Raw genomic sequence first — 57,671 nt, 5'->3', positions numbered from 1 at the left:
GGAGGTTCATTATCATCTTCAGAAAATAAATTAAAATTAGAAAATGCCGATAGCGCAATTTTATTTGTATCAATTGCAACCAATTTTGTTAATTATTTAGATGTTAGTGCAAATGAACATAAACGAGCTGTAGATTATTTAATAAATGCTGAAAAGAAAAGCTATACACAATTAAAATCTGATCACTCAACATTTTACCAAAAATATTTCAATAGAGTATCGCTAGATTTAGGAGTAACAGATTCAATAAATAATTCAACCGATGTTAGAATTAAGCAATTTAGTAAAAGTAACGATCCTGCTTTAGCTGCTTTATACTTTCAGTTTGGTCGATACTTGTTAATTTCTTCTTCGCAACCAGGTGGGCAACCAGGTAACTTACAAGGAATTTGGTGTAAAGATCTTACGCCACCTTGGAAAAGTGCATATACTGTAAATATTAATACCGAAATGAATTATTGGCCTGCAGAGCCAACCAACCTAAGTGAAACTCATCAACCGTTGATTGAATTGGTAAAAGAGCTTTCAATTGCAGGCCAAAAAACAGCTAAAGATATGTATGGGGCAGATGGTTGGGTTTGCCATCATAATACAGATTTATGGAGAATTACTGGTCCTGTAGATGGTGCAACTTGGGGAATGTGGCCAAGTGGAGGTTTGTGGTTAAGTCAGCATTTATGGGAAAAATACTTGTATAATGGAGATAAAGAATATTTAAGATCGGTTTACCCTGCAATGAAAGGTTCTGCTGAGTTTTGTTTAAGTTTTTTAACTCCTGAACCAGAAAATGGATGGTTAATTTTTACGCCATCTACTTCTCCAGAAAACAGACCAGCTCATTATCCAAAAATGGTAAATATAGCTTATGGAGCAACTATGGATAATCAATTAATATTCGATATGTTGACCAAAACAGCTGAAGCGGCTAAAATTTTAGGTAAAGATTCAAGTTTAATTGAAAAAATTGAAGCAACAATTCCAAAGCTAGTACCAAATCAAATTGGTCAACATGGGCAAATTCAAGAATGGATTAAAGATTGGGATGATCCTGAAGATAAGCATCGTCATATTTCACAATTGTATGCAATGCATCCTTCTAATCAATTCTCACCATTTCGTACACCAGAGTTAGCTGAAGCAACTAGAAATGTATTAATTTATAGAGGAGATCCTTCAACAGGATGGTCTATGAATTGGAAAATAAATCAATGGGCTCGTTTATTAGATGGAAATCATGCTTATAAAATGATGACAGACCAAATTAAATTAGTAGGTAAACCAGATTCACCAAAAAGTGGAGGAACTTATACCAATATGCTAGATGCGCATCCACCTTTTCAAATTGATGGAAACTTTGGTTTTACGGCTGGTTTAACAGAAATGATGATGCAAAGTCATGATGGCGCTATTCATTTAATTCCTGCATTGCCAGATGTTTGGAAATCAGGAAGTGTAACAGGGTTGCGAGCACGTGGAGGTTTTGAAGTTGAATCATTAGAATGGAAAAATGGCGAAGTGGTAAAAGCTGTTATTAAATCTAATTTGGGAGGAAACTTAAGAATTCGTTCATATTCTGAATTAATACTTGAAAGCGGTGATTTATTAAATCCTGCAGAGGGCGAAAATACAAACCCATTTTATCAAGTGCCAAGTATACAAAAACCGTTAATTTCAGATAAAGCAAAATTAAAAGGGTTTAAAGTTAAAAATACCTATTTGTACGACATTGAGACTGAAAAAGGACAAGAAATAATTCTATTAAAAAAATAATAAAAGTGAACAACATGATAATTAAATCTTATTTTAAAACATTGCTAATTGGAGTTGTATTAATGCTTAGCTCTAATTTGCAATCTCAAGTTTTAGTAAATTCAATAAAAGAATTAGTACCGTATTTAGATGATGATAATGTCCATGTTAAAATGGCTCCAGGAGTTTACAATATAACTGCCGAGGATGTTAAAAAAGGAATGTATCCTAAAGAGTCAAACATTAAACGTATTTGTAAAGTGTTATTGTTGTTTGAAGGAAATAATAGTACTTATGATTTTACAGGAGTTACCATTAATGTAGAAACTGCTGTATTTAGATCTTTTGGTAATTTTAGAGTTAATGAAATTCAAATTTTAGGAAATAACAATGTGCTTAAAAACTTAACATTGGTAGATGTTGGTTCTGTTCATGATGGTCCAACTGTTGGAGCACTAAATCTTTGTATGGATGGTAGAGAAAATAGAATTGAAGGATTCCATGTAACTGCAAAAGGTTCATTCCCGTACGGTTATGGAGACGCTTTTGGTAAAGGAGGAAATTCGGTTATTAATCATCAAAAACATAGTGCTTGTTTAATTCGTGGTGAATCAAACCATCTTAAAAACTCAACCTTTATTCACAGAAGTTACGGTCATTGTATTTTTATGCAAGCTGCAAATAATCCTTTAATTGAAGGTTGCTACGTAGAAGGTGAAGTTAGAAAAACTGATGATATGTTAGCTGAAGAAGGAACCGGATCACCAGCTGATAAAGTTGGATTTAAAACAGTTTGGGGTTACAAACTTCCAAAAGGTTATATGATGAGTACTGGTGAAGCTGGAATTAGAGCATACAATGCAGGTGAAACTTATATAGATGGTGAGTTTTTTAGAAGAGGAACTTCAAACCCAACAGTTATAAATTGTACTGTAAAATATATGAGAACAGGTGTAACCATAGCTCACGCAACAGGAAAAAAATATGTAGAAAACTGTACAGCTATGGGTTGTGAAAACGGATTTTCTTTAGGTTCAGGGGAAGTAGTTGGTTGTAGAGCAGATGTTACCCACGGACCAGCTTACTCTTCAACGTATTCAAGTGATGTAGCTTACAATGCTGATATAACAATTATTTCATCTAAAGAACCATATTGTAATGGATCAGGAAGTGTAGCTTATATTGGTGGAAGTAAGCATAAAATAACACTTCGAGGTTCAAATCAAGGAGTTGAACATGGGTTAAAAATAAAAGTAGGTGGAGATAAAAATAACATTCGATTATTACAAGGAAATTTACCAAATCAAAATAATTTTAAAGGATGGGATTTTGAAATTAATAACCTAACAAATTTCCCTTTGTTTTTATCTGAAAAAAGTTCAGGTGTTAAAGGGCAATCTTTAGGTCTAATTTCTGATTTAGGAAATCAAAATAAAGTGAAAAAATAAAGAATGAAGAGTAAAAGAATTATATTTTTCGTATTAAGTGTGTTTATATTGTCTTCATTCAAAGAAGACAGTATAAAAATTTATCATAATGGTTGGATTGATTTTAATAAGAATGGTGTAAAAGATGTTTATGAAGATTCTAAAGCTAATATTAATGACAGAGTAACAAATTTAGTTTCGTTAATGAATATTAATGAAAAAACTTGTCAAATGGCTACATTGTATGGTTTTGCTCGTGTTTTAGAAGATGAATTACCTACATTAGAATGGAAAAATAGAGTTTGGAAAGATGGTATAGCTAATATTGACGAACACTTAAATACAATTTGGAATCAAGAAAAAACACATACATCATTATCTTATCCTTACAGTACACATGCCGAAGCGATAAATAAAGTTCAAAAATGGTTTGTAGAAGAAACTAGATTAGGAATACCAGTAGACTTTACAAATGAAGGTGTACATGGGTTATGTCATAAAAAAGCAACATCATTGCCTGCACCTATTGGTATTGGAAGTACTTGGAATAAAAAATTGGTGCATAAAGCTGGAACTATAGTAGGGCGAGAAGCTAAAGCTTTAGGATATACAAATATTTATGCGCCAATATTAGATGTTGCACGAGATCAACGTTGGGGAAGAGTATTAGAATGCTATGGTGAAGAACCGTTTCATATTGCAGAAATGGGTAAACAAATGGTATTAGGAATTCAATCTCAAGGTGTAGCGTCTATATTAAAACATTTTGCTGTCTATAGTATTCCTAAAGGAGCAAGAGATGGTGATGCTCGTACAGATCCTCACGTAGCACCAAGAGAAATGCATCAATTACACTTGTATCCTTTTAAACGTGTAATAAAGGAAACAAAACCTATGGGAATTATGAGTAGTTATAATGATTATGATGGTGTTCCTGTAACAGCTAGTTCATACTTTTTAACAGAATTGCTTAGAGAAAAATATGGTTTTAATGGATATGTTGTTTCAGATAGTGAAGCGGTAGAGTATGTTTCAGAAAAACATCATGTTGCTAAAGATTATAAAGAAGCAGTTAGACAAGTTGTAGAAGCTGGTTTAAATGTTCGTACTACATTCAGAACTCCAGAATCTTTTATAGAACCTTTACGAGCGTTAATTCATGAAGGAAAAATATCTATGAAAACTTTAGATCTAAGAGTTGCTGAAGTTTTAAAGGTAAAGTTTCGATTAGGATTATTCGATAATCCTTACGTTGAAAATCCTAAAGAGTCAGATAAATTAGTGCATACGAAAGCAGATGAAGATTTCTCAAAACAGATTAACCGAGAATCGTTAGTACTTTTAAAAAATGAAAATAATTTACTGCCTTTAAATGTAAATACTTATAAAAATATATTAGTTACAGGACCATTAGCAGATGAGGTTAGTTTTACTTATAGTCGTTACGGACCAGCTAGCAATCCATCTACTTCAGTTTATCAAGGAATTAAAAACTATGTAAAGGATAGAGCTTATGTAAGTTATGTGAAAGGGTGCGATGTTGTAGATGCAAATTGGCCTGAAAGCGAAATTATACCAATACCGCTTTCAAAAGAAGAAGAAAAAAGTATTGCTCAAGCTGTAGAACAAGCTAAAAAATCTGATATTATAATTGCAGTAGTTGGTGAAGGTGATGAACAGGTTGGAGAAACCAAATCTAGAACTAGTTTGGGGCTTTCAGGTAGACAGTTTCAATTAGTTCAGGCATTATATAAAACAGGTAAACCTGTAGTTTTAGTTTTAATAAACGGTCAGCCGTTAACCATTAATTGGGAGAATAAGTTTTTACCAGCTATTTTAGAGGCTTGGTTCCCTAGTGCATCTGCAGGTGAAATTATTGCCGGAACTCTATTTGGAGATTACAATCCTGGAGGAAAGTTGAGTGTTACTTTTCCAAAATCGGTAGGGCAAATCCCAATAAATTTTCCATACAAGCCAGGTTCCCATGCAGGTCAACCAGGAAAAGGACCAAATGGATCTGGAAATACACGTGTTTTAGGTGCTCTTTACCCTTTTGGATATGGTTTAAGTTATACTTCTTTTAAGTATAACAATTTGTTAGTTAAACAAAAAACAAAAAATTCTCAAAGTAATATAGAAGTGTCTTTTGATATTAAAAATACAGGTGAAATAGCTGGAGACGAGGTAGTTCAATTGTATTTAAAAGATAAAGTAAGTAGTGTTACAACCTATGAGTCACAGCTGCGAGGATTTGAACGTGTTCATCTTTTACCTGGTGAAATTAAAACTATTCATTTTGTATTAAAACCAGAAGATTTAGAGATTCTAGATAAAAATATGAATTGGACTGTAGAGCCTGGAACATTTGAAGTTTTAATAGGAAGTTCATCTGTAGATATTCGCTTGAAAGAAGAGTTTAATGTTTTTTAAAAAGACTTTTCTAATAGTTTTAGATTAAAAAAAATGTAAATGATACAATTATTTTAACCAACATATTACAATGAAAAAAACATTTAGTTTATTACTCATGAGTTTATTTGTAAGTCTTAGTATTTCACAAAACCCAGTTTTTACACATGTATTTACTGCAGACCCTTCACCACACGTTTGGCCAGATGATGATCGACTTTGGGTTTATACAAGTCATGATGAACCAGGTTCTAACAATCATTATGGTATGACAGGCTATCATGCATTTTCCACAACAGATTTGGTTAATTGGACAGACCATGGTAGAATTTTACATTTAGAAAATGTAGATTGGGCTGAAAGCCATGCATGGGCAATGGATGCAGCATTTTATAGAGGTAAATACTATCTTGTTTATTGTATGAAAGAAGCTGGTATAGGGCTTTTTAGAACAGGAATTGCGCGTAGCGATTCTCCTGAAGGTCCGTTTACAGATTTAGGTTATGTTAAAGGAGTGGAATTTGGACAAGATCCAGCAATTTTTATAGATGATGATGGAACTCCATATTTGTTTTGGGGACACGATAAAAAATGTTTTGCAGCTGAATTGAACGATGATTTAATGTCTATAAAACCTGAAACCTATGTGAATTTAACATCTCAGTTAACTCACGTTTTTGAAGGCCCTTGGGTACATAAGCGCAATGGAAAGTATTATTTAACATATCCTGGTTTAACACCTCGTAGATGGCCAGAAAAAATGTTTTATGCAGTAGCTGATAAACCTTTAGGTCCGTATGAATTTAAAGGTTGTTTTATTGATGATTTTGAAGGTCAAAGCGGAACCAATCATGGAGGCGTAGTAAATTACAAAGGTAAAGATATTATGTTCTATCATAGCGCTTGGTTATCTGGAGGTTTAAGTGAAACACGAAGTGTAATGGCTGATTATTTAAAATACAATAAAGATGGGAATATACTTCCAATTATTCCATCAAAAAAAGGTTTGGGTATTGCTAAAAAAACTAAAACTACACTTTTATTAGAAGCTGAAAATGGTTTTGCAGCTGGAGGTAATTTATACAATGTAATTGTTGATACTTGGATGAAAGGATATAGTGGAAAAGGTTACGTTACAAATTTCGATAACCCGTATGACCATGTGTCAATTCTAGCTCAAGTAGCAAAACCTTCAAAATATAGATTTAAGGTACGGTATGCTTCACCTGACGGAGAATCTAACCATGATGTTTTAATCAATAGTCATAAATATAGAGAGTTTCTATTTCCACAATCAAAAGAATTTACTGAAATAGATTTTGGTATTGTGGAACTAAAAGAAGGAGATAATCTAATTCGCATATTTACTAGTGACTGGAAACCTTCAAAAGGAGAATTTGCAGTTGACTATATAAAATTAGAACAAGTACTAGAAGAGTAATACTGTAATTATTTTTCTATAAAAAGGAATTCAAAACAAATAAGAAAGTTAAATCATATACATAATGAAGTGTTTCAAACAAAATTTAATGGTTATTTCGGTTGCTCTAGCTTTGTTAATAAGCGGATGTCAATCTAAATTTAAGCATACTATAGAAAAATCCGAAAATTCTGTTACAATTTATCAAGATAGTACCATCATAAATATTGAAGTTGTTAATGAATCAATCATTCACGTTCAAAAAACATTAAGTGGTAACAAGTCATCTACTATTCCAGATTATGTAACCATTATAAAACCTCAAAATGTTAAGTGGAGTATAGAAGAAAGTGAAAATGAACTTGCAATAAGTACAGCATTAATAAAAGTACTTGTAAATAGTGATGGTACAATTTTTTACAGATCAAAACAAGGGAATCAATTACTAAGAGAAACCAATAAACAAACATTTATAAAATCAAAAACTGAAGGTGAGCATACTGTTTCACAGGGATTTGTAGCTGGTGACGAAGGTTTGTACGGTTTAGGTCAGTTTCAAAGTGGTATTATGAATTGGAAAAACGTACCAATTCGTTTACAGCAATACAATCAAGAAATAGCAATTCCATTTTTAGTTTCAACGAAAGGATATGGAATTTATTGGCACAATTATAGTTTAACAGATTTTAATAATCCTGAAAATGAAATTCAGTTTACATCAACTAATAAAGTTAAAACAAAAAATAGCAGTAAAGAAACTGTTTTAGATGGTGAAAAAGAAGATGTTGCTGCTCATATTACTAAAGATAAAGTAGAGAATAATATTAGAGAAACAACTTTTATACCTACTAAAACTGGAGAATATACTTTTATGGCATTGAGTGATAACAATGGGAGAATGAGAGGTGAAATTAATGTAAATATTGGAGGAGATGATATAATTAATTATTCAACAATTTGGATGCCAAGAAGATATTCAGGAAAAAAACATTTAGAGGCGGGAAAAGAATATAAAGTGGTTTTTAAAAATACAGGAGCAAAAATACCAGGGAAACTTTTTTATAATGAACCAGATTACAATAAAACTGTTTTTAGTAGTATAGCAGGTAACACTATAGATTATTATTTTATTGAAGGGAATAATCCAAGTGAAATAATTTCCAACTATCAAGTATTAACAGGAAAAGCTCCAATGTTTGCAAAAAGTGCTTATGGATTTTGGCAATGTAGAGAACGTTATCATAACCAAAAAGAGCTAATAGAAAATGCTAGAGAAATGAGAAAGAGAGAAATTCCTTTCGATAACATTGTTCAAGATTGGTTTTATTGGCCAAACGGAACTAAAGGTCCAGAATGGGATAGAGCTAAATATCCAAATCCTGAGGCTATGGCTAAGGAATTAAAAGATTTAAATTTAAAGCTAATGGTTTCTGTATGGCCAGAGGTAAAGAATAAAAAATTAGAGGAAAAGTATCATCTAACAAAAATAAAAAGCAGCAATTATATTGATGTTTATGATAAAGGTGTAAGTGAACGTTTTTATAAAATGTTAAGCGATTCTATGTTCCATAAAGGAGTTAGCTCAATTTGGTTAGATGGAACAGAGCCAGAAGGAGTTAAAGATACAAGTGTAAATACAGCTGTTGGACCTTATGTTGAGGTTCAAAATCCATATTCTTTGGAGGTAACTAGAACCATGTATGAGGGTAGAAGAAATGAATTTCCAAACGAACGAGTTTTTAATTTAACACGTTCGGCCTATGCAGGTCAACAACGTTATGGAGCAACATCTTGGTCTGGAGATGTTGAAGCTTCGTGGGAGCAATTATCAGAACAAATTCCTGCAGGGCTTAATTTTACAATGGCGGGTGTACCTTATTGGACACACGATATTGGAGGTTTTTTTAGAGATTCAAAATCTATAAACCCGATATACGATAACCAATATACAAACCATGAGTACAAAGAATTGTTAACACGTTGGTTTCAGTTTGGAACTTTTAGCCCAATATTTAGAATTCACGGTTATGTTTCCGAAACAGAAATATGGAGATATGGTTCAGAATTTGAAAGCACGGCTCGTAAATTTATAGATTTACGATATAAGCTAATGCCATATATTTATTCAGAAGCTTGGAAAATTACCAATAAAAGTAGTTTACTAATGTCTCCATTGGTATATCAATATCCAAATGATAAAAATACATGGAATATTAAAGATCAATTCTTTTTTGGAGAATCTATAATGGTATGTTCAGTAACAGAATATAAGCAAAGAGAAAAAGAAATATACTTGCCAAAAGGAGAATGGTATAACTTCTGGACAGATGAAAGAATAAATGGAAATAGTAAAATTACTGTAAACACACCGTTAAACAGTATACCAATTTTTGTAAAAGCAGGTAGTATAATTCCAATGGGACCAAAAGTTCAATACGCAACTCAAAAAACAAATGAACCTACGCTAATTAAAGTTTATCCAGGCAAAGATACTGAGTTTGTGTTGTATTTAGATGACAATGAATCATATGATTATGAAAAAGGAGTGTTTTCAGAAATTAGATTTTCATATTCAGATTCTACAAAAGAATTAAAAATAAATAAAGGTTCAGGGAATTACATTGACTTTAAAAAGTCTCCTATGAATTTTATTGTTGAAATGGTTGGAAACAATAAAAAAGAGGAAGTAATTTTTAAAGAAAAAGAACTAGTACTAAAATTTTGATACTTATTAATTAATGAAGGAAATAATTAACATAGCAGCACTATTAATTTTTGTGTTTCAATCATTTGTTTTTGCACAAAATTCGGAAGATATAGAGGTGTTAGAAACCTTAAATTATAAAAAAGATGTTGTTTATAAAGTTGTAGATGGAGTTAGTTTAGAAATGGATATTTACTATCCAGAACCTAACAAAATAAAAAACGAAAATCCTTGGATGCTTCATGTTCATGGTGGAGGTTGGGCTGGAGGAGATAGGTATAAAGTGTTTAGAAAACCTTTTTTAGGAACATTAAAATCTTTATTAGAAAATGGTGTAGTATGTATTACAATTGAATATAGAAGAGCTAGTAGAAATAGTGGTGGTACAACAGCTTTTGAAGCTGTGATAGATGCAAAAGATGCTGCAAGGTTTCTTTTAAAAAATGCTGAAAAATATAAGTTAGATAAAAAGAATTATGGCGTTTGGGGAGGTTCAGCAGGTGGCCATTTAAGTTTATTAACAGCGCTTGGGAAAAACTCTCGTTTTAAAGGAGATTCTCAACTGAGAAAGTATTCACCTAAATTTAAATGTATAGTATCTTACTTTCCAGTAACATCATTGTTAAATCCAGAGTTAGTTCCAGGTTCTCTTTTCGAAAAACAAGATTCGTACAATAGAATTTTAGGAGATAGTTTAAAAAACAAACTCAAACTAGCAAAGCTACTTAGTCCAACTAAACACTTAAAAAGAAAGAGTCCTCCAATTTTACTAATTCATGGCGATAAAGATGTAGTGTTACCAATAATTAACTCTACTTATATGATGGAGGTGGCACAAGAAAAAAATGCTGATGTAGAATTATTAACCATTAAAAATGCAGGACATAGTTTTAGTGGTGAAAATATTTCTCCGTCATTTGAAGAATTAAACCAATATTCAACAAATTTTATTCTTTCATATTTGAAGTAAGTGAATTAGCTAGTGTGTTAAAATCTATTAAGATTTTAGCTAAACAAGAAAAATAACTTTTGTTGGTTTAAAATCAGCTTAAAATACAATATGCAAACGCTCAATTATCTTTAGCAAATAATTGAGCTCTTTCTTTCTGTTTTGTCTGTAAAGAGAAATTATAAATAAAAAGTCAATTTAGAGTTAAGCTTAATTACCGATATAGCTTTCCCAATTCAGTTTTGAAACTGTTTATAGTTTATATTATTTGAACTATAAGTTATATACATGCATATATTAAAAATTTATTTTTGATAGTATTAAGTACAGTAAATTCTAAAAATAATAACTGAGTGAACTGATGCTTAAATTCAGAATAAATTAATAGTTAAAAATCATGAAAAAAAGAATACTTGCTTTACTTCTTTTAATATTTGTGGTAAAACCAATATTTTCTCAAGAGTATGAAGTTAAATCTCCCAATGAAGAGTTAACGCTTAATGTAAATGTTGCTCGTGGAATTTCATGGTATGTTAGCCTAAAAGGCGAAATAGTTATTGAAAAAGCTGAAATAGGAATTGATTTTTTGTCGGTTAAAGATTATGGTTTTAATTCAAAAATTAAGAAGCATACTATAGAGAAGATATCTAACATTATTTATTCTGGAGTTTCACACAAAGACTCAAAAATTAATGATGTATATGTTGAGTTAATATTAACTACCAAAGATAACTCGAAAATAAAATTTCGAGTTTATAACGATGGTGTTGCGTATCAATTTTTAGATAAGTTTAAAGGAAAACGAAAAATAGTTAATGAGCAAATGTCTTTAACTTTCCCTAAAGGAACTTCATCACTTTTTCCTCAAGAAGAATCGATGTATTCTCATAACGAACGAACGTATTTAAATAAACCTCTCGAAACAATTTCAAAAAATGATTTTTGTAGTCTTCCAGTACTTTTTAATACTGGTAATGCCAAAGTAGTTTTCACCGAAACGGCTCTTCATAACTATCCAGGAATGTTTGTAAAAGGAAATAACAACCTATCAACAGATGTGGTTTTTCCAAAATATCCATTAAAGATAATTCCAGATAAAGAAATGCCAGATCGTAATCAAACTATTACCGAGAAGGCAAATTATATAGCTGTAATTTCAGGTAGTTTAACTACACCTTGGAGAGTATTTGTAATTAGTGATGACGACCGTATTTTGGTAGAAAGTAATTTAACGTATCAACTAGCAAAACCACAAGCGATAGAAAATTCTAAATGGATAAAACCAGGTAAAGTTGCTTGGGATTGGTACAACGCTAACAATATTACGGGCGTAGATTTTAAATCAGGTTTAAATACCGCTACTTATAAATATTATATTGATTTCGCTTCAGAAAATAACATTGAGTATGTAATTCTTGATGAAGGATGGACAAAGTCAACTACAGAAATTCTAGAGTTCAATCCAGATATGGATGTGGCTGAATTAATTAGATATGGTAAAGAAAAAGGAGTTGAACTTATTTTATGGGTTCTATGGAAACCATTGGATGAGAATATGCATACCATTCTTGAAACGTATAAAAACTGGGGTGTAAAAGGAGTTAAGGTAGATTTTATGCAACGTAATGATCAATATATGGTTGAATCATACGAGCGAATTGCCAAAAAATGTGCTGAGTTTGAATTATTGGTTGATTTTCATGGTTCTTTTAAACCATCTGGTTTAAGAAGAATGTACCCGAATGTTGTGAATTATGAAGGAGTAAAAGGAAGTGAAAATAATAAATGGAGTGCAGATGCATCACCAAAACATAATGTTACTATACCATTTATTCGTATGGTTGCCGGGCCAATGGATTATACTCCAGGTGCAATGTCAAACGCTCATTTAGAAAATCATTTAATAAGTTTTGAGCGCCCAATGAGCGTTGGTACACGAGCTCATCAAGTAGCTATGTACGTAGTGTATGAAGCACCATTACAAATGATGTGCGAATCACCATCGAGATATTATAAAGAGCAAGAAACAGTTGATTTTATTGTGAAAATTCCTACAACTTGGGACGAAACAGAAGTGCTGCATGGTGCTGTAGGAGATTATATTGCTGTAGCTAGAAGAAAAAATAGCAGCTGGTTTATTGGAGCTATGACAGATAAATCTAGAGAATTAGACATTGATTTGTCATTTTTAGATAAAGGTGAATATATAATGAAAGTTTATAAAGATGGTATAAACGCGAACCGTTTTGCAGAAGATTATTTAATTGAAGAAATAGAAGTCAATAGAAATTCAAAAGTAGCTGCAAAAATGGTTTCTGGAGGTGGTTGGACTGCTATTATTTCAAAAAAATAGTAGAAAGCGTATAACCTTTTAGTTTTAAGAAATTCAAATTAAATTATTAAAAATAGGAGTAAATCAGTTCTCTAATACACACACCAATTATGAAGAATTCAGTAAGTATAATTTGTTTTAGTCTAATGTCAGCGTTCTCTGCATTAGGGCAGAAATGGTCACCCGATTTAGGAACAGGAAATTTTAAGAATCCTATAATTTATGCAGATTATTCTGATCCCGATGTAATTAGAGTAGGAGACGATTATTATATGGTTTCATCTAGTTTTAATTGTATGCCAGGTATTCCAATACTTCATTCAAAAGACTTAGTTAATTGGGAAATAATAAACCACGTTTATCAAAAATTACCTCTTCAAAAATATGATAAACCTGTTCACGGTCAAGGTTCTTGGGCGCCTTCAATTCGTTTTTACGAAGGTAAATTTTATGTGTATTTCTGTACACCTTACGATGGGTTATTTATGGCAACTACTGATGACCCTAAAAACGATTGGGAATTAACTCATGTAGTTGAAGTAGAGTATTGGGAAGATCCTTGTCCTATTTGGGATACTGATGGCAATGCTTATTTAGTTAGAAGTAAATTATGTGGTAACGAATTAATTCTACATAAAATGAGTTCCGATGGAAAAAAACTCTTGGATAATGGAACTGTAATTTACGATGATAAGGAAAAAGATCCAATTATTGAAGGTCCAAAATTCATTCAAAAAAATGGTTATTACTACATTTTAGCTCCAGCTGGTGGCGTAGCAACTGGTTGGCAAACTGTTTTACGTTCAAAAAACATTTATGGACCTTATGAAAGAAAAAATGTATTGCACCAAGGAAATACAGATATTAATGGGCCTCACCAAGGTGGGCTTGTAGAAACCAAAGAAGGCGAATGGTGGTTTGCTCATTTTCAAGAAAAGAAACCTACAGGTAGAATTGTGCATTTAAATCCTGTAGAATGGGTAGATGACTGGCCAATGATGGGAAAAGATATTAATAATGATGGAGTAGGTGAACCAGTTCTAGAGTATAAAAAACCACAGTTTAAAGGTAAATCTAAAATAAAAATTCCTCAAACAACAGATGATTTTAATTCTAGTAAATTAGGGTTGCAATGGCAATGGCAGGCCAATCCAAAAGATGAATGGTATTCGTTATCAGAAAATAAAGGTAGTATAAGGTTAAATGCAGTTCAAAACCTTACTCAACAAGGAAATTTATGGCTTACTCCTAATATATTGTTACAAAAGTTTCCTGCACCAACTTTCTCTGCAACTACAAAAATTGAGTTTAATCCTGATTTAAATGGTGAAGAAAGCGGATTAGTTATTATGGGGCGTAAATGGGCGTATGTAGCAATGGTAAAAGAAGATAATAAAGTTAAAGTAGCTATGTTTACCGGAGCAAATAATAAGTGTGATAAAGAAACTGAAGAAATAGAAAGCGTTCCTTTAGATACTAAAACTGTTTATTTAAGGGTAAATATAGATGCAGAACAATTTTGCCATTTTCAATATAGTTTAGATAATATTAGTTTTAAAAATATTGGTAAAGAATTTAGAGCAAAAGAAGGTGCTTGGATAGGTGCAAAAGTAGGGTTGTTTTGTACAAATCCTAACATGAATGAAAGTAATGGATTTGCCAATTTTGACTGGTTTAGAGTAGAATAAAAAGTATAATTAAATAAAATACAATATGTTAAAAAGAAATAGATTAAATAAATTATTGGTTAAATTGATTTTTCTTGTGTTAGTAACACAATTATTTTCTTGTTCACAATCTTCAAATTCTCAAAAGCCAAATGTAATTTTAATTCTTACTGATGATCAAGGGTATGGTGATTTATCAGCTCATGGAAATCCATTGTTAAAAACTCCTGAAATGGATAAGCTTTATGAGCAATCAGTTCGTTTTACAGATTTTCATGTAGCGCCAATGTGTACTCCAACTCGAAGTCAATTATTGTCAGGTTATGATGCCATGCGAAACGGAGCAACTGCAGTTTGTCAAGGACGTTCTATGTTAAGAAGCGATATGAAAATAATGCCACAATATTTTGCTGAAGCTGGTTATGCAACTGGTTTATTTGGTAAATGGCATTTGGGAGATAGTTATCCATACAGACCTAGATTTAGAGGTTTTCAAGAAGTTATTTCGTTTAGAGCTTTTGGAATTACTTCGCTAGCTGATTATTGGGGAAATACCTATTTCGATCCAGTTTTTATGCACAATGGAGTTGATAAAAAATATGAAGGTTATTGTACAGATATATTTTTTAATGAAGCAATGTCTTGGATGAAAAAATGTAAAGATGAGAAAAAACCATTCTTTTTATACCTTCCAACCAATACACCTCATGAACCAGATATTGTTGCTGAAAAATATGCTGAACCTTATAAAGGACTTTTCGATGGAAAAACTATAAATGAAAATTTTTATGGGATGATTGCCAATCTTGACGAAAATATTGGAAAGCTAGAGAAATTTTTAAAAGAAAATAATCTACGTGAAAATACTATTTTAATTTTCATGTCAGACAATGGTACGCAAAGCAAACATGCACAGGCAATTTATAATGCAGGAATGCGTGGTAAAAAGAAAAGTGTTTATGAAGGAGGTCATCGAGTTCCGTTATTTGTTCGTTGGATTGATGGAAAACTTCAACATGGAACAGATATTTCAGAATTAACGCAAGTTCAAGATTTATTACCAACCTTAATAGATTTGTGTGGCTTAGAATCTAATGATACTAAATTTGATGGTACAAGTTTAGCAGGTTTATTAAAAGAAGGAAAAAAACTAGAAGATAGAAAGTTTGTAATACAATATAATATTAGTGGTGAAAAATGGGATCCAGCTGTAGTTCTATGGAAAAAATGGAGATTGGCAAATAAAAATGAGTTGTACAATATTGAAACAGATCCTGCTCAAACAAATAATGTGATAACAAAATTTCCTGAGATTTCAAGAGAAATGGAAGCACATTACAATAACTGGTATAAAGACGTGAAACCAGAATTTGAGGTTAAGAGAGACATAATTATTGGTTCTGAAAAAGCAAATCCATTAATGTTGTATGCTAGTGATTGGGATGGAGATTATTGCGACAATCCTGGCCGCTTAATAAGAGCAAATGGGAATGGTTTTTGGGATTTAATTGTAGAAAATGAAGGAACTTATGAAATAGAATTATTTCGTTGGTCTGAAGAATCTCAAAAACCGCTAATCGATTCATATGATGGAATCTCAGAAAAAGGTATTAAGCCAATAGTTAAAGCACAATTAATAGTTGGAGATTTTAATGAAACTGTTTTAACCAAACCAGAAGATAAATCAGTAAAGTTTAAGTTAAAACTAAATGCAGGAAATACAACCTTAAAAAGTAATCTTTTTGATAAAGACAACAATATTTTATGTGGAGCTATGTATGTAAAGGTTACAAGATTAACTAATCAAATATAAAATGAAATCGATTTATATACAGATACTATTTTTTTTAACAGTAACAATAATATACTCTCAGGATAGACCAAATGTAATTTTTGTGATGCCTGATGATATCAGTCATAATTCATTTTCTTATTATAAAAATAATGGACCGCAAACACCAAATATAGATAAGCTTGCAGATGAAAGTGTTCAATTAACAGATTTTCATGTTTCTCCAAGTTGCTCACCAACTAGAGCGGCTCTTTTAACAGGTAGGCCAAGTGATGTAGTAGGTGTTTGGCATACTATTAATGGTAGAAATATGATGAGGGCTGATGAAATTACAATGGCCGATATTTTTAAGCTAAATGGTTATGCAACAGGCTTGTTTTTTAAATGGCATTTGGGCGATAATTATCCTTTTAGACCTAAAGATAGAGGATTTGAAAATGTGGCTTGGATAAAAGGAGGAGGAACGGGACAGCAACCAGATTACTGGGGAAATACCAATAATAAAGCATCAATTTGGGTAAATGATAATTTAGTAGAAATGACAGATGAAGATGATGGAATTGAAGGCGCATTTACTACTAATTTCTTTTTCAATCGAGCATTTGAATTTATGGAAGAAAATATTAATAAAGGAAAACCTTTTTTTACATATTTACCTTTAGCTACTGCACATGCGCCACACGTAATGCCTCCAGACACACGTGAAGGCATAAATGCTAAAACTGCAACTATTGAAAATATTGATAAGAATATGGGACGGTTAATACAATTTCTAGAGGATAAGGGAATTGCAGATAATACCATACTTATTTTTACAACAGATAATGGTGGAGACACATATTTACGTGGAGGAAAAGGTTCTAATTATGATGGTGGTACTAGAGTTCCGTGTTTTATTAGATGGCCAAATGGTGGTTTAGGCGAAGGAAGAAAGATTGAACCACTAACAGCTCATATAGATTGGTTGCCAACTTTTATGGATATTTTAAATTTTAAAGATGTTCCAAATAGACCGCAAAAATTAAAAACTAGAGGTAAAAGTTTTAAATCGTTTTTAGATGAAGATCCATTAAACAATCCAATTGAATATAAAAATAGAGCAGTTACTATTAATGATATGTGGACTGAGTTTCCTGAAAAGTATAAAAAACTTTCAGTAAAAAAAGATATTTGGAAAGACCATAAAATAATTAATAAATGGCGCTTAATTAGAAATAAATCAAACTCTGATTGGGAATTGTACGATGTTCTTGTTGATGAAAAACAAAAGAATAATTTAATTAACAATCCAGCAAATAATGGTATTATTTCAGAATTAAAAAATGAATATGAAAATTGGTGGAAACTTGTTGAAGAACGTTCAAATGAGTATGCAAGAATAATTCTTGGAAGCAAACAAGAACCTGAAACAGATCTTCACGCAATGGATTTTCATGGAACCATAATTTGGGAACAAAATGCTGTAAAAAAAGGTGCTAAAGGAAGTGGTTTTATTGCCGTAGAGTTTGAAAAAACTGGAGATTACCAATTTGATTTACGTCGTTGGCCTAAAGAAATTGAAAATGAAACTACATTAACTTCTGCAGGAGAAGGCGTTGCACTTCCAATTTCAAGTGCTAGAGTTAAAATATGGAATGGAGATAAGGTTTATGCAGATGAAACAAAAAAAGTCAACCCTAATGCTGATGGAGTTAAGTTTAACTTGAAGAATTTACCAAAAGGTCCAGCATTTATTCAAACATGGTTTTACAATTCATCTGGAGAAATGGAGGGAGCAGTATATTACAACTATGTTAAATTAAACGAATAAAATATATAAAAACAAGAACAATGCTAAAGGTTTCATCAAAAGGAAAATCGCTAAATATAAATTTTTTAAGAATTAGTTTTTTTGTAATTGGCTTGCTATTTCTTTCATGTGAAAAAAGCGCTACTGAAATTAAAATTAATAGCTTAAAAGAATTAGCTGAATACGCTTCAAAAAGTGGAAATATTATTACTATGGAGCCTGGAGTGTATAAGTTAAAAGAGTATTTGTCTGTTGATTCTATGAAAGTAAGGAGTAGTAAAAAGCAATTCCAATTTTTAACTTTTAGCGGGAGCAATAATGTGTTTAATTTTAAAGGTGTTGAAATTGAGGTTGATAATAAATTGCGTGAAGCCTTAAAAGCACCACTTCACAACAGTGAATTTTTAATTACAGGAAGTAATAATACTTTTCAAGGACTTGTAATAAGGTATAGAGGAGAAGGCACTGCACTTGGGGCAGCGGCACTTGTAGTTGGAGGTAAAGATAATGTATTAGAAAATGTTTCGCTTCACATTGCAGGGTCGTTTCCATATGGTTATGGAGATTACTTTGGTAAGGGTAAAATAAGTATAATTAAACACAAAAAACATAGTGGACTTTTAATTACTGGTACCAACACAAAACTCTTAGGGTGCAAGGTTTTTATGCGTTCATTTGGTCATGCTTTTTTCATCCAAGGTGGAGACAATACTTATTTTAAAGATTGTTATGCTGAAGGTGAGATTCGATCTACTAATGAAATGCTAGCAGAGACATCTGGCCCAGCCTTTGAAAGAAATTTTGCTTCTATTTATAAAAACTACGATGGCAAAAAGGAAATACCTGCTAATTATATGAAGTCATTAAACGAATGTGGATTCAGAACATATACTACAGGTAAAGTTACTGCAATTAATTGCACAGCGAAAAATATGAGAGTTGGTTTTGCTCTGGCAAAAGTAACTATGCTTAATTGCGAAGCGATCGATTGTGAGCGAGGTTATTATTTAAATAAAGCCAATGTGAAAGATTGTCGTGGTGATGCTAAATTTGGGCCCTTATTATATCTTGTTGGGGATGAAAACTCACAAATTGACCTAAAATTAATGCCAGGAGAATCAGATATGATGGTTCATGCTCTTGCAACAATTTGCGGAAATGGACATCAAGTCTCTATCACAAGCGAAAAAAAAGAGAAACGGGTAAAGGCAATCCCAATTATGCTTGGATATGGGATGCCATCATCTGGAGAAATATCTTCTCCAATACCACAAAAGGATGCAGAGAATATTACAATAATAAATGAAACATCTTTACCCTTTGTTATTGGTGAAAATGCTATTAATTGTACTATAAAAACGAACGGTGAAATAAAAAGCAACAAGGGTAAAGAAATAACCATACTTGAATAGAAATGAAAAAAACTCGAAATATTTTAACAATTTTGTTAATTGCTGTCGTTGGTATTATCAACGCAGAAGAAGTAAAGATTAATACCCTAAGTGAACTTGCGAATTATGCATCTAAAAGTGGAAATGTAGTTACCATTTCGCCCGGAATTTATAAATTGACCGACTATCTTACACTCGATTCTATGCGTGTACGTAGCAATCGCAAAGAATATCAATATATCACGTTTAGCGGGAGCAATAATGTTTTTAATTTTAAAGGAGTTGAAATCGAAGTAGATACTGAATTGAGAAATGCATTAAAACCACCTATTCATAGTGATGAATTTTTAATAACGGGTAATGATAATACATTTAAAGGGTTGGTTATAAAATGTATAGGAAATGGAACATCTCCTGGTGGAACAGTACTTCAAGTAGCAGGTGAAGGAAATACACTTGAAGAAGTTACAATTCATGTTTCTGGATCATTTCCGTATGGATATGGCGATCTATTTGGTAAAGGAAAACAAAAAGAAACAACTATAAAACACAGGAAACACAGTGGGCTTCTTGTAACTGGGAATGAAACTAAATTGTATAACTGTAAAGTATTCAATCGTTCCTTTGGTCACTGCTTTTTTATTCAACAACACCCTAAAAATGTTTATTTTGAAGGTTGCTATGCTGAAGGTGAAGTTAGATCAACAGATGATATTTTAACTGAAACTTCTGGACCAGCTTTTGATGTTAATTTTAAAACTTGGACTCAAAATCGTGAGGGTGAATATGTAGTTAGTCCAGGTTATATGAAATCACTTTGTGAAGATGGTTTTAGAACTTACGGTACATGCGAAAACATTAAGTTTAAAAATTGTACGGCAAAAAATACGCGTGGAGGTTTTGAGCTTCGTTTCAATAAAGCAAGTCTAGAAAATTGCACAACTATTGGAACCGAACGCGCTTTTTGGATAGGAGACAATACAACAATGGTTGGGTGTAAAGGCGATGCAAATTATGGCCCTTTACTTTTTGTTGAAGGAAGCAATGTTAACGTAGAATTAGTTGTAGATACAGCAGAATCTGATAGAATAGTAAATGCTTTAGCAACCATTCAAGGTGAAAATAATAAAGTTGTATTAAAATCGGATAATGGACAAGTAAGAAAGAATAACTTACCCATTCTGGTTGGTTATACACATCCAATGCACGGAGAATCTATGTCTCCATTTAGTGAAGGAGAAGCAACAAATCTTCATTTAATAAATGAAACTGAAATGCCTGTGAAAATTGGTGAAAAAGCATTAGGTTGTACTATTACAACAAATGGATTAATTCTTCAAAATAAAGGAAAAAACATTAAGATTACTTCAAAAAAATAATTCAATATCAAAAAATAATATTCATAATTTAAAAAAGTTAATTCGTTTTAATTTACTCATTAATATTGATAAAATTCTCTTTAGGTTTTTAAATTGTTTATAGTTTATATTGTTTGAACTATAAATTATATTCAAATAGCAGTATAAAATTTATTTTTGATACTAAAGTTCAATAAAATAAATATAGAGATAAAATGAATCTTATTTTAAGAGTAAACTGTAGTCAAAAATCTAAAAGCTTATCACTTTTCTTATTAGGTGTATTGTCGGTTTTTTTAACATCGTGTACTTCAACTTCAGAGGTAAAACAAAAAGAAAAACCTAATGTGATACTAATTATGGTTGACGACCAAGGTTATGGAGATATTGCTGCTCACGGAAACGAGTGGATTAAAACTCCAAATATTGATAAATTATATAGTGAAAGTACACGTTTAACAGATTATCACGTAAGTCCAACTTGTGCTCCAACTAGAGCGGCAATAATGACAGGTCATCATAATTACAGAACTGGAGTATTTTTTACCATAAAAGGAAGATCTCTTATTCTTGAAAAAGAAACAACAATGGCTCAAGTGTTTAAAGAAAATGGCTATAGTACGGCTATGTTTGGTAAATGGCACTTGGGAGATAATTACCCTTTTAGACCAGAAGATAAAGGTTTTGATGAGGTTTTGATGAACAAAGGTGGAGGAGTTGGACAAACAATGGACTATTGGGACAACGATTATTTTAATGATACCTATGTTCATAATGGGAAATTAGAGAAGTATGAAGGTTATTGCACAGATATTTGGTTTGATAATGCAAAGAAGTTTATAGAAAGTAAAAAAGACAAACCATTCTTTTGCTACCTTTCAACTAATGCAGCTCATTCGCCTTATTGGGTAGATGATAAATATTCTGAACCTTATGCAAATAACGAAAATATTCCAAATGCAGCCTTTTATGGAATGATTGCTAATATTGATGAAAACATCGGGAATTTAGTAACATACTTAAAAGAAATAGATTTAATGGATAATACCATTCTTATTTTTACTGCAGACAACGGTTCTGCTGCTGGAAATAAAATGGGGAAAGGTCAAGACCGATTAGATGGTTTTATTGCTAAAGGAAATAATGCAGGAATGCGTGGTGTTAAAGCGAGTATGTATGAAGGTGGTCACAGAGTTCCATTTTATATTCATTGGAAAAATGGAGGAATTAATGTAGGAAAAGATATTAATGATTTAACTGCTCACTACGATATATTTCCAACATTAGTTGATTTGTGTAATTTAGAATTAAAGAAAGATTTAAAATTTGATGGTTCAAGTTTAGTACCTTTAATGAAAGGAGACAATTCTAAATTTGAAGACAGAATTGTATATGTAAATACACAATTTTCTACAGATCCTGTACCTTGGAAAAGAACAGCTTTGTTACACAAAAATTGGAGATTGGTAGAAGGAACAGAACTATACGATTTAAATACAGACCCTGAACAACGAACCAATATAGCAGATAAATATCCTGAAAAAGTAAAAGAATATAGAGCTAAGTACGACAAGTGGTGGGCTGAAATTTCTCCAACTTTTGTAGAAAAACCATATTTTATTATTGGTGATGAAGCGGAGAACCCAACAACATTATTTTGTCATGATTGGCATAGTGAAACATTTACTCCTTGGCAACAAAACCATATTAGAATGGCACAAATAAATAATGGTTTTTGGAGAGTTAAAGTTGCTGAAGCTGGCACTTACACTTTAAAACTACGTCGTTGGCCAGCAGAGTCAGGTTTAGCCTTAGGTTCAGGTGCCGAAGTTCGTCAAGCATTAGCAGGTACTAGTGTAACTGCAAGTGAAAAAGGTAAAGCATTAAAAATTAAGAACTCAAGAATTAAAATTCAAGACATTGAACTGTCTAAAGAGGTAGATTTAAATGCTGAATTTGTTGAATACACAGTTGAACTTAAAAAAGGAGAAACACATTTTTATACCTGGTTTACTTTAGAAGATGGTGTAGAACTAGGAGCATATTTTGTTGAGATTGAAAAAATATAAAGAATGAATCTTATACCTAAAAGTAAGTGTAGAAGCTCATTAGTTAATGTATGGTTGTTATTAATCTTAGTTTTTCCGTTTACATTTTCTTGTAATACAAAAGAAAATAAAAAGGATGTAGAGACTGTTATTGTTTATTCAGCACCAAAAGGTATTGAATTGTCTAAAGTATTTAAAGTAACTGTTGAAGGCAAAGAATCACCAGTCTACAATGCTAAGGTACCAGCAGTTGAACAAATTCCTCGTTTAAACCATAATCCTAGTAAGTTTGGAATAGCTTCTTATACTACATTTGATATTCGTAAAAATGCTACGGTTACAGTTACCCATTCAGAAGAAGTGAAATCTGTGAAAATTTTACCAACCTCTTATGGAATAGAACCTAAAATTGACGGTAAAAACATAACTTTTAATATAGATAACCCTAGTCATGTAACTGTTGAAGTAAATGGTAAATGGCAAGAATCACTTCATATTTTTGTAAATCCATTCGAAACAAACATTCCTGACCCAAACGATCCAAATGTTATTTATTTTGGACCAGGAATTCACGATATTACAAGTGTAAAGGTTAAAGATAGTACAACAGTTTATATTGCTGGAGGAGCTTATTTAAGAGCTAAAAAAGCTTCAGAAGAAAAACAATACCAAGACCAAACAGGAAGAAAAAGAAACCCTCCAACATTTCTTTTAGAAGGAAAAAATATAACAATTAGAGGAAGAGGAATTATTGACCAAGAAGCAATATCAAGAAAAGATAGAAGATATACAGTTTTAGTACAAGATGCTGAAGATGTTAAACTTGAAGGTTTTATAATTCACGATCCAAGCCATTGGACTATTCCTTTAAAAAGAGCAAATAATGTTCATATAGACAATATAAAAATTATAGGTAGAGATGGTAATTCAGATGGAGTTGATATTTCAAGTAGTACCAATGTATTAGTTGAAAACTGTTTTTTAAGAACCTTAGACGATTTGGTTGTAGTAAAATCTCGTACAGGGCAGGGAGAATCTAAAAACATACACGTTCGTAAAAATGTTCTTTGGAATGAATATGCTCATGCCTTAAGCATTGGAGCTGAAGTACGTGAGAATGTTAGCAATGTATTGTTTGAAGATTGTGATGTTATTCATGATAAAGGAAGAGAATCTGCACTTAGAGTTTACCATTGTGATGATGCAGTTATAAGCGATGTAACATTTCAAAATATTAGAGTAGAAGAAGCACGTAGACTTATTTCTGTTTGGATTGGTAAAACACGTTGGACTAAAACTAAGGAAAGAGGAAACGTTAGAAATGTGTTTTTTAAAGATATTACTGCAGTTTCAGCACCTATAGATACAACTTTAACAGGTTTTCAAGATGGAATTGATTGGAAGCCATACATTATTAGAGACCACGCAAGTTTGGAGCTAATAGGTTACGATAAAGATCATACAGTAGAAGGAGTGTTTTTTGATAATGTAATTCTTGATGGAAAGAAAGTTGAAAAAAGTCAATTAATAATTAATGATTTTGTTAAAGAAGTAAACATAAAGTAAACTATTCATCAAAAAATTAAGAAGAAAATATTCTAGAAATAGAAGAACTATATAAAGTGCATAATTAGACTCTAAAAGTGGAGAAATTCACATTACATAAAAATTAACAATTTTAAAAATAATTATATATGAAACTATACATAACACTATTAATAATTATTTTATCAGTGTGTTTAGCTAATGGTCAATCTCAATCTAGTTCAACACCAAAATATCAAGATTTATCACTTGATTTTGAAACTCGTGCAGCTGATTTAGTTCAGCAAATGACTTTAGATGAGAAAATTGCTCAATTAGGTAATAAAGCGCCAGCAATTCCAAGATTGGGTATTTTAGAATATGACTGGTGGAACGAAGCTTTACACGGTGTTGCTCGTGCAGGTAATGCAACAGTATTTCCTCAAGCTATAGGTTTAGCGGCAACATTTGATACTGATATGATGAAGCAAATTGCTGATATAATAAGTGATGAAGCTAGAGCAAAGCATCATGAGGCTCTCCGTAATAGTGATTATAGAAGGTACAGAGGATTGACATTTTGGTCTCCAAACATCAATATCTTTAGAGATCCACGTTGGGGAAGAGGACATGAAACTTATGGAGAAGATCCCTACCTAACTGGGCAAATGGGAATGCAATTTGTTAGAGGATTGCAAGGTGATGATCCAAAATACTTAAAATTAGTTGCAACGGCTAAACATTATGCTGTACATAATGGGCCTGAACCAGAGCGCCATGTATTTAATGTGGTTCCAAATACTAGAGACTTATGGGAAACTTACCTGCCAGCTTTTAAAGATCTAATGGTTGATGCGAAAGCATATTCACTTATGGGAGCTTATAATCGTGTTGATGGAGAATCTTCTAGTGCTAGTTGGTTTTTATTGGAAGATATACTTAGAAATAAATGGGGTTTTAAAGGTTTTGTTGTTTCAGATTGTGGAGCCATAAGAGATATTTATAAGTTTCATAAAATTGTAAATAGCCCTGAAGAAGCTGCCGCAATTGGAGTAAGAAAAGGTTGTGATTTAAATTGTGGAGATGTATATCAAAGTGCTTTGAAAAAAGCGGTTGAATTAGGATTTATAGACGAAGGTGAGTTAGACCTTTCAGTTTATAGATTAATGTTGGCTAAAATGAAATTAGGAATGTTTGATCCACCAGAGATGGTTCCATATGCTCAAATTTCTATAGAAGTGAATGATAGTAAAGAGCATGATGAAGTTGCATTGAAGATGGCCCAAAAATCAATGACACTTTTGAAAAATGATGGTATTCTTCCATTGAATAAGAACAAACTAAAACGAATTGCTATAGTTGGTCCTAACGCAAATAATGAAAGAAGTATTCTTGGAAATTATGCAGGAACACCAACTAAACCAGTATTGGCATTAGAAGGTATTAAAAATGCTGTGGGCAAAGATGTAGAAGTTTTCTTCTCAGAAGGAGTTCCAATGGTAATTTATGATATTAATGATGAAGAATTCCCTATTATCGAAAGCAAATACTTATCTACTGTTGATAAGACAGGCAAGAAAGTGCAAGGGTTAACAGGTAGCTATTTTAACAATAAGAATTTGGAGGGAGAGCCAACTTTGGTTAGGGTAGATCCTCAAATAAATTTTAAATGGAATAGAAGTATATCGCCAACAACAACAGCTGTTGCACAGGGAATTTTAGGTGAAAATGAAGCTATTGGAGATGAAACCTTTTCTATCCAATGGACAGGTAAATTGTTAGCTCCAGCTACGGGAACTTATAAAATTGGTGTTTCCTATGATGATGGATCTCGACTATGGATTAATGGAGAGCTAATAGTTGATGGTTGGTTAGGTCACAATAGAAATCAAGTTATTTTAAAGGAAATAGAATTTAAGAAAGGACAGACATACGATATCAAATTAGAGTATTTTGAGAATTTTGGAGTAGCAAAGGTGAAGTTGATTTGGGAAACACCAGAGATGTTATTAAAAGATAAAGACGACCCAAATATACTTTCAGCAAAAACTTTATCTGAAGTTAAAAAAGCTGATGTTGCCATTTTTATCGGAGGTTTAGATGCTTCTTGGGAAGGTGAAGAAATGAGTGGTCGTACTGGTATTGATGGTTTCAATCGTGGTGATCGTACCAAAATTGAACTTCCAAAAACTCAAATGGATGCTTTAAAAGCTATGAAAGAAACAGGAACTCCAGTAATTTTTGTATTAATGGCTGGTAGTGCCATTTCATTTGAAGGTTTAGAAAAAGATTTAGATGCTATTTTAATGAGTTGGTATCCGGGTCAACGAGGAGGAGATGCTATTGCTGATGTTTTATTTGGGGATTATAACCCAGCAGGCCGTTTGCCCGTAACTTTTTATGCATCAACCAATGAATTAGCAGATTTTAAAGATTACAATATGCGTGCAGGTAAAGGATTTACCTATCGTTATTATACAGGAGATGCACTCTATCCTTTTGGACATGGTATATCTTATACCAATTTTAAATATTCAAATCTAAATATTGATAAAACCTCTGTTAGTAAAGACGATGAAATTACTGTAACAGTAGATATCAAAAATATTGGAAAAAGGGATGGAGAAGAAGTTGTTCAGTTATACATTAAAGATGTGGAATCAGATAAATGGATGGCATTAAAACAACTTCGTAAATTTGATCGAATTGCTTTGGAAAAAGGTGAAACTAAAAGGTTGATATTTAAATTAAAAGTAAGTGAAGATTTACGTTATTACGATGCTATGAAACGTGATTACCAAGTTGAACCTGGGGAGTTTGAAGTTCAAATTGGCGCTTCAAGTGAAGATATTAGATTGAAAAAAATGATCACTGTAAAAGAATAAAAACCATTAAATTAGAATTTAAAGTCAGATTTTTTTGAATGATGGCATTATGCTAATTGTATTTTATTATAAAAGTTATTTAGAAATTAAAAATAAGATTAATGATGAAAACAAAAACCTTTTCAATTTTATTATGTTCAATAATTTTACCTTTAATTATGAATGCTCAAAGTACTAAAGTAAGTCCAGAAGAATTAAATAAATGGTCATTCTATGGCCAAGGAACTAAGATGGTGGAAAGCCATAATATGTTCTTTATGAAAGAAGCAGAGGTTAGTGAAGGAGCAATGATTGTTAGCCCTGAAAGTTATGGAGAGAATGTTGTTGTAAAGTATGATGTAATGACATTAACGCCAGCAACAGTTTTAGTAGCTATTTTATCAGCATCAAATGTAGGAGAAGATGCTAAACTTACAATTCCTGAAGATTATGATGGTTCAATGAAATTATGGATAGAAGATGTTGAAAGTTACTTCTATGCTTTTAGAAATGCTCCACATAATTTTACACCATTTATTAGAAAATATCCAGTACCAGAAGGTCAAGATCCAGCTTTAGTTTCACTAGATGAAAATATTATGCATCCAGGTATTTTTTATTCAATTGAATTAGGACGTAAAAAAGATAAAATTTGGTTAAAAGTTGATGGAAAGACAATTTTAGAAACCATTGATGAAAAAGCATTTGGTGGAGGTCATTTAGCTTTTAGAATTAGAGGAACGGCAGGAGAATATGCATCTTGTTTAATAAGAAATTTAGAAATAATTAAATAGTACTATAAATTTAGGAAATCAGTAAATTAATTTTAGGATGAAATTAAAAAAACACATATTCGCACTTGTTATAATTGCACTTGTTTTTACAAGTTGTAAAAATAAAGTTGAGGAGAAAAAAGAAAAAAAGAGACCAAATTTTTTATTTATTTTGGTTGACGATCAATCTCCATTTGATTTAAAAACTTATGATCCAAATTCAATATTAGAAACTCCAAATATAACTAAGTTAGCTAATGAAGGTATTGTGTTTGATGATGCACGTAATATGGGTTCTATGAATGGTGCCGTATGTACACCGTCTAGACATATGATTATGAGTGGGCGTACAGTGTGGCATTTACCACCTAGTGCACAATTTCAAAAGCAAATAGATCCACACGCTATTGATCTGCAAACAATGGGAGCTGTTTTTAATAGAGCTGGTTATAAAACAATGCGTACTTGTAAAAAAGGAAACTCGTACCCAAATGCAAACAAGCAGTTTACTGTTGTTAAAGATGCTACAAAACGTGGAGGTACAGAAGAAAGTGGAAGCGCTTGGCACTCTAAACAAGTATTAAGTTACTTAAATCAAAGAGATTCTATTCATGAAAAAGATCCATTTTTAATTTATTTTGGTTTTTCTCATCCGCATGATGTTAGAAATGGAACACCAAAATTACTTGCTAAATATGGAGCTGTAAATCATAAAGATAAAAATAGCTTACCAGCATTAAACAAAAAGCAACCACAACTTCAAGATAACTATTTAAATGCACATCCATTTTTTCATGGTCATCCAGATCTTAGAGATGAAGAACGCGTGAGTGGTGTTTGGAAAAATAGAGACGAAAATACGGTAAGAAATGAATTAGGGCGTGAATATGCTTGTTCCGAAAATATTGACATACAAATAGGAAAAGTTTTAGACAAGCTAGAAGCAATGGGAGAGCTAGATAATACCTATATAATTTATACATCAGATCACGGAATGTCTATAGGAAGACATGGTTTAATGGGAAAACAAAATTTATATGAACATACCTGGAGAGTTCCTTTTATTATAAAAGGCCCAGGAATAGAATCAGGAAAAAGAGTTAAAGGAAATATTTATTTGTTAGATGTATTACCAACACTTTGTGATTTAGCAGGAATTGATATTCCTAAAACTGTTGAAGGTAAAAGTTTTACATCAGTAATTAATGGTGAAAAAGAAGTGGTTAGAGATGTAATGTACGGTGTGTACGCAGGAGGAACAAAACCAGGAATGAGATCAGTTAAAAAAGGAGATTGGAAATTGATTAAATACGATGTAATGGATGGTGCAGTTAGAGAAACACAATTATTTAATTTAGCTGAAAATCCTAATGAATATTTACCAGAACATGGTAAATCTGGAGAAATGCAAACAGATTTAGCAGAAAATCCAAAATTTGCAGATAAACTTGCTGAGATGGAAGCCTTATTATTAGAGCAAATGAAACAACATAATGATCCTTATAGATTATGGGATCAACCTTTAGAAAAATAAATTTTCACTTAATTGGAAAAACCTTGTTAATTAGTTTTAATGAGGTTTTTTTTGTTTTCAACCTCAACTAATTTCAAAACCAAACTAACTTCTACATTATAAATAAGGTAATTTTTAATTCTAGCTCAATTATTTTTTAAGAGGGTTATATTTTATATGAATTGAATTATGCTTTATACTTATATTTTATATGAAAACTTACTTTTATAAGTGAATATTAAGAACAGGAAATCTGTTATGTTGAAACTAGCAAATAGCAAGGTAAAATTTTATGAAACAGTATTTTCAACCAAATAATCATCATCTAAACAAACCTAATTAACCAATTATGACGAAAACTAATATTTATAGAACAAACAAAAAACAAGTGTTTTTTATAGTTATGTTCTTTATTTTTAATAGCCTTTTTGCCCAAAAAGCTGATCTAATTTCTTCTACAGAATCAGAAAAATGGGTAAAATCCAAAATTAAATTTGAGAAAGAAATTAAAACATCAGATATCACTATTTATGCCGATAGTTTATTACAAGAAATTGATGGAATAGGAGGAGCGTTTAACGAAATAGGTTGGGATGCTCTAGAAGCATTACCAAAAGAAACTTCAAAAGAAGTTTTTAATGCTCTTTTTTCAGAAGAAGGATGTAATTTTTCTATGTGTAGAATTCCTTTAGGAGCATCGGATTATGCGTTAAGCTACTATTCGAGTAATGATGTGCCAGAAGATTTTGAAATGCGTGATTTTAATATTGATAGAGATAAATACATTTTAATTCCATATTTAAAAGAAGCTTTAAAAGTAAATCCAGATTTGCAAATTTGGGCATCGCCGTGGTCACCACCAGCTTGGATGAAAGTGAATGAACATTACGCAATGAGAAGAGGCGATTTTGAAAATGCAAAAGAAGGAAATAGAATGGCTAATGGAGCGGAGATTTTAAATAATGCTACAGCTTTTAAAATGCAAGAGAGATATTTAAAAGCTTATGCATTATATTTTTCAAAGTTTGTGCAAGCTTATAAAAAAGAAGGTGTAGAATTATTTTCTATTCAACCTCAAAACGAAATTGCATATCAACCAAACTGGCCTAGTTGTACATGGAGACCAGAAGATATGGCTTATTTTATTAATGATTATTTGGGACCACAGTTTAAAGAGGATAATCTTGATACAGAAATATGGTTGGGTACGGTAAATGCCGGTGATCCAAATTATGTAAGAACGGTATTAAATTATAAAGATGTATCTAAATATCTTACAGGTGTTGGCTTTCAGTGGGGTGGAGCAAAGTCAATTTCAACTATAAATAAAGAGTTTCCTTCTATAAAATTAATGCAAACAGAAAACAAATGTGGAGAACATGAGAATGATTGGACTTCGGTAGAAAGATCCTGGAAAGATCTTGTTCATTATATAAATAACGGAGCAGGATCTTATATGTATTGGAATATGGTCTTAGATGAAACAGGTAAAAGTGCTTGGGGATGGCCTCAAAACTCTATGGTAGTTGTAAACAAAACAAGTAAAGAAGTTACTTATACTGATGAGTTTTATTTGTTTAAGCACATTTCAAAATATGTGCAACCAGGAGATTATTTAGTAAAATCTTCTGAAGGGAAAAACCATTTAGCTTTTAAACTTAAAGATGGTAGAGTTATGTTAATGGTTTATAATGTTGAAGAAACTAAAAAATCTATAAAAATAACTGTTGGAAATAAGCAAGTTGTTGCTCCGTTAGAAGCAAAGTCTATAAATACAATATTAATTAATAAATAATATTTCAAATGAATAAAATTAAATCTATAGCTTTTGTTTTAGTAATAGCATTAACCGTGTTACAGTTAAATGCACAAAATAAAATACAAGTAAATGTAAATGAAAAAGGAGAGCATTTTGATCATTACTGGAGTAAAATGGTAGGTGCAGGTAGAGCTAATGAAGGTTTAAGAGCAGGTTGGTTAGAGCAATTAGAACAAGTACAAGAGAATTGCGGATTTGAGTATGTCCGTTTTCATGGTCTTTTTCATGATGATATGTTTCCAATTGTAGAAGAGAGTGGAAAGCTTAAATATAACTGGCAGTATATAGATGATTTGTTTGATAGAATGCTAGATTTAAAAGTAAAACCTTTTGTTGAATTGGCGTTTTTTCCATCTAGTATGGCAGCTGAAAATTCTAGAACAGTTTTTTGGTGGAAAGCGAATGTTGAACCTGCTGAAGATTCTTTTGAAAAGTTTCATGATTTAGTGAAAGCATTTACACAGCATTGTGTAGATAGGTATGGAATTGAAGAAGTACTAACTTGGTATTTTGAGGTTTGGAATGAGCCAAATTTGTATCCATTTTTCTGGAAAGGCACTAAATCTCAGTATTTCGAATTGTACAAGCAATCTGCATTAGCTGTAAAATCTGTTGATAGTAGATTAAAGGTTGGAGGGCCTTCAACAAGTAATTTTGTTCCGGACTCACGTTTTGATGGAGAAATTACAGATATGGATGCATCAGAACTTGTGTATAATTCAGATGATATAAATAGTTTAGATTGGCATGGAGTATGGATAGAAGATTTTTTAAAGTTTTGTAAAAAAGAAAAACTACCTGTAGATTTTGTAACCACGCATCCATATCCAACCGATTATGCATTAAATCCTGAAACTGGAAAAAGTAAAGGATTAACGCGTTTTGTAGGTTCCGTAAAGTTAGATTTAGAGTGGTTGACTAAAACAATTGCAAAAAGCGATTATCCAGATGTAGAAATTCATTTAACAGAATGGCATACAAGTCCAAGTAGTAGAGATGATATGCATGATAGATTACCTGCTGCGACCTATATAGTTAAATCTAATTTAGATTGTATTGGTATGGTGAATTCTTTGGCTTTATGGACTTTTACTGATATTTTTGAAGAAAAAGGTGGGGCTTCAAGTATTTTTCATGGAGGATTTGGGATGATTAATTTTCAAGGTTTAGTAAAACCATCTTACCATGCATACAGAATGCTTCATAAGTTAGGTGATCAAAAATTGTATAAGGATGATTTCTTATTTATAAGTAAAAAATCGAAGGATAATAATATAGTTGCTTTAGCTTACAATTACCCAAAGGAATATGTGAATGCTGTTCCTTCAGGAAAAGATAAAAGGGAAAAAGGAACATCAAAAGAATTAAAATTTACTTTAAAGGGGTTAAAACCAGGAGCTACATTTAAAATTGAAATTTTAGATAAGGATCACGGGAATATTCATAATTTTTGGGAAGCTTTGGGGAAACCAGAACCGCCAACAAGAGAAGAAATTAAAGTTATGAAAGACTTTGCAAATACTTTGAAAACCGAATATGTAGCTGCAGAGGAAAACGGAAACTTAAATATTAACCATACTATAACACCTTGGAGTTTAGTGTTAATTGAACAAATTAATTAAAACTTGTAAAATATGAAACCAACTAGATTTTATAAATCTTCCATAAATTTTTATTGCTTCTTATTAGCTTTAGTTTTTACTGGATGTACAAATAATAAGAAATTTAAATTGAATGAAAACACTACTGTTTTAGGTGAGGTGATTTACAAAAATAGTTTTGATGATGATTTAAGCGACTGGGTTGTTGAACAAATGCCTAATGGAATGGTTGAAATTAATGAAGGTAAATTAGAAATTGATGATGTTTCAGGTTGTACCGTGTGGTTAAATAAAAAGTTTTCAGGTTCAATTCTGATAGAATATGATGTATTCATAATTCAAAATGGTGGGGCCAATGATAGGGTTTCGGACCTAAATTGTTTTTGGATGGCTAATGACCCTGAAAACCCAACAAATTTATTTGCAAATTCTGACAAACGAGGGGGTAAATTTTCAAACTACGACTCGTTGAAATTGTATTATATGGGGGTTGGAGGAAACAATAATGGAACTACACGTTTTAGAAGATATGTGGGTAATGGCGAAAGACCTTTATTGCCAGAACATGATTTAAAAGATCCTAAATTTATGTTAGAGGCTAATAAAACCTACCATATTAAAATTGTAGCACACAATGGTATTATTCAGTACTATAGAGATAATGACTTATTTGTTGATTTTAGGGATTCTAAGCCTTATACATCTGGTTATTTTGGCTTTAGAACAGTTAATAACCATATGACTGTAGATAATTTTAAAGTGTATAAAATAAAATAGTTAGAAGCAAACTATATTGATTTTTTTAAGTGTAATCCCTGAGGTAGTTCTCAGGGATTTTTGTTTTATATTCAGCTATGTTTTTTATTAGAATAGAATTTAATAAAAGTGTTATACTAATTATTATTGAAAGGGTTATCATTTTTAGAGCAACCTATTTTTTTTAATACGTTTTGTAAATTCACAATCTTGTTTTTTTTCTTTTAATATATATCTTGTGGTCAAATTGAAAAATCAATTTAACTTCCTGTCAGGGCATAAGAGTAATGTTAGAATAAATCTAACTATTTTAAAAAAGGTAATAATATTATAGAGAGGAGTTGTTAGGTTCACTTAAATTCCTTGAACTCTATAAGTCCAATTAATACTAATTAATCTGTTCTGGAATAAGAACTAGTGATGTTTGTTGATGAATAGAGTGATTTTTGGAGGTTGTATATGTGCTTCTAATTGTTTATTGGGAAAGTTATGAGAGCATAAATTTCTATAGAAGTAAATTTAGAAATGAAGTAAAATCTATATTTATCTTTAATTATTATGTTTTCTAATTATTCTGTCTTTTGATAGTTCCGTACAAGTAGTAAAGAATCTTTAAATCATCTAATGTACAGCCTTAACCTTTTACTTAGGTTTCCGTTATTATATTGAGAATAGTTAATTTTAAAACGGGATTATCTAAAGTCAATGTTAAAGATGCTAAAAAAAATAATCTATATTTTATAATCATTAGACTATAAAATATGGATTATTTTCAGTATTAATTTTTATGAAAAATATTTTTTCTTAATTAGTCACAACTTGTTTGTGTTGTGGTATTAGAAGTACCATTGTCAATAACAGTTCCACAGTGATAAACATTATTTCCAGATGAATAATCTGTTAATAATATTGGATATTTTGTATTGTTAATTACTGTTGATGAAGTGGTGTTGTGAAAGTTTTGACCAGAGTTAGCACCTTCTAAATATCTTAAAGAGTTTTTATCTCCACCAAGTTTAATGCTTCTATCTTGTGAAACGCTTGATTCGCTACTTTCTAGTGTTATGTTTTGGTTACTACCACCAATATAAGCTATAGGGTGAGTTCCATAACTTCCTTCACTGTCAGTTATTGTTAAGTCAACAGTTATATTACTGTCGTTTTCATAAGCGATAGTATAAGCAGGACCATATTTAGCATCACTTTTGCAATTTGTAATAATTCCTCCATTTTGAATAGAAAAACCACTTTCATTTTCTATAGAAGTACAGTTTTCAAACACCATAGTTCCTTTTCCAAAAACTAAATTAAATCCTGACCTTACATGTTTAGCTGTACAATTTTTTATGGTTACATTTTCAGTGTAGCTTGTTTCTCCGTTACCTGAATAATGCTCAGCAGATTCGTAAGATCTAAAACCAGCTTCTTGTTTACTTATCATATATCCAGCAGGAACTTTGTATCCCCAAACTGTTAAAAAGTTTACATTGTCTGCAGGAGTACCTGTACCTTCTTCGGCTAATACATCATCAGTTGTTCTCATTTCATCTCCTTCAACATAAACATTGTCTATTAAAACATCTTTACCTCCTTGGATAAATACAACATGTCCATAGCTTCTTGAGATAATAGTAGAATTTTTTAAAGTATTACCTTCACCTCTAATTAATATACCTGAGTGCTTGTTGTGACCTATTACAGCTCCACCGCCTTTTCCAAATAAATCTCCATATCCATAAGGATAAGATCCACTTGTTGAAATATGGAATCCATCTACTGTATTATTAACACCATCTAAATGCATGTTTCTTGCTCTATAAGCAGGAGCAGAATCACCTATATCTACGACCGTTAAATTTTTAACTGTAATGTTTTCTCCATAAAGTCTTAATTGTACAACTTCTTCACTTCCATAAGCACTCCAAAGAGCTGTATCAAATTCAAAAGTTACATCTGTAAAATCATAGTTAGAATTACTTCCTCTAAAAACAAACATTTCATAGTCTGGTATTAAACCTGAAGTTATGTCATCTGGTCCAAAACTATAAGTTCCAGGAGCTAATTTAATATTAACATCATTTTGATTTAATGTAGCAATAAAATCGGCTATGGTATTAACTGTTGTGTAAGTTATTCCATCTTCTTCTTCCTCATCATCATCGTCATCAACAACTACTGGATCTTCATCGTCAATTCCGCTTAGAGAATCTCCACCGCAGCTATAAGTTCCTATACTTAATAAGAATACAAAGAAGTATTTTACAATAATTAGTTTATAAATTTTCATAATTATAATAATTAATATGTTATTTTTTTATTTTGTTATACAAATTAACGGATATTAAATATATTTAGATATAAAATAATATTCATTCGTGTAAAATATGATTCAAAATGGTTAATTTATATAGGTATTTAGCTTAATTGAGTATGTTTTAGTGAATGTGTGGGTTTTATTATTAAGACTTCTTTTTTAAGTTTGAATTTTAGATTTTATATATAATATGTGCTGAGTTTTATGTTACTGTATACAGGTTGTAATTTTTTTTAGAAAAAAACATATATGATTAAAGTGATTTTAAAATATAAAAAAGCTCCATGTAATTATTTACAAGGAGCTTTTATTATTTAGATTCTATTTATTAATAAAATCTAATATCGTAACAATATGCAAATGTACCAGAAATAGCATTTCCACCAATTAACATATATTTTGTGTTAGCATCTGAAAAATCAGGAGATAATTTGTTACCTGCGTCATCAGTAAATTCAATTAAAGTTCCATCAAGTTCAAAACTTACCAATTCTCCAGTTATAGTATCAACTACTAATTTTAAATTATGATCAGCATCTCTATCATAATCAGGGATAAAGTCTGTAATTGAGACAGCATCTATTCCAGCAAATGTAGTTGAACTTGTACTAAATGAACCATCCCATAAATAAATTTCATTACTATCTGGTGTAATAATAATACCTCTTAATCCTCCATAAGAAACACTATTTCCATCAGTTGCCGAATTTAGTACTTCAGAAACATACCCTAAATGAACACCTCTAAATGGTCTTGGAGGATCGTTATTTGTAAAAGTACCTAGATTAATATTAGCTTCTAATGTTAATGTAGTAGGTTTTGTATAACCGCTTGCAGCATGGTCAGAAATATCGTATCCCCAACTTCTAGTTGCTCCAATTGTTAATTCACCAGAACCTTCTTCTACAAATCCCCAACTTCTACCAGATTGGTCGTTACCATGTATTTCCCATTTTCTATCGCCAATATAATTGATTGGTTGAGTTGATGGCCAGTATCCAGATTCTTGTGTTCCTGATCTATCAAAACACCCACCAAATTCTTCAGAAGCTTCTAGGAAATCATCATATACTATTGAAGAGTCTACATAGATAAATGTAGGTCCAACAGTTTCTCTGTTTCCTTCATCATAAGTTATTGTTATTGCTCCACTAACACCATCTGTAGGTATAGTAACTACTATTTCAGTATTTGAGATGCTTTCAATTGTAGCCTCAACACCATCATTAAAAAGCACTGATATTGCGCTAGCATCTGTACCAAAATTAAGTCCGAAAATAGTTAATTGTTCTCCAGCTGTTGCTTCGTAACTACTTAAACTACTAATTACAACTCCCGCTTTGTAAACAAAATCTGTTGAGCTTTGTGCTTCGTTAGTCCAAACACTAAGGTTTATTGGTCCTGTTCCTGCAAATTCGGGAACTAATACTACCATTTCAGTATCAGAATAACTTACTATTTCAGTATCAATATCTACATCTGCATCATTAAATGAAATTTTTGCTGCTTGTTTTACATCACCAAAATTAGTTCCAGTTATTGTAATTGGTGTTCCAGGATAACCTGTTGTTGGACTAAAACCTGTGAATGTAATAGCGTCATACGTAGGTACATCGGGATTATATTCAATAGATTGTTCAGGGTAACATGCTACTAATAATGTACTTATTAGTACAGTAAGTAAAGCAATGTTTTTTATTATATTATATTTTTTCATCTCTTTATAATTTAAATTATGCTTTAATTTTAATAGTTAGGATTTTGAAGTAGGTTAGAGTTTTGCGCAATTTCTCTCGTTGGTAAAGGCCAAACGTAATGTGATCTTTGGAAATTTCTACCAGAAGAAGAATTTAACACAACAGCTTTTAATAATCCAGATCCAGTTTCAACAGATTCTTCACCGTCAGGGTATGCCGCTGAATCGTATAAAGCTGTGTTGTTTTCATAATCTGTTCCTTCTATAACAGGCCCAAGAATGCTTTTATTTAATTCTTGTTCAGCAATTCCCCAACGTTTTAAATCGTTGTATCTTGAGTTTTCAGCAAAAAGTTCTATAGCACGTTCTCTTCTAATTTCTTCTAAAACATCTAAATTATTAGCCGCAGCAAAAGAGTTTGTAAGTGCAGGTAGCCCAGCTCTTGCTTTTGTTAAATTAATTGTTTCATTCAATTCTCCATCAGTAATTGAACCATTAAGTTCGTAAATAGCTTCTGCCAAGTTTAAATATACTGTAGCTAATCTAATAATTGGCCAGTTAAAACCATCTGTTGGATCTTGTGTTGAAAACAGATAACCAGTTGAAACAAATTTTAAGTTTCTGTAAGGTGAACCACCACTAGTTTCTACAATACCATCTAAAGTATATTCTCCATCTACAGGAATTTCATCTGTATTAATATTTCTAAAATAGCATTCCATTCTATAATCTCTATTTTGGAATTCGTCTTGAGGACTTTCATAACCTTGAAATAAAGGAGACTGTGCAATTGGTAAACCATCTGTAGATAAAAATAAATCCATCATTTTTCTACTTGGGTTAACTCTTCCTACAGAATTTTGACTAATATTAATAGAACCTAAAATTTCATCAAAAGTTGTATATAAAATAAACTCTTTGTTAGATGATTTATCTAAACCTAATGGGTTAGAATCTGCTCCTTCTAAATTAAATAAATAGTAGTTACTTCTATTATTCATATCTGGGTCACTGTTATAGTTCCATAACTCGTAAGCACCTGAGCTTATTACTTCTTCGTTTAACGTAATTGCTTCAGTTAAATATGCTGTAAAATTATCAGCAGCGCCTGCAGACCCAGCTCCTGATGAAATACCATCTCCATCTGTTGTAGTTCCAACATATTTTTCCCAAGTTGCTTCGTAAAGTAAAACCCAAGCTTTAAAAGCTTTAGCTGCTTCACTACTTATTCTTCCTTTGTCTTCTGAAGAAATAGAATTTTCATTAGGTAAATCTGGAATAGCATCTGTTAAGTCAGATAATATTACATCTACAACTTCGTATCTACTGTTACGAGCTGCAAATACTTCTTCTGAATCTAAATCTAAAACTTCGTTTGTGATTGGAACACCTCCGTAGCGTTGTAATAATTCAAAGTATTGAGTAGCTCTAAAGAATTTTGCAGCTGCAACATATTGAGATATTTCACTATAATCATCAGTATATTCTTCTGCTTTTGCTAGTAGAATATTACAATCTCTTATTGAAAAATAAGAATCACTCCAATAATCGTTATCATTTACTGGGATTGTAACCGAACCTTGTCCATAAGGGTTCGAAAAATAGTTAGCATTTAAATCACTACTGTGATCTAGCATTTCAGATTTTTCTGTATTTCTAGGGTCATTTAAGTCGTTGTACAACTTATTAGCAGCTAATTCAAACTCTTCTGGCGAGTCGTAGAATGCAGCTTCTGTATATCCTTGTATAGGTTCTTTGTCTAAGATTTCATCAACACATGAGCTTAGAATAAGTGCTGAAACTATAACAAGTGTTTGTATAAATTTATTATTTTTCATCATCATAATTTTTTATAAATTAACATTAACTCCAAATGCCCAAGTACGTGTAAAAGGGTATGTATTATCTGTGCTTGAACCATACTCAGGGTCATAACCGTCATTTAAACTAGTTGCTTCCCATAAATCATTACCACTAAAGTATAATCTAACTTTATTAAATTTTGTATTATTTATTTTAAATTTAGGTAATGTGTAACCTATAGTTAGGGTTTTTAAACGTATGTATCTGTTGTTTTGAACCATAAAGTCATTATAAGCCCAGTTCCAGCTAGATCTTGTTGTATGTGTAGTAGTTCTTGGATAAATAGCATTAGTATTTGTAGCTGTCCAAGTTTGACCTAAGAATTGATTTGTTTGGTTTGTAAAACGACCAACAATTGGATAAGAGAATACACCTGTTCTAATAACATTTTGTTTTCCTACACCTTGGAATAAAGCTCCAAAATCGAATCTTTTATAAGTTGCAGATAAATTAATACCAAAATTTAGGTGAGCTCTTGTGTCACCAACATATACTAAATCTGTTTGGTCGATTCTTCCGTCTCCGTTTACGTCAACTTTTCTAGTGTCTCCAGGAGATAACTTAGTAGCAACACCAGTCGATGTCATTGGTGAACCTGAATTATTTAAAATAGTTCCATAAGTATCGTAGTATGCATCAACTTCGTCTTGAGTTTGGAAAATACCATCTGTTTTGTAAACCCATAATGATGAAATAGGATACCCTTCAACAGCACTTGTAATTCCAGCACTTGGTTGAACAAACCCTCCTCTATTAATAATTTTATCTTTTGCATCAGACATAAATACTCCAATGCTATATTTAAAGTCATCATTAACAGTTTCATTCCAAGTAAGTGATGCTTCCCAACCTTTAGTTTTTAAATCTCCACTGTTAGTTACAGGAGCAGTTTCTCCTAATTGGTATGGATATGCAACTTCAATAAACATACCTAAGTTTTGTTTAGTAAAATAATCAAAGTTACCAGTTAATCTATTGTCTAAAACTCTAAAGTCTAAACCAAAGTTTGTTTGTTCAACACGTTCCCAAGTTCTTTCACGACTTGTAAGTGAAGATAAATAAGCAGTAGTTTGTTCAGATGGTGTAGATCCAAATAAAACAGTACCAGTAGACATTGTAGAAATATAATCATAACGTCCAATACCTGTTAATCCATTGGCAGATTCACCATAACTAGCTCTTAGTTTTAAGAAATCTAAAAACTTAACATTTTCCATAAATTTTTCATGAGTAACTACCCAACCTAAAGAACCAGATAAAAAGTTATCCCATCTTTCTTCAGGAGCAAATCTAGAAGAACCATCTCTTCTAAAAGTAACGTTTGCTAAATATTTGTTTTGGTAGTCATATGTTACGTTTGTAACGATACCGTAAAGACCTTCGTGCCAGTCTACACCACCATTAGTTTGGTAATCTTCTGATGCAGATGTAATATTGTATACGCCTTGATCTTCAAAACCAATTCTTTCTCCCCAAACAGTTTTGTTTCTAGAGTCTTCAGTGTTTATACCTGCTGTAACAGCAAAGTTGTGGTCTTCATTAAAAGTATTCTTATAATTAAAATAAGCTCCGTAAATATCTTTTCTACCAGTACCAAACTCAGTATTAAAAGTTGTAGAACCATTATTTAAAGTATTTACTAGTTTAAGTCCATCATATGAATATATAGGTACTTCTAAAGTGTAATTTGTAATATCGTAACTATTAATTAAAAAAGATGCTGTAGCTTTAAAATCTAATTTATCTGTTATTTGGTACGTAGCATCTAAACTGATATTTAATCTATCTCTTTCTTCAAAATTTCTACCTCCGTCAACTAAGTTTGCTAAAGGTTGTCTAGCACCACCTGAATAGTTAAAGTTTGATACCCATTGACCGTAAGGATTCACTGTTGGGTATATTGGAGGGTCATTTGTAAATGCACTTCCAGATAAAGTTGCAGATGGTTGAGATAATTTAAAATGGTTAAATGAAATGTTTGATCCTAATTTTAAACGCTTTGATACTTGAGCATTTACAACAGATCTTAAATTATATTGAATTTGTCCATCGTAGGTCACATCAACAGGACCTACATTTTCTGCATACATTCCAGAGAAACGATAATCAATTTTGTCATCAGAACCAGAAATACTTATGTTTTGTTGGTTAGATACAGAGTTACCATATACTTGATCCCAAATATTATTGTTTACTACATATATATCAGTTGGGTTACCGGCTGGTGCTCCCCAATAAGAATTAATATAACCTTCTTCTCCAGCAGCAAGCATATCTCTAATTGATAATGCATTGTCTAAACTTAACCAACCAAAGGCATTGTATTGTGCTAATCCTAATACATCTTCATCAGATTGCATCGCATCAGTATAAACATTAAAATACTCTAAAGCAGAAGTGCTTTGTGGCTTTATACCTAATGTGTTAATTCTAATTTGAGAATTAAGTTCAATACTCATTTTTCCTTTACCTTTTTTAGTTGTTACTAAAACAACACCATTTGCAGCTCTTGCTCCATAAATAGAAGCAGATGCATCTTTAAGTACAGAAATATTTTCAATATCATCAGGGTTAATACGGGCAAAATCTGCACCTGGAACACCATCAACAACAATAAGGGCAGAACCACCATTAATTGATGTGCTACCTCTAATTAAGAAATCTGCACCTTCTTCACCAGGTCTAGAACTATCTCTAGAAACTACAACACCAGGTGTAGCTCCTTGTAGAGCTAAAACAGGGTTACTAATTGCTCGGTCTTCAAAAACTTCACTTTTTATAATATCAATAGAACCTGTTACAACAGCTTTCTTTTGTGTTCCGTAACCTACAACTACTACTTCATCTAAAGCTTGTGCGTCTTCTTTTAAGGTTACATTAATAATGCTTTTATCATTAACGCTTATTTCTTGACTAGAAAAACCAAGAAAACTAAATATTAATACAGCGTCGGAATCTACATTACTAATGGAGTAATTTCCATCAAAATCAGTAGTGACTCCATGAGTTGTTCCTTTTATAATAACATTTACTCCTGGTATTCCTAAGTTATCACTTGCGCTAATAACTTTACCTGTTACAGTTTTACTTTGATTACTCTCTATAGTTGAAGTAACCGTTGTGGCCTGCACAGGTGTAAATGCTCCACACATTAAAAAGCCTACTATCCAAAATAGACTTGAAAATAATTTCAGATTTCTCTGATTGAGTTTTAATTTAGTCATAAAAAATATGATTTAAAGGTTAATTAAAATTGATTTTGCCTTGACAAAATGTTAATACAATGTTAAAACCAAATATGGGAAGTTTGTGTAAAATAGTATTCAAAGCCTATAATTTATGGTTTATTTTGATGATAAAAGGGGTGATTAACCATTTGTTTATGTAGGATTTTATAAGTTTTGATGAAAAAAGTGTTTATTCTAAACTGTAAATTGCTAAGGTAACAAATATGAAAGAATGTATATAAAGAATTAAAAAGATATTTAATAAATTAGAGTTTGCTTAAACCTTCTTTTGTATAAATATTTGTATGAATTTAAAGTGTAAAAATTTATAAAACACTAATAGTTAGTTGTTTATATTTTTATTTACAGGGTGGTACTTCATATTTATATGATAGATTAACTATTTAATTAGGTAAGTTAATATATTTTTCAATTCATTTTTTTAATTCTTCTTCTACCTTTTTAAAATTAGAAATTTAAATGTTTATGTTGCTTTTTGTGTTTAAAAATATATCTAAACTAAAATTGTTAACCAGAAAATGCATAAAAGAATGATAGTTTATAGTTTTTGGTTCATGTTTTATTCTTTGAATTTGTCGGTTTAGCTAATCTTGTATTAGATAAATAATTTGTTTTGAAATTAAATATTACTCTTCAAAACATAATTTAATTGATATAATTTATTAAACAAATTTAAATGAACTTTACAAAGCCCATCTTATTTGCTGCAATTTTCTTAATAATTGCTTGTCAAACTAATAAAAAACAAACCCATTCTACCGAATCTATAAAATTTAGTGCGGATCAGGTATTAGATTTGAATGTTATAAAAACAAAGAGTACACTTGAAAAATTATCAAGTTATGATAGTCTTCCTAGAAATATAGATAAAGGTGAAAAAGGCTGGAATTTTGTTGGTGTTAAAGATTGGTGTAGTGGTTTTTGGCCAGGTGTTGTGTGGTATGCGTATGAGACATCAGGTGATGTTTACTTAAAAGAACAAGCAGAAAAGTTTACAAACACTATTAAACCAATAGCATATACCTCTGCAGACAATCACGACATAGGTTTTATGGTTTATTGTAGCTATGGTAATGGTTATAGAATTACGGGTAATGAAAGCTATAAAGAAATAATGTTGGCAGCTGCTGATACTTTAGCTACATTATATAACCCAAAAGTGGGCTCTATTTTATCTTGGCCTAGTCAAGTTCATAAATTTAGACACAATACAATTGTAGATAATATGATGAATTTAGAATTGTTGTTTTGGGCTGCAAAAAACGGTGAAAATAAAGAGTTGTATACAATTGCTAAAAATCATGCTGCGGTAACAATGAAATATTTAATTAGAGAAGATAATTCAATGTTTCACGTTGGTTCCTTTAATGAAGAAACTGGAGAGTTTTTACAAGGGTATACGCATCAGGGATATGCAAATGAGTCAATGTGGGCAAGAGGGCAAACTTGGGGAATTTATGGATTTTCTATAGCTTATAGAGAAACAGAAGCTCAAGAGTTTTTAGATACTGCAATTAAATTGGCAGAGCATTATATAAAACGTTTACCTGAAGATGGAATTCCTTTTTGGGATTTTGATGATCCTAAAATACCAAATTCACCAAGAGATGCATCAGCAGCAGCTGTAGCTGCCTGTGGTATGTTAGAATTGTCAGGGTTAGTTAAGGATCCTATTTTAAAAGAAAAATATTACAATGCTGCCCTAAGCTATATTAAAGAGTTATCTAGTAATAATTATTTAAGTGGAGATACAAATCAGGCATTATTGTTACACTCAACAGGTCATTATCCAAATAATTCTGAAGTGGATGTGCCAATAATTTATGCAGATTATTATTATATGGAAGCATTAGTTAGATTAAAAAAATTGCAAGGTTTAGAGTAAATACTATTACATATTTGAATTAATATTTTACGTTTGGTTAATTTCATCTTTCAGTTTTTAGAAAACATGAAAGATGAAATTTTTTTTACAATAGATTTATAAAAGAGTTGTTAATAATATTTGAGGGAAATATAAGATTATATGAATTTTAGCGCTCTCTATGAACTTATTAGTATTAAAGTGAAAGAATAATATTGTAGTAAAACAAATTGGATTGCAGTAGTTAGAATGTTTAAAATTATGTAAGGAAGTAATTTTGTTGATATTCAGTTATGTGAAGGTTTTGAAAATTTAATCTAATTATTGCTAATTATTCAAACAATAAGCTATAAAAGGCCGAACCCAATAATTAAGTTTCTTTAAACTTAATTATTGGGTTCGGCACTTATAGATATTAACTTAAAAGTTTGTAAAATTTTAAAATATTTTTATTTTAAATAACTTTTCATTATCAAAGCAGCTCCTAAAGCACTTTCATTTTTACAGTCAGAAATTTTAATATTAATAGTTGGATTTAGTAGGTTTAGGAACTTAATAAATATTTCATTTCTATTAAATCCTCCTGAGATAAATACATTTGAAATGTCTACGTTTTCATCAGAAATTAATTGAATACCAGCTATTACTTTTTTTGATATTTCATACACTAATTGGTAATAGGCTGTTTCATACGAATCAAAATTTTTCAAATATTCAGGGTGAGCTTCAAAATCAGTATCAATACCTTTAGCTAAAAATAGGTTTGAATTTTTAGAAACCAATGCTTCACAAAGTGTTGTATTTAAAATAAGTTTTAAATGAGTATTGATATTTACTTTATAATATTCACTAAGTGCTTTTAAATACACCTCATGAATTCTTCCTAAAAATTGCATAGAAGACTTTACTTGTTGCTTTTCTGGAGTTATAAAACACAAGCAATTATTTTTAAGTTGATGTTGTGTTAATATTTCTTTACTAAACGGATTCATTGCAATAATCCACGTTCCAGTTGATAATAGAACAAAATCTTTTTCTTTTTCTAATAAAGGAATTATTGAAGATGAGCTATCGTGCATACCTGTACCAACTGCAATTTTTTCTCCATTTATTTCAGAAATAAAGGCTTCATTTCCTTTACAAGGTGTTGGTAAGGTTATATTTTCATCTTTTAACCAGCTGTGATATTGCATTGTATCAAAATCCCAGGTTGCTGTATGCGCACCAACAGAAGTGTAATCTGCTGTTATTTTTTTTGTAAATAAATAACTTAAATATTGTGGATAGTGTAATATAGTATCAACTTGTTTCCAAATTTCTGGTTTATACTTTTTAATCCAAAGCATTTGTAAACCAGTATTTAACATTCCATATACTGGTGAAGCTGTTTTTCTAGAAAATTCTTCTGCACCTCCATTTTTTTTGTACAAACTTTCGTAATCTTTTAAGTCTATATTTTTTAGGTAATTATATAGTGGAGTAATGCGTTTTCCATCTTTATTTAAGTATATTAAAGAAGCTCCATGAGTTGTAAAATTTATAGCTTTTATTTTAAAATTCCCTTTCATTTGAATACTTAAAATTTGATTTTTAATCCAGTTTTCTATGGAAACAATATCGTCACAAGGAAAATTATCATCATCAATTATTTCATCAAATTGAATTGAATTTTGAAATACTACTTCGAAATTTTCATCAAATAAAAATATTTTTTTATTTGTTTTTCCTATATCAATTACCGCTATAACTTTTGTCATTTTTATTGAAAATTTAGATATTAAAAACTTCCCTTATTATTTTATTTATAAAATTATAAGGGAAAGCTTTAATAGTAATATAAAAAAGAATGTGGAGATTGTATCTTTTAATAATTAGGTAACCAATTCTTCTTTAGTTGTTTAATTAATTTTTAAAACCATATAGAGGACCGTAGTTTTCACAAGCTCTATAATCTGCTCCTTCAAGGTTTTCACCAAAAGCAGACCAAGCACTTGGTCTAAAAACGTCATCTTCAGATACATTGTGCATATTTACAGGAATGCGTAACATTGCTGCCAATGAAATTAAATCGGCACCAATATGTCCGTGAGAAATAGCTCCGTGGTTTGCTCCCCATTTAGCCATTACTGTATACACATCTTTAAAGAATCCTGAACCTGTAGTTCTAGGCACAAACCAAGTTGTTGGCCAAGTTGGATTTGTTCTTTCGTCTAAAATATAATGTATGTCTTCTGATAATTCAACACTCCATCCTTCAACAATTTGAAGCACTGGACCAATACCTTTAACTAAATTTAAACGACACATAGTTAATGGAATAGTTCCTTTTGTTTTAAATTGTGAGGAGAAACCTCCACCTCTAAAATACTCTCCAATTGCTGCAGGCCATTTTGTATTGTCCAAACATTTTTGAACTTCCTCTTCTGTGATACCCCAGAAAGGCTTCATAGTTGGATTTCCATCAGCATCAGTTTGTTGAGCTGTAGCATCTAAAGATGTTGAGCCTGAATTGATTAAATGAATAATTCCATTTTTAGCAATGCCAGAAAGTTTTTTTCCTGTTACTCTTTCTACAGATTCTGGACTCCAATAAGTTCTAACATCAGAAAATAATTGTGCTTTTCCTGTTAATAAATGACCGAATAACATTGAAATTGCATTTAAACAATCGTTTTCTGTTGCAAATGTATATGCTTGACGAATTCCATTCCAATCAAAAGATGAATTCATTATTGATTCTGTAAAATCTGCATTTGGTTGATAGTCTGTCCATTGACGTTGCCCTTGAAATCCACCCATAATTGCATTTCTTCCTTTTGACTCTTCACCAAATCCCATTTCTTTTAATTTAGGATTTCCGTTCATTAAATCTTTACAGATTAAGGTCATTTTTACAACTTTTTCCCACTCTAATTCTTTTTGTTCTGCCGATTTTTGAGCTTCAGGACTGTTATAATCTTTTCCTTCTTTACAATTTTTTTTAGTCCAAGCTAAAGCTTTTGCGTATTCTTCTTGGTCAAATATACCTTCGTCTATACGTCTTAAAAGTTCCACCGATTCTACAAATTCTGCTCTTACTCCTAAATAGTCTTGTAAGAAATTTACATCTACCATAGAACCTGCAATACCCATTGAACTATAGCCAATAGATAAATAAGATTTTCCTTTCATTTGAGCAACTGCTAAAGCTCCCTTAGCAAAACGTAAAATTTTCTCAGCAACATCATTAGGAATAGATTGATCTCCTCCATCTTGCACTTCTTTTCCATATATTCCGAAAGCTGGTAGCCCTTTTTGAGAATAACCTGCCAATGCAGCAGCTAAATAAACTGCGCCTGGTCTTTCAGTTCCGTTAAAACCCCAAACTGCTTTTGGTATTAAAGGGTCTGTATCCATAACTTCAGTACCATAACACCAACATGGAGTAACTGATAATGAAACTTCTACACCTTCTCTTTTAAATTTATCTGCACAAGCAGCAGCATCTGCAACACCTCCAATTGTAGTATCTGCAATTACACATTCTACTTTTTCACCACTAGGGAAACGTAATGTATCTTCTATTAATTTTGCTGCGGCTTTTGCCATATCCATTGTTTGAACCTCTAAAGATTCTCTTACTCCTAATTCACGTCCATCTATAACAGGGCGAATTCCTATTTTTGGTAATCTACCTATAAGTCTACTCATTATATTTTGGTTTTTAAGTCCTATGTAAATTGTTCTAATTCAGTTAATTGCTCGTTGGATAATCCTGCTGGTTTAAAACCGGCTGCCCAACACATCATTAATAATTTTGCGCCTTTATTTGCTACATCTAAAAAATCCCAGGCTTTTTCTACATCTGGAGCAGTTGCCGTAGCTCCATGTTTTTCCCATAAAGAAATGTTTCTTGTTTTAAATGCTTCCATAGTTACTTCTGCTAAAGCTGCTGTACTAGACAGTGCGTATGGTGTACAATGAACGCCCTTTGGAACAAATACTCTAACTTCTGGACACATCATCCATAATTGACGGTTTAATTCCTCTTCATTTTCAAATAATTCATGGTGACTCATACAAATCAATTCTAATGGATGTGTATGAACAACGGCTAAATTTTCTGGATGATTTATTGAGTTAAATAAATGAATACTTGAATGCGAAATTAATTCACAAGTAGGTCCAAAATTTTCTCTTTTTCCACCCCAAATAATAGAATAAGCAGTAGCGTCTTCATTTATATAAAGTATGCAAGAAGCTTCTTCAATTTTATCTATTAAATCTCTTAAATAACAACCTGTTCCTGTAATGTAAATTACAAATCCTGCTACGCCTTTTGGAAAATTAAAAGGTACTTCTGTTCCAATACCTTTTACTTCTTCTTTAGAGAAAAAAGATGTTAAATTAATTGATATATTACCTGCGTTTCTTTCTGCCCATTCTCTTTGCCATAAATAACCGGCTACTTTTGAAACATTATTTAATTCTTTCTGTACTTCAATTGGAAGTTTTATTGTGCTCATATTTATTATTTTATAACATAACTAATACTACAAATTTACTTAGAAACAAATGTGAAATAAATATTCAAAATTTGTATTTTTGTATCTAATTCAAACATGTTGGTTTTATGAAGTTTGTGAAAGATATAGAATTAGGAGATCCCTCATCAAATAAACAAAACTTTATAGATCTAAAACTGAAGTTGTTATGTTCTAGGTATTGGTTGTTGGATTTATGGGATTGCCATGATATGGTGTTTCCTTTTTGGAGGCTTTATTGGAATAAAAATGAAGGAGGTGAATTAATCCATCAAGAAAATTGTTATAAAATGGATCCTAATTACCTCTATATTATTCCTCCTTTTACTTCATTTTCTACAAGGTTTACAAAAAATCATAGATATAAAAATGGTATACATGTAGAAGGTAAACAAATATCAAGTGATTTTAATGAAGACGATTATAGTGATAAACAATTAATTCATTTTTTTATACATTTTAACTTAGGAATTCCATTTGATAATGTGTATCCAGGAATTTTTAAAATTGAATTATCTGAATATTTGAAAGATAGATTGCAATATTTAACCTATAGATTAAAAATAGAGAACAGAGATTTTAAATTAACGTTTAACCTAAAATTACAAGCTTTTATAAAAGAAGCACTTACAAATATTGGTCCTGAATTATGGAAAGCCATTGATATTGATGAACGCGTATTAACCATAATTCGTTTTATTGAAATTAATATAGAAAAAAAACTAAGTAATCCAGATTTGGCAGAAATTGTAAATATGGCACCAAATTCATTTTCAAGATTGTTTAAGGATGAAATGAATATTACCCTGCATAGTTTTATTCAAAATAGAAAAATTGCAAAAGCTTGCGACTTATTTGAGCACACCCATAAAACCATTGAAGATATTGCCTATAATTTAGGTTTTTCTGATCGTTACCATTTTTCTAGAGTTTTTAAATCTGTTACAAGATTAACACCTGCAAGTTATAAATCTGGAAAATACACCTAGGTTTTTATAAATTATTACTGGTAAATTATGAATTATGAATGTCAAATGTAATAATTCCTATTTTTTATTGGTTGCATTATGCATATATTATTATTCTGAAGTTTTATACATTATTCAATTTCAGCACTTCTAGTTGTGGCTGTTAAAATAGCATGTTTAAATTGTACATAGTATTGATTATAATAGATAATTAATTCTGATGTGGTATGTTCTATATTTGTTTAATACGCACATATTTTATTATCAAAAAAATGTGTTTCTGAAATAGAAAATATAAGTAATTTATTTTCTGATATAACCAAATAGTAATTAAAAACTTATGACATGAAACAGTTTAAACAATTTATTAATGGCAAATTTATTAACTCAACATCAAATAAAGTAATAGAAATATTAAATCCTTGTACCGAACAAGTTATTTCAACAATTCCTGGAGGTTCTGTTGAAGATGCAAATTTAGCTTTAGAAGCAGCTAAAGATGCGCAACCTGCTTGGGAAGCTTTACCAGCAATACAAAGAGCTTCATTTTTACATAAAATGGCTGATGTTATTAGAGCTAATAGAGTATTTTTAGCAGAGACTTTAGCCAAAGAACAAGCTAAAGTAATAGGATTAGCACAAGTAGAAATTGATGTAACAGCTGATTATTTTGATTATAACGCTGCATGGGCAAGAAGAATTGAAGGAGAAATTATTCAAAGTGATAGAGCAAATGAACACATTTATTTACATAAAGCTCCCATTGGAGTTGCCGTTGGTATTTGTCCTTGGAATTTTCCATTTTTTGTAATGGCTCGAAAAGTTGCTGCATCATTAATAACAGGTAATACTTGTGTTATAAAACCTAGTTCTGAAGCTCCTAATACTATTATGGAATGGGCGGAGCTTATTGAAAATATTGGATTACCTGCAGGTGTATTAAATATTGTATGTGGATCTGGGGCTTTAGTTGGAAATACGCTTTCTAAAAGCCCAATTACAGGAATTATTAGTTTAACCGGAAGTGTATATGCTGGTCAAAAAGTTTTTGAAGCAGCTTCAGAAAACATCACAAAAGTATCTTTAGAGTTAGGCGGTAAAGCTCCTGCAATTGTTTGTAATGATGCTAATTTAGAATTAGCAGTAAATTCAATAGTTTCATCAAGAGTTATATTTAGCGGGCAAGTTTGTAACTGTGCAGAAAGAGTTTATGTACAAGATGATATCTATGATAAGTTTATGGAAATGATTACCAAAAAAATGAATGAAGTTAAAGTTGAAGATGCTTTAACTGGCGTAAATGCCGACATGAGTGCTTTGGTTTCTAAAGCTCAATTAGATAAGGTTTCTGAAATGGTTGAATTTGCGAAGAAAGAAGGTGCTGAAGTTGTTGTTGGAGGAAAAAGATCGGAACAATTTGGAAAAGGATATTATTATCAACCTACGTTATTAACAAATTGCAAACAAGATATGCAGATTATTCAAGAAGAAGTTTTTGGACCTGTATTACCAGTTATGAAATTTGGAAGTTTAGAAGAAGCCGTAGTATTATCTAATGATAGTCAGTTTGGATTAACTTCTTCTATTTTTTCTGAAAATTTCAATAACATTATGTATGCAACAACAAAACTTCAATTTGGAGAAACGTATGTAAATAGAGAGCATTTTGAAGCTATACAAGGTTTTCATGCAGGGTGGAAAAAATCTGGTGTTGGTGGAGCCGATGGAAAACATGGAATGGAAGAATATTTACAAACCAAAGTTGTGTACGCTCAATATTATAATAAATAATAAATTCTAAAAAAAAGATGAAATGTAATTATTTCACCTTTTTTAATACTTAAATTTCATAAATGAAAAATAATAACATCCCGGTCGTATCTAAAGAATATTTAGTTCCGTTTATTTTAATAACCTCATTATTTGCATTGTGGGGATTTGCTAACGATATTACAAACCCAATGGTTGCAGCGTTTGGAACTGTTATGGAAATTTCAACGGCAAAAGCAGCCTTAGTGCAATTTGCATTTTACGGTGGTTATGCAACTATGGCAATACCAGCCGCATTATTTGTACAAAAATACAGCTATAAAAAAGGAATTATATTTGGACTTATTTTATATGCCATTGGTGCTTTATTGTTTTATCCTGCAGCCCAGTTTGAAGTATTTGGCTTCTTTTTAATATCATTATATATATTAACATTTGGATTGGCTTTTTTAGAGACTACAGCAAATCCATTTATTTTATCAATGGGAGATGAAAGAACAGCTACACGTCGTTTAAATTTAGCGCAGTCATTCAATCCAATTGGTTCTTTATTGGGAATGTTTGTTGCATCAAAATTTATTCTTGCAGTATTAGATTCAGATAAACGAACAGCCACTGGAGAATTAATATTTACAACCCTTGATGAGGTTCAAAAAGCAGCTATCCGTACACACGATTTGCTAATAATTAGAAATCCGTATATAATTTTAGGCTTTGTTGTAATTGCAATGTTGGTAATTATAAGTATTTATAAAATGCCGGCACAAGTTAAGAAGGATGATAACTTTAATGCAATGGCTTCATTTAAAAGATTGATAGCAAACTCTAAATATAGAGAAGGAGTAATTGCTCAAATGTTTTATGTAGCAGCACAAATTATGTGTTGGACTTTTATTATACAGTATGCAGATAATTTAGGGATTGCAAAATCAACTGCTCAAAATTATAATATAGTTGCCATGGGAATTTTCCTTTTAAGTAGATTTATTAGTACTATGTTAATGAAATATGTAAATGCTAAAAAACTATTGCTGCTTTTTGCCCTAGGTGCAATGTTGAGCATATCAGGTGTTATACTTATTGAAGGTCAAATGGGTTTATATTTATTAGTTGCAACTTCAGCATTTATGTCGCTGATGTTTCCAACCATTTATGGAATTGCTTTACATAAATTAGGCGAAGACACTACTTTAGGTGCTGCAGGATTAGTAATGGCAATAGTTGGTGGGGCATTAATGCCACCGTTACAAGGAACTATTATTGATTTGGGAACAGTTGGCTCTCTTCCTGCTGTAAACTTTTCATTTATATTGCCATTTATTTGTTTTTGTGTAATTGCTATTTACGGTTATAGAACTTTAAAAATTCACAGTTAAAGAGGATTGTTTAAAATAAAATTCACGTATGAAAAAACATTGTTTTTCACGTAATCTTAAAGAGGATTCTGAACTTATTTTAGCATATAGAGAACATCATAAAAAAGTATGGCCAGAAATTGTTAAGTATCAAAAATAGCGGAATACTGAATTTAGAAATTTACTTAGTTGGAAATAGACTGTTTATGGTTATGGAAGTAAATGATACTTTTTCTTTTGAAAATAAATCAGCAATGGATTTAAAAAATAAAAAAGTACAAGAATGGGAAACGTAATGTGGAAATATAAAAAAAAATCTACCTTTTGCTAAAAAAGGAGAAAAACGGATGTTGATGGAAAAAATATGTCAATTGTAAATATTTAGAATTATGAAAGTAGGTTTATTTATACCTTGTTATATTAATCAATTATACCCACAAGTTGCTATTGCAACGTTAGAGTTATTAGAGAAATTAGGTGTTGATGTATATTATCCAACCCAGCAAACTTGTTGTGGCCAACCTTTAGGGAATTCGGGATATGAAGAAGATTCAAAAGGTGCTTGTCTGTTATTTGTGGAAAATTTTAATGAATATGATTATATAGTTGGTCCTTCAGGAAGTTGTATTTATCACGTTAAAAAACATTTCGATATTTTAGAGCAAACACCTGATGTTATTAAAATTAGAAACAATGCTTATGAATTATGTGAATTCATTGTAAAAGTTTTAGGAAAAAAAGATTTAGGAGCTTCATTTCCGTATAGAGTAGGCCTACATAAAAGCTGTCACGGTTTACGAGGATTGCATTTAGGGTCTTGTTCAGAAAGAATGGATCCGCATTTTTCTACTGAAGAAGATTTACTAAATAGTGTAAAAGGTTTAGAATTAATGAAGTTGAATAGGGAAGATGAATGTTGTGGTTTTGGTGGAACATTTTCTGTATTTGAAGAAGCTATTTCAGTAAAAATGGGTAAAGATAAAATTCAAGACCATTTAGATAATGGTGTAGAAGTTATTACAGGCGCAGATCATTCTTGTTTAATGCATTTAGAAGGTCTAATTAATAGAAATAATCAACCGTTACGAGTGTTGCATATCGCAGAAATTTTAAACAGTAGTATTTAATTATGAGCCATTCAGAAAAAGCAGCAATTTTTAATAAAAATGAAGCCAAAGTAAATTGGCACGATAAAGCTTTATGGTATGTTCGTGAAAAAAGAGATAATGCGGCGCACAATGTTAAAGGCTGGGAATATTTACGCGATACTGCTTCAAAAATAAAAGGAAATGTACTATCCAATTTAGATAATTATTTAATTGAATTTGAAGCTAATGCGCAAAAAAATGGAATTAAAGTTCATTGGGCGTCAACTGCTGAAGAGCATAACGCTATTGTTTATAAAATATTAGAGGGTAGTAATGCTAAAAAAGTGGTAAAAAGTAAGTCTATGCTTACGGAAGAATGCCATTTGAATCCTTATTTACAAAATAGGGGAATAGAAGTTGTTGATACTGATTTGGGAGAATATATAGTGCAAATTGCAAAAGAAACTCCAAGTCATATTGTGTTGCCTGCAATTCATAAAACAAAAGAAGAAGTTGATGAATTGTTTCAAGAACATTTAGGAACAAAACCAAGCAATGGGAATCCAGAGTATTTGACAAATGAAGCAAGAAAACACCTGCGTAATAAATTTTTACAGGCTGATGTAGCCATTACAGGTGTAAATTTTGCAATTGCAGAAACCGGTGGATTTGTAGTATGCACTAATGAAGGAAATGCAGATATGGGTGCTCATTTAGCTCCTGTTCATATTGCGTGTATGGGTATTGAAAAAATTATTCCTAAGGAAGAACATTTAGGCGTTTTTTTAAGATTGTTAGCCAGAAGCGCAACAGGACAACCAATTACAACCTATTCCTCACATTTTAATAAACCTGCAGAAGGAAAAGAATTGCACATTGTAATTGTAGATAATGGAAGAACCGAACAATTGAGTAGAGAAGATTTTAGATCTTCATTGCATTGTATCCGTTGTGGTGCTTGTATGAATACTTGTCCTATTTATAGAAGAAGTGGCGGACATAGTTATAATGCTACTATTCCCGGGCCAATTGGTTCCATTTTATCACCAGGAAAAGATTTAACAAAATACAGTTCACTACCTTTTGCATCTACATTATGTGGTTCATGTTCAAATGTATGTCCAGTTAAAATTAATATCCATGAGCAATTATATAAATGGCGACAACTAATTGTAAAAGATGTAAAACAACCTTTTGTGAAATTGACAATTCTAAAAATGGTTGGGAAAGTGTTAGGAAATAGAGTACTCTATAATTTAGGAGGGAAATCAGCACGATTTATATTAAAATTTGCACCTCGATTTATAGTGTATTCCAAATTAAATTCTTGGGGAAAAGCAAGAGAACTTCCAAAAATTAAGAATGAAAATTTTGATACTTGGTATCAAATAAATAGAAAAAAATAATGGGTAGAGAAGCAATATTAAAATCGGTAAAAGAAAATAAACCAACCTTGTTGCCATTGCCAGAAATAGATGAAACTGTTTTTTTTGAAACTATTGATTTAGTAGCATTTTTTAAAGAAAAAGTAGCCTTAGTTGGAGGAAGTATAATTGAGATAAATAAATTGAAAGAAATTGATGCTGAAATTAAAAAAAGGTATCCAAAAGCTAAGGATATTATCTCGTGTTCTCAAAAATCTACTTTAGAAACGATTTCAATTTCAGAAAAAACGAATCCACATGAATTGGAGTCTATTCATTTAGCCATTTTAGATGGAGATTTTGGTTTGGCTGAAAATGGTGCTATTTGGATTTCTGAAAAAGAGTTTCCTATCCGTGTTTTACCATTTATTACCAATGATTTGGTAATTATTTTAAACAAAGAAAAGCTGTATTCAAATTTACATGAAGCATACAAATTAATTGCGAATAGAGAGCGTACTTTTGGTCTTTTTATTTCTGGTCCTTCAAAAACTGCGGACATTGAGCAATGTTTGGTTATTGGAGCTCAAGGAGCCATGAGTTTAACAGTTTTTTTAATTAATAAATAGAGAGCCAAATACATTGATTTTTTTTACAGCTTCATTTGTTGGAAGAGAGAGCATGTTTTTGGTGTGCTTTCTAATCTTGCCATTTAAGTTTTCAATAAGGCTTGTAGTATAAATTATACATCTTATTTCCACAGGAAAATCTAGAAAAGCAGTGAGTTCAACCAGTTTTTGTACAACGAATCTACAGCATAAAAGTATTTACTATTCCATTTTAAATTAAAGTCTTCCAAGGCAGTTCTAACTGCTTGTTGGTTTGTAACTGTATAGATGTATTTTAAGTCTTGAGTAAATTCTTTTTTTCTATCTCCATGAAACTCAACAGCCAAACAAAGGCTTTATAAATGTTGGTTTTAAAAATTTCGCAATCAAAAAAAATCAGCTTTTAATTTTGCGATGTCTAATGTATTAAGTAATGCAATTACAAGCGTTGCACCTGATTTTTAAGTTAATTATGCAACAGCATTATTAAGTAAAGGGAGTTTATCAAGTGTTTTAAATCCTTTAACCGACTTATCGACTCCAGGTTAGGTTTCATTTAGTTGGACTGATAATTCAACCGAAAGCAATGCGAATGCTACAGATAAGGCAATGTTATTAGTTTACAATCCTATCAAGAAAGAATCTACTTACATTTTAGATGGTGCAGAAAGGTCTACAGGAGTAGAAATATTAAATATTCCAGCTTCATATTCTGGAGATACAGTTGAAATATATATATGTCTTTTGTTGCAGCAGATGGTAAAGTATCAAATAGTAGTTATTTAGGCTCTGGTACGGCGGCTTAATTTTAAGATCTAAATAACTATTTTATCAGAACCGTTACATTAATTTGTAGTTTTTTTTTATGTTTAAACAATTGAAAATGAGTAGTTTTATTATATTTTAACTGTGGGAATAATGTGGGGATATAAGGTGAATAAAAAACCGTAAAAGTTTGATTTACAAACGATTACGGTTTTAAAAAGCGGAGAAAGAGGGATTCGAACCCCCGGAGGTGTGACCCTCAACAGTTTTCAAGACTGCCGCATTCGACCACTCTGCCATTTCTCCAGAAGTCTCATCAGGTATTCCCTGAATGCGGATGCAAATATAAAACGCTTTTTT

The 57,671-nt window shown here is 31.3% G+C and carries 37 protein-coding genes, 1 tRNA gene and 1 pseudogene (1 of these 39 running past the window's edge); 29 read left to right on the top strand and 10 right to left on the bottom strand.

Going from position 1 to position 57,671, the window contains the following annotated elements; translation table 11 throughout:
• The 20 genes from ABY298_RS00195 to ABY298_RS00100 form a co-directional block, all read left to right on the top strand.
• A protein-coding gene (locus tag ABY298_RS00195) for a glycoside hydrolase N-terminal domain-containing protein (RefSeq protein WP_372743958.1) crosses the window boundary here: on the top strand, positions 1-1,770 show its 3' portion. The gene continues 750 nt to the left of window position 1, outside the view; the window shows 1,770 of its 2,520 coding nt (coding positions 751-2,520); its start codon lies beyond the left edge, outside the window; it ends in the stop codon at positions 1,768-1,770.
• Positions 1,771-1,784: 14 nt separating this feature from the next.
• Positions 1,785-3,197, top strand: a complete 1,413-nt coding sequence (locus ABY298_RS00190) for a hypothetical protein (protein ID WP_372743957.1) — start codon at positions 1,785-1,787, stop codon at positions 3,195-3,197.
• 3 nt (positions 3,198-3,200) lie between these two features.
• On the top strand, positions 3,201-5,606 hold the full coding sequence (locus ABY298_RS00185) for a glycoside hydrolase family 3 N-terminal domain-containing protein (protein WP_372743956.1): 2,406 nt from the start codon (positions 3,201-3,203) through the stop codon (positions 5,604-5,606).
• Positions 5,607-5,676: 70 nt separating this feature from the next.
• Positions 5,677-7,026, top strand: coding sequence for a family 43 glycosylhydrolase (locus tag ABY298_RS00180; RefSeq protein WP_372743955.1), 1,350 nt, complete (start codon positions 5,677-5,679; stop codon positions 7,024-7,026).
• A gap of 64 nt (positions 7,027-7,090) precedes the next feature.
• On the top strand, positions 7,091-9,730 hold the full coding sequence (locus ABY298_RS00175) for a TIM-barrel domain-containing protein (protein ID WP_372743954.1): 2,640 nt from the start codon (positions 7,091-7,093) through the stop codon (positions 9,728-9,730).
• A 13-nt stretch (positions 9,731-9,743) separates the two neighbouring features.
• Positions 9,744-10,679 (top strand): prolyl oligopeptidase family serine peptidase, encoded by a 936-nt coding sequence (locus tag ABY298_RS00170; RefSeq protein WP_372743953.1) that lies wholly within the window; start codon positions 9,744-9,746, stop codon positions 10,677-10,679.
• A 376-nt stretch (positions 10,680-11,055) separates the two neighbouring features.
• Complete coding sequence (locus ABY298_RS00165) at positions 11,056-13,011, top strand: glycoside hydrolase family 97 protein (protein ID WP_372743952.1); 1,956 nt, start codon at positions 11,056-11,058, stop codon at positions 13,009-13,011.
• 89 nt (positions 13,012-13,100) lie between these two features.
• Positions 13,101-14,678 (top strand): glycoside hydrolase 43 family protein, encoded by a 1,578-nt coding sequence (locus tag ABY298_RS00160; RefSeq protein WP_372743951.1) that lies wholly within the window; start codon positions 13,101-13,103, stop codon positions 14,676-14,678.
• Positions 14,679-14,703: 25 nt separating this feature from the next.
• Positions 14,704-16,470 carry an arylsulfatase gene (locus ABY298_RS00155; RefSeq protein WP_372743950.1) on the top strand — a complete coding sequence of 589 codons (1,767 nt, stop codon included), beginning with the start codon at positions 14,704-14,706 and terminating at the stop codon, positions 16,468-16,470.
• A gap of 1 nt (position 16,471) precedes the next feature.
• Positions 16,472-18,259, top strand: a complete 1,788-nt coding sequence (locus ABY298_RS00150; protein WP_372743949.1) for a sulfatase-like hydrolase/transferase — start codon at positions 16,472-16,474, stop codon at positions 18,257-18,259.
• A 20-nt stretch (positions 18,260-18,279) separates the two neighbouring features.
• On the top strand, positions 18,280-19,650 hold the full coding sequence (locus ABY298_RS00145) for a hypothetical protein (RefSeq protein WP_372743948.1): 1,371 nt from the start codon (positions 18,280-18,282) through the stop codon (positions 19,648-19,650).
• Between the two features lie 2 nt (positions 19,651-19,652).
• Positions 19,653-21,008, top strand: coding sequence for a hypothetical protein (locus tag ABY298_RS00140; protein ID WP_372743947.1), 1,356 nt, complete (start codon positions 19,653-19,655; stop codon positions 21,006-21,008).
• Positions 21,009-21,202: 194 nt separating this feature from the next.
• On the top strand, positions 21,203-23,056 hold the full coding sequence (locus ABY298_RS00135; RefSeq protein ID WP_372743946.1) for an arylsulfatase: 1,854 nt from the start codon (positions 21,203-21,205) through the stop codon (positions 23,054-23,056).
• Between the two features lie 3 nt (positions 23,057-23,059).
• Positions 23,060-24,601: a glycosyl hydrolase family 28 protein gene (locus ABY298_RS00130; protein WP_372743945.1), complete on the top strand. Its 1,542-nt coding sequence runs from the start codon at positions 23,060-23,062 to the stop codon at positions 24,599-24,601.
• Between the two features lie 128 nt (positions 24,602-24,729).
• On the top strand, positions 24,730-27,444 hold the full coding sequence (locus tag ABY298_RS00125; protein WP_372743944.1) for a glycoside hydrolase family 3 C-terminal domain-containing protein: 2,715 nt from the start codon (positions 24,730-24,732) through the stop codon (positions 27,442-27,444).
• Between the two features lie 101 nt (positions 27,445-27,545).
• Positions 27,546-28,217, top strand: a complete 672-nt coding sequence (locus tag ABY298_RS00120; protein ID WP_372743943.1) for a hypothetical protein — start codon at positions 27,546-27,548, stop codon at positions 28,215-28,217.
• A 37-nt stretch (positions 28,218-28,254) separates the two neighbouring features.
• Entirely contained in the window at positions 28,255-29,730 is a 1,476-nt protein-coding gene (locus tag ABY298_RS00115) for a sulfatase-like hydrolase/transferase (protein WP_372743942.1), read from the top strand.
• Positions 29,731-30,058: 328 nt separating this feature from the next.
• Positions 30,059-31,504 (top strand): glycoside hydrolase family 30 beta sandwich domain-containing protein, encoded by a 1,446-nt coding sequence (locus tag ABY298_RS00110; protein ID WP_372743941.1) that lies wholly within the window; start codon positions 30,059-30,061, stop codon positions 31,502-31,504.
• Positions 31,505-31,512: 8 nt separating this feature from the next.
• The gene (locus tag ABY298_RS00105) at positions 31,513-33,150 is read left to right on the top strand and encodes a hypothetical protein (RefSeq protein WP_372743940.1); all 1,638 of its coding nucleotides are present in this window, start codon (positions 31,513-31,515) and stop codon (positions 33,148-33,150) included.
• A 12-nt stretch (positions 33,151-33,162) separates the two neighbouring features.
• The gene (locus ABY298_RS00100) at positions 33,163-33,906 is read left to right on the top strand and encodes a DUF6250 domain-containing protein (RefSeq protein ID WP_372743939.1); all 744 of its coding nucleotides are present in this window, start codon (positions 33,163-33,165) and stop codon (positions 33,904-33,906) included.
• Between the two features lie 787 nt (positions 33,907-34,693).
• Here the strand turns inward: ABY298_RS00100 and ABY298_RS00095 are convergent.
• The 4 genes from ABY298_RS00095 to ABY298_RS00080 all read right to left on the bottom strand — a co-directional run bounded on the left by ABY298_RS00095 (position 34,694) and on the right by ABY298_RS00080 (position 42,982).
• Positions 34,694-36,172 (bottom strand): hypothetical protein, encoded by a 1,479-nt coding sequence (locus ABY298_RS00095; protein ID WP_372743938.1) that lies wholly within the window; start codon positions 36,170-36,172, stop codon positions 34,694-34,696.
• 355 nt (positions 36,173-36,527) lie between these two features.
• A complete protein-coding gene (locus ABY298_RS00090; protein WP_372743937.1) occupies positions 36,528-37,916 on the bottom strand; it encodes an IPT/TIG domain-containing protein in 1,389 nt (462 codons plus the stop codon).
• Positions 37,917-37,945: 29 nt separating this feature from the next.
• On the bottom strand, positions 37,946-39,733 hold the full coding sequence (locus ABY298_RS00085; protein WP_372743936.1) for a RagB/SusD family nutrient uptake outer membrane protein: 1,788 nt from the start codon (positions 39,731-39,733) through the stop codon (positions 37,946-37,948).
• Positions 39,734-39,745: 12 nt separating this feature from the next.
• Positions 39,746-42,982 carry a SusC/RagA family TonB-linked outer membrane protein gene (locus ABY298_RS00080; protein WP_372743935.1) on the bottom strand — a complete coding sequence of 1,079 codons (3,237 nt, stop codon included), beginning with the start codon at positions 42,980-42,982 and terminating at the stop codon, positions 39,746-39,748.
• 700 nt (positions 42,983-43,682) lie between these two features.
• Here ABY298_RS00080 and ABY298_RS00075 point away from each other — a divergent pair.
• Complete coding sequence (locus tag ABY298_RS00075) at positions 43,683-44,891, top strand: glycoside hydrolase family 88 protein (RefSeq protein WP_372743934.1); 1,209 nt, start codon at positions 43,683-43,685, stop codon at positions 44,889-44,891.
• Positions 44,892-45,319: 428 nt separating this feature from the next.
• Here ABY298_RS00075 and ABY298_RS00070 read toward each other — a convergent pair whose 3' ends face one another.
• The 3 genes from ABY298_RS00070 to rhaD all read right to left on the bottom strand — a co-directional run bounded on the left by ABY298_RS00070 (position 45,320) and on the right by rhaD (position 49,375).
• Positions 45,320-46,627, bottom strand: a complete 1,308-nt coding sequence (locus ABY298_RS00070) for an FGGY family carbohydrate kinase (protein WP_372743933.1) — start codon at positions 46,625-46,627, stop codon at positions 45,320-45,322.
• 145 nt (positions 46,628-46,772) lie between these two features.
• On the bottom strand, positions 46,773-48,560 hold the full coding sequence (locus ABY298_RS00065; protein WP_372743932.1) for an L-fucose isomerase: 1,788 nt from the start codon (positions 48,558-48,560) through the stop codon (positions 46,773-46,775).
• Positions 48,561-48,580: 20 nt separating this feature from the next.
• On the bottom strand, positions 48,581-49,375 hold the full coding sequence (rhaD, locus tag ABY298_RS00060; RefSeq protein ID WP_372743931.1) for a rhamnulose-1-phosphate aldolase: 795 nt from the start codon (positions 49,373-49,375) through the stop codon (positions 48,581-48,583).
• 107 nt (positions 49,376-49,482) lie between these two features.
• Here rhaD and ABY298_RS00055 point away from each other — a divergent pair, with 107 nt between their 5' ends.
• From ABY298_RS00055 to ABY298_RS00025, 7 genes and pseudogenes are all read left to right on the top strand, one after another.
• The gene (locus tag ABY298_RS00055) at positions 49,483-50,382 is read left to right on the top strand and encodes a helix-turn-helix domain-containing protein (protein WP_372743930.1); all 900 of its coding nucleotides are present in this window, start codon (positions 49,483-49,485) and stop codon (positions 50,380-50,382) included.
• A gap of 324 nt (positions 50,383-50,706) precedes the next feature.
• The gene (aldA, locus tag ABY298_RS00050; protein ID WP_372743929.1) at positions 50,707-52,152 is read left to right on the top strand and encodes an aldehyde dehydrogenase; all 1,446 of its coding nucleotides are present in this window, start codon (positions 50,707-50,709) and stop codon (positions 52,150-52,152) included.
• Positions 52,153-52,214: 62 nt separating this feature from the next.
• On the top strand, positions 52,215-53,507 hold the full coding sequence (gene fucP / locus ABY298_RS00045) for an L-fucose:H+ symporter permease (protein WP_372743928.1): 1,293 nt from the start codon (positions 52,215-52,217) through the stop codon (positions 53,505-53,507).
• 28 nt (positions 53,508-53,535) lie between these two features.
• A pseudogene (locus ABY298_RS00040) lies at positions 53,536-53,782 on the top strand (L-rhamnose mutarotase).
• Between the two features lie 93 nt (positions 53,783-53,875).
• Entirely contained in the window at positions 53,876-54,613 is a 738-nt protein-coding gene (locus ABY298_RS00035) for a (Fe-S)-binding protein (RefSeq protein ID WP_372743927.1), read from the top strand.
• A 2-nt stretch (positions 54,614-54,615) separates the two neighbouring features.
• Positions 54,616-55,980 carry a LutB/LldF family L-lactate oxidation iron-sulfur protein gene (locus ABY298_RS00030; RefSeq protein ID WP_372743926.1) on the top strand — a complete coding sequence of 455 codons (1,365 nt, stop codon included), beginning with the start codon at positions 54,616-54,618 and terminating at the stop codon, positions 55,978-55,980.
• Positions 55,980-56,567, top strand: a complete 588-nt coding sequence (locus ABY298_RS00025) for a lactate utilization protein C (protein ID WP_372743925.1) — start codon at positions 55,980-55,982, stop codon at positions 56,565-56,567. Before ABY298_RS00030 ends, ABY298_RS00025 begins: the two co-directional genes overlap by 1 nt.
• Here the strand turns inward: ABY298_RS00025 and ABY298_RS00020 are convergent.
• Both ABY298_RS00020 and ABY298_RS00015 read right to left on the bottom strand, forming a co-directional pair.
• Positions 56,553-56,699 carry a hypothetical protein gene (locus tag ABY298_RS00020; protein WP_372743924.1) on the bottom strand — a complete coding sequence of 49 codons (147 nt, stop codon included), beginning with the start codon at positions 56,697-56,699 and terminating at the stop codon, positions 56,553-56,555. The two genes, ABY298_RS00025 and ABY298_RS00020, sit on opposite strands and share 15 nt — an antisense overlap.
• 8 nt (positions 56,700-56,707) lie before the next feature.
• On the bottom strand, positions 56,708-56,893 hold the full coding sequence (locus ABY298_RS00015; RefSeq protein WP_372743923.1) for a hypothetical protein: 186 nt from the start codon (positions 56,891-56,893) through the stop codon (positions 56,708-56,710).
• A 262-nt stretch (positions 56,894-57,155) separates the two neighbouring features.
• Here ABY298_RS00015 and ABY298_RS00010 point away from each other — a divergent pair, with 262 nt between their 5' ends.
• Complete coding sequence (locus ABY298_RS00010) at positions 57,156-57,332, top strand: DUF6266 family protein (protein WP_372743922.1); 177 nt, start codon at positions 57,156-57,158, stop codon at positions 57,330-57,332.
• Between the two features lie 200 nt (positions 57,333-57,532).
• On the opposite strand, the gene ABY298_RS00005 is transcribed toward ABY298_RS00010, so the two are convergent.
• Positions 57,533-57,617, bottom strand: a tRNA-Ser gene (locus tag ABY298_RS00005).
• Between the last annotated feature and the right edge of the window lie 54 nt (positions 57,618-57,671).

Source organism: Lutibacter sp. (assembly GCF_041596795.1).
GTDB lineage: Bacteria > Bacteroidota > Bacteroidia > Flavobacteriales > Flavobacteriaceae > Lutibacter.
Note: the sequence above shows the minus strand (reverse complement) of the source record. Positions and strands in the feature narration are given on the sequence as shown.

Excerpts from the sequence above, each read along its gene's own strand:
- ABY298_RS00170 (WP_372743953.1), top strand. The coding sequence starts at position 9,744 with ATGAAGGAAATAATTAACATAGCAGCACTATTAATTTTTGTGTTTCAA.
- ABY298_RS00190 (WP_372743957.1), top strand. The coding sequence starts at position 1,785 with ATGATAATTAAATCTTATTTTAAAACATTGCTAATTGGAGTTGTATTA.
- ABY298_RS00160 (WP_372743951.1), top strand. The coding sequence starts at position 13,101 with ATGAAGAATTCAGTAAGTATAATTTGTTTTAGTCTAATGTCAGCGTTC.
- ABY298_RS00140 (WP_372743947.1), top strand. The coding sequence starts at position 19,653 with ATGAAAAAAACTCGAAATATTTTAACAATTTTGTTAATTGCTGTCGTT.
- ABY298_RS00070 (WP_372743933.1), bottom strand. The coding sequence starts at position 46,627 with ATGACAAAAGTTATAGCGGTAATTGATATAGGAAAAACAAATAAAAAA.
- ABY298_RS00065 (WP_372743932.1), bottom strand. The coding sequence starts at position 48,560 with ATGAGTAGACTTATAGGTAGATTACCAAAAATAGGAATTCGCCCTGTT.
- ABY298_RS00180 (WP_372743955.1), top strand. The coding sequence starts at position 5,677 with ATGAAAAAAACATTTAGTTTATTACTCATGAGTTTATTTGTAAGTCTT.
- ABY298_RS00185 (WP_372743956.1), top strand. The coding sequence starts at position 3,201 with ATGAAGAGTAAAAGAATTATATTTTTCGTATTAAGTGTGTTTATATTG.
- ABY298_RS00120 (WP_372743943.1), top strand. The coding sequence starts at position 27,546 with ATGATGAAAACAAAAACCTTTTCAATTTTATTATGTTCAATAATTTTA.
- ABY298_RS00075 (WP_372743934.1), top strand. The coding sequence starts at position 43,683 with ATGAACTTTACAAAGCCCATCTTATTTGCTGCAATTTTCTTAATAATT.
- ABY298_RS00080 (WP_372743935.1), bottom strand. The coding sequence starts at position 42,982 with ATGACTAAATTAAAACTCAATCAGAGAAATCTGAAATTATTTTCAAGT.
- ABY298_RS00025 (WP_372743925.1), top strand. The coding sequence starts at position 55,980 with ATGGGTAGAGAAGCAATATTAAAATCGGTAAAAGAAAATAAACCAACC.
- ABY298_RS00130 (WP_372743945.1), top strand. The coding sequence starts at position 23,060 with ATGAATCTTATACCTAAAAGTAAGTGTAGAAGCTCATTAGTTAATGTA.
- ABY298_RS00155 (WP_372743950.1), top strand. The coding sequence starts at position 14,704 with ATGTTAAAAAGAAATAGATTAAATAAATTATTGGTTAAATTGATTTTT.
- fucP (WP_372743928.1), top strand. The coding sequence starts at position 52,215 with ATGAAAAATAATAACATCCCGGTCGTATCTAAAGAATATTTAGTTCCG.
- ABY298_RS00055 (WP_372743930.1), top strand. The coding sequence starts at position 49,483 with ATGAAGTTTGTGAAAGATATAGAATTAGGAGATCCCTCATCAAATAAA.
- ABY298_RS00035 (WP_372743927.1), top strand. The coding sequence starts at position 53,876 with ATGAAAGTAGGTTTATTTATACCTTGTTATATTAATCAATTATACCCA.
- ABY298_RS00115 (WP_372743942.1), top strand. The coding sequence starts at position 28,255 with ATGAAATTAAAAAAACACATATTCGCACTTGTTATAATTGCACTTGTT.
- ABY298_RS00090 (WP_372743937.1), bottom strand. The coding sequence starts at position 37,916 with ATGAAAAAATATAATATAATAAAAAACATTGCTTTACTTACTGTACTA.
- ABY298_RS00105 (WP_372743940.1), top strand. The coding sequence starts at position 31,513 with ATGAATAAAATTAAATCTATAGCTTTTGTTTTAGTAATAGCATTAACC.
- ABY298_RS00145 (WP_372743948.1), top strand. The coding sequence starts at position 18,280 with ATGCTAAAGGTTTCATCAAAAGGAAAATCGCTAAATATAAATTTTTTA.
- ABY298_RS00165 (WP_372743952.1), top strand. The coding sequence starts at position 11,056 with ATGAAAAAAAGAATACTTGCTTTACTTCTTTTAATATTTGTGGTAAAA.
- ABY298_RS00125 (WP_372743944.1), top strand. The coding sequence starts at position 24,730 with ATGAAACTATACATAACACTATTAATAATTATTTTATCAGTGTGTTTA.
- ABY298_RS00095 (WP_372743938.1), bottom strand. The coding sequence starts at position 36,172 with ATGAAAATTTATAAACTAATTATTGTAAAATACTTCTTTGTATTCTTA.
- ABY298_RS00100 (WP_372743939.1), top strand. The coding sequence starts at position 33,163 with ATGAAACCAACTAGATTTTATAAATCTTCCATAAATTTTTATTGCTTC.
- ABY298_RS00135 (WP_372743946.1), top strand. The coding sequence starts at position 21,203 with ATGAATCTTATTTTAAGAGTAAACTGTAGTCAAAAATCTAAAAGCTTA.
- ABY298_RS00010 (WP_372743922.1), top strand. The coding sequence starts at position 57,156 with ATGTTATTAGTTTACAATCCTATCAAGAAAGAATCTACTTACATTTTA.
- aldA (WP_372743929.1), top strand. The coding sequence starts at position 50,707 with ATGAAACAGTTTAAACAATTTATTAATGGCAAATTTATTAACTCAACA.
- ABY298_RS00175 (WP_372743954.1), top strand. The coding sequence starts at position 7,091 with ATGAAGTGTTTCAAACAAAATTTAATGGTTATTTCGGTTGCTCTAGCT.
- ABY298_RS00150 (WP_372743949.1), top strand. The coding sequence starts at position 16,472 with ATGAAATCGATTTATATACAGATACTATTTTTTTTAACAGTAACAATA.
- rhaD (WP_372743931.1), bottom strand. The coding sequence starts at position 49,375 with ATGAGCACAATAAAACTTCCAATTGAAGTACAGAAAGAATTAAATAAT.
- ABY298_RS00085 (WP_372743936.1), bottom strand. The coding sequence starts at position 39,733 with ATGAAAAATAATAAATTTATACAAACACTTGTTATAGTTTCAGCACTT.
- ABY298_RS00110 (WP_372743941.1), top strand. The coding sequence starts at position 30,059 with ATGACGAAAACTAATATTTATAGAACAAACAAAAAACAAGTGTTTTTT.
- ABY298_RS00030 (WP_372743926.1), top strand. The coding sequence starts at position 54,616 with ATGAGCCATTCAGAAAAAGCAGCAATTTTTAATAAAAATGAAGCCAAA.